General features: G+C 51.0%; 54 protein-coding genes (1 of these 54 running past the window's edge). 35 read left to right on the top strand and 19 right to left on the bottom strand.

All coding sequences use genetic code 11. The features are described 5' to 3' along the window. From thrC to LZ463_RS04795, 5 genes are all read right to left on the bottom strand, one after another. Window positions 1-1,110: the 5' portion of a threonine synthase gene (gene thrC / locus LZ463_RS04815; protein WP_241454424.1), read on the bottom strand. 351 nt of this gene lie to the left of the window's left edge; the window shows 1,110 of its 1,461 coding nt (coding positions 1-1,110); it begins with the start codon at window positions 1,108-1,110; its stop codon lies off the left edge, out of view. Between the two features lie 110 nt (window positions 1,111-1,220). Then, window positions 1,221-2,084: a formate dehydrogenase accessory sulfurtransferase FdhD gene (gene fdhD, locus LZ463_RS04810; RefSeq protein WP_241454423.1), complete on the bottom strand. Its 864-nt coding sequence runs from the start codon at window positions 2,082-2,084 to the stop codon at window positions 1,221-1,223. Next, window positions 2,066-2,332: a helix-turn-helix domain-containing protein gene (locus LZ463_RS04805; protein WP_241454420.1), complete on the bottom strand. Its 267-nt coding sequence runs from the start codon at window positions 2,330-2,332 to the stop codon at window positions 2,066-2,068. The genes fdhD and LZ463_RS04805 overlap by 19 nt, the downstream gene beginning before the upstream one ends. Further along, a complete protein-coding gene (locus LZ463_RS04800) occupies window positions 2,332-4,647 on the bottom strand; it encodes an FdhF/YdeP family oxidoreductase (RefSeq protein WP_241454417.1) in 2,316 nt (771 codons plus the stop codon). Before LZ463_RS04800 ends, LZ463_RS04805 begins: the two co-directional genes overlap by 1 nt. 148 nt (window positions 4,648-4,795) lie before the next feature. After that, window positions 4,796-5,368, bottom strand: coding sequence for a helix-turn-helix domain-containing protein (locus LZ463_RS04795; protein ID WP_241454415.1), 573 nt, complete (start codon window positions 5,366-5,368; stop codon window positions 4,796-4,798). Between the two features lie 209 nt (window positions 5,369-5,577). Here LZ463_RS04795 and kbl point away from each other — a divergent pair, with 209 nt between their 5' ends. From kbl to LZ463_RS04780, 3 genes are read left to right on the top strand one after another with little or no spacing between them, the layout of a single operon-like run. Then, window positions 5,578-6,783 carry a glycine C-acetyltransferase gene (gene kbl / locus LZ463_RS04790; protein WP_241454413.1) on the top strand — a complete coding sequence of 402 codons (1,206 nt, stop codon included), beginning with the start codon at window positions 5,578-5,580 and terminating at the stop codon, window positions 6,781-6,783. A gap of 8 nt (window positions 6,784-6,791) precedes the next feature. Beyond that, a complete protein-coding gene (locus LZ463_RS04785) occupies window positions 6,792-7,763 on the top strand; it encodes an NAD-dependent epimerase/dehydratase family protein (protein WP_241454411.1) in 972 nt (323 codons plus the stop codon). Window positions 7,764-7,796: 33 nt separating this feature from the next. Then, entirely contained in the window at window positions 7,797-9,179 is a 1,383-nt protein-coding gene (locus tag LZ463_RS04780; protein WP_241454410.1) for an L-serine ammonia-lyase, read from the top strand. A gap of 69 nt (window positions 9,180-9,248) precedes the next feature. Here LZ463_RS04780 and LZ463_RS04775 read toward each other — a convergent pair whose 3' ends face one another. Then, window positions 9,249-11,318 (bottom strand): prolyl oligopeptidase family protein, encoded by a 2,070-nt coding sequence (locus tag LZ463_RS04775; protein WP_241454401.1) that lies wholly within the window; start codon window positions 11,316-11,318, stop codon window positions 9,249-9,251. Window positions 11,319-11,551: 233 nt separating this feature from the next. Here LZ463_RS04775 and LZ463_RS04770 point away from each other — a divergent pair, with 233 nt between their 5' ends. Next, window positions 11,552-11,866, top strand: a complete 315-nt coding sequence (locus tag LZ463_RS04770; protein WP_241454399.1) for a hypothetical protein — start codon at window positions 11,552-11,554, stop codon at window positions 11,864-11,866. Window positions 11,867-11,990: 124 nt separating this feature from the next. After that, complete coding sequence (locus tag LZ463_RS04765; protein WP_241454397.1) at window positions 11,991-12,344, top strand: hypothetical protein; 354 nt, start codon at window positions 11,991-11,993, stop codon at window positions 12,342-12,344. Between the two features lie 114 nt (window positions 12,345-12,458). On the opposite strand, the gene LZ463_RS04760 is transcribed toward LZ463_RS04765, so the two are convergent. Further along, window positions 12,459-12,905 (bottom strand): Lrp/AsnC family transcriptional regulator, encoded by a 447-nt coding sequence (locus LZ463_RS04760; RefSeq protein ID WP_241454395.1) that lies wholly within the window; start codon window positions 12,903-12,905, stop codon window positions 12,459-12,461. Between the two features lie 160 nt (window positions 12,906-13,065). Here LZ463_RS04760 and LZ463_RS04755 point away from each other — a divergent pair, with 160 nt between their 5' ends. The 20 genes from LZ463_RS04755 to LZ463_RS04660 all read left to right on the top strand — a co-directional run bounded on the left by LZ463_RS04755 (window position 13,066) and on the right by LZ463_RS04660 (window position 34,518). Further along, window positions 13,066-14,157: a saccharopine dehydrogenase family protein gene (locus LZ463_RS04755; protein WP_241454393.1), complete on the top strand. Its 1,092-nt coding sequence runs from the start codon at window positions 13,066-13,068 to the stop codon at window positions 14,155-14,157. A gap of 147 nt (window positions 14,158-14,304) precedes the next feature. Further along, complete coding sequence (amaB, locus tag LZ463_RS04750) at window positions 14,305-15,816, top strand: L-piperidine-6-carboxylate dehydrogenase (protein WP_241454391.1); 1,512 nt, start codon at window positions 14,305-14,307, stop codon at window positions 15,814-15,816. Between the two features lie 122 nt (window positions 15,817-15,938). Further along, the gene (locus tag LZ463_RS04745; RefSeq protein ID WP_241454383.1) at window positions 15,939-16,223 is read left to right on the top strand and encodes a helix-hairpin-helix domain-containing protein; all 285 of its coding nucleotides are present in this window, start codon (window positions 15,939-15,941) and stop codon (window positions 16,221-16,223) included. Window positions 16,224-16,365: 142 nt separating this feature from the next. Beyond that, on the top strand, window positions 16,366-16,848 hold the full coding sequence (gene iscR / locus LZ463_RS04740) for a Fe-S cluster assembly transcriptional regulator IscR (protein ID WP_241454381.1): 483 nt from the start codon (window positions 16,366-16,368) through the stop codon (window positions 16,846-16,848). A gap of 16 nt (window positions 16,849-16,864) precedes the next feature. After that, a complete protein-coding gene (locus LZ463_RS04735) occupies window positions 16,865-18,118 on the top strand; it encodes an IscS subfamily cysteine desulfurase (RefSeq protein ID WP_241454379.1) in 1,254 nt (417 codons plus the stop codon). Between the two features lie 46 nt (window positions 18,119-18,164). Then, on the top strand, window positions 18,165-18,560 hold the full coding sequence (iscU, locus tag LZ463_RS04730; RefSeq protein ID WP_241454375.1) for a Fe-S cluster assembly scaffold IscU: 396 nt from the start codon (window positions 18,165-18,167) through the stop codon (window positions 18,558-18,560). Window positions 18,561-18,606: 46 nt separating this feature from the next. Beyond that, window positions 18,607-18,930 (top strand): iron-sulfur cluster assembly protein IscA, encoded by a 324-nt coding sequence (gene iscA, locus LZ463_RS04725; protein WP_241454373.1) that lies wholly within the window; start codon window positions 18,607-18,609, stop codon window positions 18,928-18,930. An 11-nt stretch (window positions 18,931-18,941) separates the two neighbouring features. Next, window positions 18,942-19,445, top strand: coding sequence for a Fe-S protein assembly co-chaperone HscB (gene hscB / locus LZ463_RS04720; RefSeq protein WP_241454371.1), 504 nt, complete (start codon window positions 18,942-18,944; stop codon window positions 19,443-19,445). Window positions 19,446-19,513: 68 nt separating this feature from the next. Beyond that, window positions 19,514-21,379, top strand: a complete 1,866-nt coding sequence (gene hscA, locus LZ463_RS04715; RefSeq protein WP_241454370.1) for a Fe-S protein assembly chaperone HscA — start codon at window positions 19,514-19,516, stop codon at window positions 21,377-21,379. A 46-nt stretch (window positions 21,380-21,425) separates the two neighbouring features. Then, window positions 21,426-21,764 carry an ISC system 2Fe-2S type ferredoxin gene (gene fdx, locus LZ463_RS04710; protein WP_241454369.1) on the top strand — a complete coding sequence of 113 codons (339 nt, stop codon included), beginning with the start codon at window positions 21,426-21,428 and terminating at the stop codon, window positions 21,762-21,764. A gap of 43 nt (window positions 21,765-21,807) precedes the next feature. Further along, entirely contained in the window at window positions 21,808-22,002 is a 195-nt protein-coding gene (gene iscX, locus LZ463_RS04705) for a Fe-S cluster assembly protein IscX (protein ID WP_241454366.1), read from the top strand. Window positions 22,003-22,279: 277 nt separating this feature from the next. Continuing rightward, complete coding sequence (locus tag LZ463_RS04700; protein ID WP_241454362.1) at window positions 22,280-23,893, top strand: sensor histidine kinase; 1,614 nt, start codon at window positions 22,280-22,282, stop codon at window positions 23,891-23,893. Between the two features lie 137 nt (window positions 23,894-24,030). Beyond that, window positions 24,031-24,825, top strand: coding sequence for a thymidylate synthase (locus LZ463_RS04695; protein ID WP_241454360.1), 795 nt, complete (start codon window positions 24,031-24,033; stop codon window positions 24,823-24,825). A gap of 27 nt (window positions 24,826-24,852) precedes the next feature. After that, on the top strand, window positions 24,853-25,335 hold the full coding sequence (locus LZ463_RS04690; protein ID WP_241454358.1) for a dihydrofolate reductase: 483 nt from the start codon (window positions 24,853-24,855) through the stop codon (window positions 25,333-25,335). 7 nt (window positions 25,336-25,342) lie between these two features. Then, window positions 25,343-25,912 (top strand): DUF4337 domain-containing protein, encoded by a 570-nt coding sequence (locus LZ463_RS04685; protein WP_241454357.1) that lies wholly within the window; start codon window positions 25,343-25,345, stop codon window positions 25,910-25,912. Between the two features lie 15 nt (window positions 25,913-25,927). Then, entirely contained in the window at window positions 25,928-26,716 is a 789-nt protein-coding gene (locus LZ463_RS04680; protein WP_241454356.1) for a MipA/OmpV family protein, read from the top strand. A 323-nt stretch (window positions 26,717-27,039) separates the two neighbouring features. Further along, window positions 27,040-29,310 (top strand): arginine/lysine/ornithine decarboxylase, encoded by a 2,271-nt coding sequence (locus LZ463_RS04675; RefSeq protein WP_241454355.1) that lies wholly within the window; start codon window positions 27,040-27,042, stop codon window positions 29,308-29,310. A gap of 196 nt (window positions 29,311-29,506) precedes the next feature. Then, window positions 29,507-30,412, top strand: a complete 906-nt coding sequence (locus LZ463_RS04670) for a flagellar brake protein (protein ID WP_241454354.1) — start codon at window positions 29,507-29,509, stop codon at window positions 30,410-30,412. 278 nt (window positions 30,413-30,690) lie between these two features. Beyond that, entirely contained in the window at window positions 30,691-33,054 is a 2,364-nt protein-coding gene (locus LZ463_RS04665; protein WP_241454353.1) for a DUF1800 family protein, read from the top strand. A 12-nt stretch (window positions 33,055-33,066) separates the two neighbouring features. Further along, window positions 33,067-34,518, top strand: coding sequence for a DUF1501 domain-containing protein (locus LZ463_RS04660; protein ID WP_241454351.1), 1,452 nt, complete (start codon window positions 33,067-33,069; stop codon window positions 34,516-34,518). Between the two features lie 50 nt (window positions 34,519-34,568). Here LZ463_RS04660 and LZ463_RS04655 read toward each other — a convergent pair whose 3' ends face one another. Beyond that, the gene (locus tag LZ463_RS04655; RefSeq protein ID WP_241454350.1) at window positions 34,569-35,489 is read right to left on the bottom strand and encodes a glutaminase; all 921 of its coding nucleotides are present in this window, start codon (window positions 35,487-35,489) and stop codon (window positions 34,569-34,571) included. A 31-nt stretch (window positions 35,490-35,520) separates the two neighbouring features. Next, window positions 35,521-36,087 (bottom strand): dCTP deaminase, encoded by a 567-nt coding sequence (gene dcd / locus LZ463_RS04650; RefSeq protein ID WP_241454349.1) that lies wholly within the window; start codon window positions 36,085-36,087, stop codon window positions 35,521-35,523. A 464-nt stretch (window positions 36,088-36,551) separates the two neighbouring features. Here dcd and LZ463_RS04645 point away from each other — a divergent pair, with 464 nt between their 5' ends. The 6 genes from LZ463_RS04645 to LZ463_RS04620 all read left to right on the top strand — a co-directional run bounded on the left by LZ463_RS04645 (window position 36,552) and on the right by LZ463_RS04620 (window position 44,657). After that, window positions 36,552-38,795: a YgiQ family radical SAM protein gene (locus tag LZ463_RS04645; protein ID WP_241454348.1), complete on the top strand. Its 2,244-nt coding sequence runs from the start codon at window positions 36,552-36,554 to the stop codon at window positions 38,793-38,795. 151 nt (window positions 38,796-38,946) lie between these two features. Then, on the top strand, window positions 38,947-39,237 hold the full coding sequence (locus LZ463_RS04640; RefSeq protein WP_241454345.1) for a hypothetical protein: 291 nt from the start codon (window positions 38,947-38,949) through the stop codon (window positions 39,235-39,237). A 230-nt stretch (window positions 39,238-39,467) separates the two neighbouring features. Next, window positions 39,468-40,572 (top strand): peptide chain release factor 2 gene (prfB, locus tag LZ463_RS04635; protein ID WP_241454344.1). Its coding sequence is split into 2 segments (ribosomal slippage): window positions 39,468-39,548 and window positions 39,550-40,572, totalling 1,104 coding nucleotides; the frame shifts between segments, so codons are not numbered across the junction. Between the two features lie 83 nt (window positions 40,573-40,655). Then, on the top strand, window positions 40,656-42,194 hold the full coding sequence (gene lysS / locus LZ463_RS04630) for a lysine--tRNA ligase (protein ID WP_241454343.1): 1,539 nt from the start codon (window positions 40,656-40,658) through the stop codon (window positions 42,192-42,194). A 98-nt stretch (window positions 42,195-42,292) separates the two neighbouring features. Then, window positions 42,293-44,083 carry an ABC transporter ATP-binding protein gene (locus LZ463_RS04625; RefSeq protein ID WP_241454342.1) on the top strand — a complete coding sequence of 597 codons (1,791 nt, stop codon included), beginning with the start codon at window positions 42,293-42,295 and terminating at the stop codon, window positions 44,081-44,083. A gap of 100 nt (window positions 44,084-44,183) precedes the next feature. Further along, window positions 44,184-44,657, top strand: coding sequence for a cupin domain-containing protein (locus LZ463_RS04620; RefSeq protein WP_241454341.1), 474 nt, complete (start codon window positions 44,184-44,186; stop codon window positions 44,655-44,657). A 140-nt stretch (window positions 44,658-44,797) separates the two neighbouring features. On the opposite strand, the gene LZ463_RS04615 is transcribed toward LZ463_RS04620, so the two are convergent. Both LZ463_RS04615 and LZ463_RS04610 read right to left on the bottom strand, forming a co-directional pair. Beyond that, entirely contained in the window at window positions 44,798-45,790 is a 993-nt protein-coding gene (locus LZ463_RS04615; protein WP_241454339.1) for an NAD(P)/FAD-dependent oxidoreductase, read from the bottom strand. A gap of 111 nt (window positions 45,791-45,901) precedes the next feature. Further along, window positions 45,902-46,351 (bottom strand): CBS domain-containing protein, encoded by a 450-nt coding sequence (locus tag LZ463_RS04610; protein WP_241454337.1) that lies wholly within the window; start codon window positions 46,349-46,351, stop codon window positions 45,902-45,904. 176 nt (window positions 46,352-46,527) lie between these two features. Here LZ463_RS04610 and LZ463_RS04605 point away from each other — a divergent pair, with 176 nt between their 5' ends. Genes LZ463_RS04605 through LZ463_RS04595 form a run of 3 tightly spaced genes read left to right on the top strand, consistent with a single transcriptional unit; the run spans window position 46,528 to window position 49,276 of the window. After that, window positions 46,528-47,838 (top strand): O-acetylhomoserine aminocarboxypropyltransferase, encoded by a 1,311-nt coding sequence (locus LZ463_RS04605; protein ID WP_241454334.1) that lies wholly within the window; start codon window positions 46,528-46,530, stop codon window positions 47,836-47,838. A 1-nt stretch (window position 47,839) separates the two neighbouring features. Then, window positions 47,840-48,646, top strand: a complete 807-nt coding sequence (locus LZ463_RS04600) for an alpha/beta fold hydrolase (RefSeq protein ID WP_241454333.1) — start codon at window positions 47,840-47,842, stop codon at window positions 48,644-48,646. A gap of 12 nt (window positions 48,647-48,658) precedes the next feature. Next, on the top strand, window positions 48,659-49,276 hold the full coding sequence (locus LZ463_RS04595) for a LysE family translocator (RefSeq protein WP_241454331.1): 618 nt from the start codon (window positions 48,659-48,661) through the stop codon (window positions 49,274-49,276). Window positions 49,277-49,383: 107 nt separating this feature from the next. Here the strand turns inward: LZ463_RS04595 and LZ463_RS04590 are convergent, their stop codons facing one another. The 4 genes from LZ463_RS04590 to LZ463_RS04575 are packed head-to-tail and all read right to left on the bottom strand — an operon-like array spanning window position 49,384 to window position 54,027. Beyond that, window positions 49,384-50,463, bottom strand: a complete 1,080-nt coding sequence (locus tag LZ463_RS04590) for a sulfotransferase family protein (RefSeq protein ID WP_489686081.1) — start codon at window positions 50,461-50,463, stop codon at window positions 49,384-49,386. A gap of 44 nt (window positions 50,464-50,507) precedes the next feature. Next, a complete protein-coding gene (locus tag LZ463_RS04585) occupies window positions 50,508-51,521 on the bottom strand; it encodes a DHHA1 domain-containing protein (protein WP_241454325.1) in 1,014 nt (337 codons plus the stop codon). A gap of 10 nt (window positions 51,522-51,531) precedes the next feature. Further along, on the bottom strand, window positions 51,532-52,227 hold the full coding sequence (cysC, locus tag LZ463_RS04580) for an adenylyl-sulfate kinase (protein ID WP_241454321.1): 696 nt from the start codon (window positions 52,225-52,227) through the stop codon (window positions 51,532-51,534). A 39-nt stretch (window positions 52,228-52,266) separates the two neighbouring features. Next, window positions 52,267-54,027, bottom strand: coding sequence for a methyl-accepting chemotaxis protein (locus LZ463_RS04575; protein WP_241454317.1), 1,761 nt, complete (start codon window positions 54,025-54,027; stop codon window positions 52,267-52,269). Window positions 54,028-54,402: 375 nt separating this feature from the next. Between LZ463_RS04575 and LZ463_RS04570 the strand changes: the two genes are divergently transcribed. Next, window positions 54,403-54,768 carry an Mpo1-like protein gene (locus LZ463_RS04570; protein ID WP_241454315.1) on the top strand — a complete coding sequence of 122 codons (366 nt, stop codon included), beginning with the start codon at window positions 54,403-54,405 and terminating at the stop codon, window positions 54,766-54,768. Between the two features lie 57 nt (window positions 54,769-54,825). Here the strand turns inward: LZ463_RS04570 and LZ463_RS04565 are convergent, their stop codons facing one another. The 4 genes from LZ463_RS04565 to LZ463_RS04550 are packed head-to-tail and all read right to left on the bottom strand — an operon-like array spanning window position 54,826 to window position 57,595. Continuing rightward, window positions 54,826-55,266 (bottom strand): GNAT family N-acetyltransferase, encoded by a 441-nt coding sequence (locus LZ463_RS04565; protein ID WP_241454313.1) that lies wholly within the window; start codon window positions 55,264-55,266, stop codon window positions 54,826-54,828. Continuing rightward, window positions 55,263-55,718, bottom strand: a complete 456-nt coding sequence (locus tag LZ463_RS04560) for an acyl-CoA thioesterase (protein ID WP_241454312.1) — start codon at window positions 55,716-55,718, stop codon at window positions 55,263-55,265. The genes LZ463_RS04565 and LZ463_RS04560 overlap by 4 nt, the downstream gene beginning before the upstream one ends. A gap of 44 nt (window positions 55,719-55,762) precedes the next feature. Further along, complete coding sequence (locus tag LZ463_RS04555) at window positions 55,763-56,659, bottom strand: alpha/beta fold hydrolase (protein ID WP_241454310.1); 897 nt, start codon at window positions 56,657-56,659, stop codon at window positions 55,763-55,765. Between the two features lie 36 nt (window positions 56,660-56,695). Next, window positions 56,696-57,595, bottom strand: a complete 900-nt coding sequence (locus LZ463_RS04550; RefSeq protein ID WP_241454308.1) for an SDR family oxidoreductase — start codon at window positions 57,593-57,595, stop codon at window positions 56,696-56,698. Window positions 57,596-57,671: the final 76 nt, after the last annotated feature.

Below are 57,671 nucleotides of genomic sequence, written 5' to 3'. Positions count from 1 at the left end.
GCCATCACTGCCTGGCTTGCCGGACAGGTCAAAACCACCTTCAGTCTCTACTTTTTTGAACAGGGTAGCGACCCGATTGGCATCACCTCCGAGCAGGTCATAGACAAAGCGCTCGAAATTTGATGCTTTGGAGATGTCCATTGACGGGCTGGTGGTATGCCAGGTTTCTGCCGATTTGCGTACACGATAAACACCGGTCCGGAAAAATTCGTCGAGTACATCGTTTTCATTGGTTGCCACTACGAGTTTGGCAATAGGCAACCCCATCATGCGGGCAATATGGCCGGCACAGATGTTGCCAAAATTACCTGATGGTACAGTGAACGAGACTTTTTGTTCATTGCTGGTCGTCGCACTGAGGTAACCACGGAAGTAATACACAACCTGGGCAACGACACGTGCCCAGTTGATGGAATTGACTGTACCTATCTTGTGACGGCTCTTGAATTCCAGGTCGTTCGATACCGCCTTGACCATGTCCTGGCAATCATCAAAGACGCCTTCAACGGCGATATTAAAAATATTCGGGTCTTGCAGACTGAACATTTGCGCTGTCTGGAAGGCGCTCATTTTCTTGTGCGGCGACAACATAAAGACTCTTATGCCCTTTTTACCCCGCATGGCATATTCAGCTGCACTGCCTGTATCACCTGAAGTCGCACCAAAAATATTCAGTTCAGCATTGGTTTTTGCCAGGGTGTATTCAAACAGGTTACCGAGCAATTGCATGGCCATGTCTTTGAAGGCCAGCGTCGGGCCGTTCGACAAGGCTTGCAACACCAGTTTTTTGCCAGCTTTATCTTGCAATACGCGCAAAGGGGTAATTTGTTCGGCCGACTCATCTGCACGTGTATTTTTATACACATTGGCAGTATAGGTCTTGTCTGCCAGGGCTTTCAGATCCGATTCTGGAATATCCGTTGCAAATTTTTTCAATACCTCGAATGCCAGACCGGCATAAGACAATTTACGCCAGGCATCGAGTTCGGCGCCAGTGACTTGAGGATAGTTTGTCGGTAAATACAGGCCGCCATCGGGAGCCAGACCACCTAAAAGAATTTCAGAGAAATTTTGTGCTGCGGTATGCCCGCGTGTTGAAGCGTATTGCATAAGTCGACAGAGGGATAGATTGGAGGGAAAGCGAATATTCTTCCTATTATAACTTTCTTGTGGCTTGAAAACCTCTGTAAATTTGGTCAGAGATGGATTTCATCGGCAATTCATTCGGCCAGCAAGCGCTCCGGGTGGGAATATACGACAAAGCCATGCTCCCGGACGAACCCGATGAGACACATGCCTGCTTGCGTGGCAAGGTCGATGGCCAGTGTCGTGGGAGCCGAAAATGCAGCCAGAATGGCAATATTTGCCCTGGCTGTTTTTTGTACCAGTTCATAGCTGAGGCGGCTGCTCATCAATACAAAACCGTGTGAGGTCGACATTTTCCTGCTTGCCACGGCACCCAGCAATTTATCGAGAGCATTGTGACGCCCAACGTCTTCGCGAACAATTTGTATGTCGCCAGCCATGTCCACCCAGCCAGCAGCATGTAACGCACCTGTTTGCAGATTGATCGCCTGCCTGTCATTCAGGGACTGCGCAGCCTTTAAAAGACTGGCCTTTGATAACTGATCAAATGGCATCCCGGAAGTAGCTACCGTCGGCATCTGCATTTGCAGAGCTTGCAGGCTCTCTTTTCCACAGAGGCCGCAGCCGGTATTGCCAGCCAGATTGCGCCGTCTTTCTTTCAATGCAGCAAACCTGCCAGACGATATCCGGATTTGCATCTCAATGCCATGCACGTCTGGATTTGTGTGCAATTCAATGTCATAGACCTCTGCAATATCATCGATGATGGACTCTGAGAGACTGAAACCCAATGCAAAATCGTCCAGATCCCGGGCTGTTGCCATCATCACGGCATGTGATATGCCGTTATAGACCAGGGCAACCGGCGTTTCTTCAGCAATCTGATCGACCACGACTGCCGCTGCACCTGCCAGAAAGACATGCCGTTCCACTGTGCGCGCCTGCATGCCTGCAGATTCGCCACTGGAATCAACCGGATTTACATCATCATCTTGCATACCCGGCGCCCTTCTTCAGTCAAGCTGACCAAACTTCGCTCCCCATCTTCCAGCATGCTTACCCAGCCAGCGCCCTGATGTTGACCAAGCGCTTGCTCACCTAAAAACGCAATGCAACGCAATAGCGTGCTCTGACGCACACCCAGTCGTTTGCTAAGCCGGGGTAAAGAAACCGCTTCTTCATGCGCAGACAATTCAGCCATCAAAGCAAGGGCCAGTTCATCCTGGGTTTTGACGACAGCATCCATCACACCGCAACAGCCTGCTCTGCATGTCGACTGATGACAACTGGTATGGACTTGGAAGTCGGCGTACGGGCATGATCGGCAAAACTGGATAAAGGAACCAGTCCATTGGTTTCCGGGAAATAGGCGGCCAGACAGCCCCTGGGGATATTGTATTCAACAAGTATGAACCGCCTGACCTGACGCTTGATACCGTCTTCGCACAGGCTGTCAAGATCAACCCAGTCCCCGGCCCGCATACCCAGTGCGCTTATGTCATCCTTGTTGATGAACAGTACGCGGCGCTCGCCAAACACACCACGATACCTGTCATTCATGCCATAAATCGTGGTATTGTACTGGTCATGTGAGCGCATGGTCGCCAGATTAAAAACCGGTGACTGGCGTTGCCTGCGCGCCTGGTGGATAGGTAAATCAACGGGCACGGCATGGGTATTGAAGTTGGCCTTGCCAGTCGCTGTCATCCAGACCCGCTCTGCGGCAGTATTGCGCAAATGGAAGCCGCCAGGGGCTTTGACTCTTTCATTGAAATCCGCAAAGTCATCAAATACGGCCGCTATCTTGTCGCGTATGCGACTGTAATCGGCCAGAAGCCAGGCCCAGGGTGTCTTGCTGCGTTCTTTCAGGGTCGCCTGCGCCAGACGGGCGACAATAGCAACCTCCGACAGCAAATTGCCGGATGCAGGTGGATTGATGCCAGAAGAAAGATGCACCATGCTCATGGAGTCTTCTACCGTTACTGCCTGCGCGCCGCTTTCCTGCATATCAATTTCAGTACGCCCCAGACAGGGCAGGATGATGGCATCTTGTCCGCAGATTAAATGGCTGCGGTTGAGCTTGGTGGTCACATGGACAGTCAGGGCACAATTCTTCAAAGCCTGGTGCGTCAATTCTGTGTCTGGTGTGGCTGTCGCAAAATTACCGCCCATGCCAAAGAAAACCTTGCCGCCTTCATGAAGCATGGCGGATATGGCCCCTACCGTGTCATGCCCGTGCTTTTGCGGCGGCGTAAAATCGAACACCTGCCCTAACCGTTCCAGGAAAGCCGCCTTGGGTTTTTCCACTATCCCCATGGTGCGGTCCCCCTGCACATTGCTATGGCCGCGCACCGGACAAGGCCCGGCACCCGGGCGGCCAATATTGCCGCGCAACAACAAGAGATTGACGATCATCTGTATCGTTGCCACTGAATGTTTGTGCTGGGTAATACCCATCCCCCAACAGGCGATGACTTTGCCAGCGCGCATATACGTATCTGCTGCGCGTTGTATCTGTGCTTTGTCCAGGCCCGATTCGCTTACGATCACGTCCCACGGCTCAGCCATTGCTTCTGTAGCAAACTGCTCAAAATTTGCTGTATGTTCCGCAATGAATTCAATGTCGATAATGCGCTGCCGGCCTGCAGCCTGTGCTTGCTGGTCAGCCTCAAGCACACATTTGATCATGCCCTTCACCGCCGCCAGGTCACCACCTATCTTCAATTGGAAATAGTCGGATGAAATTGTCGATGCCTGATCCGTCAGCATGTCAATTGCGTTTTGTGGGTTCTGGAATTTTTCCAGGCCGCGTTCACGCAAGGGATTGAATGAGACAATGGCCGCTCCACGCTTGGATGCAGACCGCAACTCACCCAGCATGCGAGGGTGATTGGTACCGGGGTTTTGCCCAAAAATCAGGATGGCGTCTGCCTGCTGAAAATCTGACAGCAATACCGTGCCCTTGCCCACACCAATTGCCTCACGCATGGCAAAACCTGATGGCTCATGACACATATTGGAACAGTCTGGGAAATTATTGGTACCAAATTCGCGTACAAACAATTGATACAGAAAAGCAGCTTCGTTGCTGGTGCGGCCTGATGTGTAAAAGATGGCGTCGTCAGGTGTTGGCAAGGCATTGAGGCGTGCAGCAATCACATCAAATGCCAGGTCCCAGCTGATGGCCTGATATTTGTCGCTGGCTCTGTCGTATTGCATGGGCTGGGTAAGGCGCCCCTGCGCTTCCAGCCAGTGATCTGATTTTTCAGACAATTGCTGAACTGTGAGACTGGAAATCAGTTCTGGTGTGGCGCGGCGTGCAGTGGATTCGGCTGCAACCGCCTTGGCGCCATTTTCACAAAATTCAAAGGTGGATGTATGGTCGGCATCAGGCCAGGCGCAGCCCGGACAATCAAAGCCGTCGGGCTGGTTGGCCGACAACAGTGTCAGTGCCCCTTTGCCAAGTATGCCCTGTTCAATTATTTGCTGCGCAACACTCTTCAAGGCACCCCAACCACCTGCGGGCCTGTCATACACCTTGATCGTTTTATTCTTACTCATACCAAATCCCGTCTCCACACAATGACCTAATCGCTGCTGCCACAACGAGCGCATTATCGCAGCTAATCAGCAAAATATTATGTGGCAAACAAGTTTCAAGTACAGATGTTACCAGAAACCAAGGCATTCCCCTCTCGCATCCAGATGCCTAGCGATGTATGACAACCAGCAGTGCCTTGGCTTCCGTTTTACCCAGGTTGCGTATGGCATGATTCTTATCTGCATCATAGCGCGCCGTGGCACCGTGTTTGAGTTTTTTTCGTGCGCCATCAACTTCTATTTCGACACTGCCATGTAAGACCGTCAGATGTTCAAGTGCCCCTGGATCATGCGAATTTGATACCAGAGCCCCACCAGGCGCCAATGTCAATTCATACCATTCGTATTTACCGGCTAATTCCATGGGACCGAGTATGCGCAGCACGTAGCCGGCATGTTCACCCGGCAGGGTCGGCGTTTCATGCGCCTCAAGCACACGAATGGGGTCGTGTTTTGGCGCTTCAGATGACAATAGTTCCGCCATGCCAACACCGAGAGCATTTGCCAATCGCCATGCAACGGCTATAGTGGGATTAGCCTTCTCTCTTTCTATCTGCGACAACATGGACTTAGACACCCCGGCAGTGCGCGACAAGTCTTCCAGCGTCAGGCCACGTTCAAGTCGCATTTTCTGCAAAGTCGCTCCGACTTCGGGTGGTGTATTGGGTAAAACTTTTTTCATGGGAATTCTTGCATCGTTAAAAAAGTTAGCTTAATATTCGATATATTGAACTTTAGTTCTAGATATTGAATTATTCAAATAATTTAAAAAATCTAACAACAGTGTAACAGTGCCTTTGATTTAGCAATATACGATTCGTGATGATTTACAGATAATCAACTGAAAAAACATCAATCCACACAAGAACACCAGACTGACGGGACATCACTATGAGCCAGAGCACTTCCAGACAGAATTTCATCAGCAATTTAGCTGGTAACCTCGATAATTTGCGCGAGCAGGGCCTGTACAAGCCTGAGCGTGTCATTGCCTCCCGTCAGGGATCGGAAGTGATCTGCGACGACGGCAGCAAGCTGATTAACCTGTGCGCGAATAATTACCTGGGACTGTCTGGTGACGAATCCATGGTGCAGGCATCGATCGCTGCCACGGAAAAATTTGGTTATGGCCTGTCGTCCGTGCGCTTCATTTGCGGCACACAAACCGTACATAAACAGCTGGAACAAGCCCTGTCCGCTTTTCTGGGCACGGAAGACTGCATCCTGTATGCAGCAGCTTTTGATGCCAACGGCGGCGTTTTTGAACCGCTGTTTGATGAAAATGACGCCATCATTTCCGATGCACTGAACCATGCCTCCATCATTGACGGTATACGCCTGTGCAAAGCAGCGCGCTTCCGATATGCGCACAACGATATGGCAGATCTGGAAAAGCAATTGATTGCTGCTGCAGACAAACGTCATCGCATCATCGTGACTGACGGCGTGTTTTCCATGGACGGTACGATAGCCCAGCTCGACAAAATCTGCGACCTGGCCGACAAATATGATGCATTGGTCATGATTGATGAATGCCATGCATCCGGCTTCATGGGCGCAACCGGCCGTGGTACACATGAGCATCACAATGTACTGGGTCGTATCGACATCATTACCGGCACTCTGGGCAAAGCGCTTGGCGGAGCCATGGGCGGCTTTACCGCAGCACGAAAGGAAGTGATTGACACCTTGCGTCAAAAATCCCGCCCTTACCTGTTTTCAAACACCCTGGCGCCGTCCATTGCCGGAGCGTCACTATCAGTCTTGCAACGCCTGTCCAGTTCCACCGAACTGCGTGACCGCCTGCATGCCAATACTGCCCACTTCCGGCGCGAAATTGAAGCACTGGGTTTTACCATCAAGCAAGGCACCCATCCAGTGGTGCCAGTGATGTTGTTTGATGCCCCGGTTGCACAAAAATTTGCCGCCCGCCTGTATGAACTAGGCGTGCTGGTCACTGGCTTCTTCTACCCTGTCGTCCCCATGGGTCAGGCGCGCGTACGCGTACAACTGTCTGCTGCCCATACGACAGAACAATTGAACACTGCCCTGGCCGCATTTGCCCAGGCTGGTCGCGAACTCAACATCATCAAGTAAGGACAAACATGGAACGCATATTAGTGATCGGTGCCAATGGCCAGATAGGCAGTGAGCTGGTAGATGCTCTTGCACTGCAACACGGCGCAGATAATGTGATTGCCAGCGACATCCGGCCAGAAAGTCTGTACGGCGCAAAAATCTATGAGGTCATCGACGTACTCAATACAGAACGCCTGGCTCAGATCGTTGATCAGTACAATATCACCCAGGTCTATCAGCTGGCGGCCATGCTCTCAGCCACCGGTGAGCAGGCGCCGTTGAAAGCCTGGACTCTCAATATGGATGGCTTGCTTAACATCCTGGAACTGGCTCGACTGCGCGGGGAGGCTGGCAAGCCTTTGAAGGTATTCTGGCCTTCGTCGATTGCCGCATTTGGCCCAAATACACCGGCGGTCAATACACCCCAATATACAGTCATGGACCCCAGTACCATTTACGGCATCAGCAAACTGGCTGGTGAAAGACTGTGCGAATACTATTTCCAGAAATATGGCGTGGATGTACGCAGCATACGCTACCCGGGCATCATCAGTTACAAATCGCCCCCTGGTGGTGGTACGACAGACTATGCAATAGCCATTTTCCATTCAGCCTTGCGCGGCGAAACGTATGATTGCTTCCTTGAAGCAGAAACAACCCTGCCGATGATCTACATGTCTGATGCAATACGGGCGACCATTTCGCTGATGGATGCGCCTGCGGCCAAACTTTCTATACGTTCTTCCTATAATGTTGCTGGTTTAAGCTTTAATCCACGGGAATTGGCGTTTGCAATCAAACAAAATTTGCCTGCATTTGACATACACTACGCGCCTGACAGCCGCCAGGCTATCGCCGCCTCATGGCCACAAAGCCTGGACGACAACGTAGCGCGTGATGACTGGGGCTGGCAAGCACAAGTAGACCTGCGAGAACTCGTTTCTGACATGCTGAAAAACATACGTGTCGATCAAAAGGAGTTAGGCAAGGCTGCATAAATAAATTAGAGACAAATAAAAAGAGGTGAATTGATGGACATGCGTGTATTCGAATTATTTAAAATAGGCGTGGGTCCATCCAGTTCCCATACGGTAGGCCCCATGCTGGCCGCCCGCCGTTTTTTGCTCGAAACAAGTGATTTATTCAAAGCTGTCAAGGTACAGGCGGCACTGTACGGGTCACTGGCGCTGACAGGTGTAGGCCATGCCACGGACAAGGCTGTTTTGCTCGGCCTCATGGGCGAAACCCCACAAGACCTCGTGCCTGAGAGCGTTGACGACAAACTGGCAGCCCTTGCCAGTTCGGGCAAAATGAATTTGCTTGGTGAATATCCGGTTAAATTTGATACAGCCAGCGACCTCCTGTGGCACAAACAAGAAGTCTTGCCCGGTCACCCAAATGGCATGAAATTCACATTGACCCGCAACGACGGCAGCAGTTTTGAAAAAGTCTATTATTCTACCGGCGGCGGTTTTATCTATTCTGCCGAAGAACTGGCCAATAGCGCCACCTCCGACGGTGCCCAACACAAGCCCCTGCCCTATCCATTTGCCACCATGGCTGAGTTGCTGGCTCATGGAAAACGCACCGGCAAATCCATCACAGACATGCTGCGTGCCAACGAAAACGTGTATTGCAGCGATGAAGAACTCAATGCCGGCCTTGATAAAATCTGGTCTGTGATGAAGGGTTGCATCTCGCGCGGCCTGCAATTAGGCGGTGAATTGCCCGGTGGACTGCATGTCAAGCGCCGCGCTGCCAAACTCTGGCGTACGGCCAACGAAACTGCCGACGTGCTGCCACATGATGGCATGCACCGGGTCAGCCTGTATGCCATGGCAGTCAATGAAGAAAATGCAGCCGGTGGTCGCGTTGTGACAGCGCCTACCAATGGCGCCGCAGGCATTATCCCGGCTGTATTGCGCTATTACGCCGAGGATTGCAAACCCAGCCACCCGGAGCAAGGCGTACGCAACTTCTTGCTGGCAGCTTCTGCGATAGGGATGCTGTGCAAGAAAAATGCCTCCATATCCGGTGCTGAAATCGGTTGTCAGGGTGAAGTTGGCGTTGCCTGCGCCATGGCTGCAGCTGGCTTGACGGCAGCGTTGGGCGGCACCAATGAACAAATCGAATCCGCAGCCGAAATCGGCATAGAACACCACCTGGGTATGACTTGCGACCCGATAGGCGGCCTGGTACAGATACCGTGCATAGAACGCAATGGCATGGGAGCGGTCAAGGCCATTACGGCAGCGTCACTGTCCTTGCGCAGTGACGGCTCCCACCACGTCAGCCTGGACGACGTGATAGAAACCATGCGTCAGACCGGCGCCGACATGCAGGATAAATACAAGGAAACCTCATTGGGTGGTTTGGCTATCCATGTGGTGACAGTCAATTACGCTGCCTGCTAGGCTGTCAGATCTGACAAACGGCGGCAAGGATTCCATATCCTTGCCGCCGTTTTCTCTTTCCTGCAATGTTCAAGGCCGGATGGCAAAGCCCTTTTGTCCCGTTTGCCATAATAGAAAAGACCAGTTGTCTGCCAGTTCTGCCAGTGGATCCAGCTTCCAGCCATTGGCAAAGTCGGTACGAAATAACGCAGGCCTGGATTTGTTTGCATTGGCGGCTTGCAGGCGCGCAGTAAATTTGCTGCTCATCCAGACTGGCGCTTCACCCACCGCAAATCTGGCCGACAACAAAGTTGCCGGATAATTGGTGCCGTCTTTCAAATTCAGGTAAGGGTAGACCTCACCGATCGTTTTACTTTTCAGATACGCCTTTTTCGACTTGTCCGACAAGAACTCAGACATCACACCTGCACTTTGCACTGCCGCAAACAGCTCAGGACGTCTGCTGACCGCCTGCGCGATCAATTGCTTGCCCGCGCCTGACTCTTGCGCAACCAATTTACCGGGGCTGGTGTAAGCTTCAGTGACGAGGTAATCAGCAGCCAGCAACAACTCATCTACACCATCACTTGTCGCACGCTTCTTCTGCTCATCAGCGGGCAGGTAGATGATGGCCATGACGGCATCCTGTTCCAGCCATGCCAGGCGCAAGGCATCAAACCTTGCCAGCTTTGCCAGACCAGTCCCTGTCTCCAGAGTCAACAGGCAAGGATGCTTGCCATCCAGATCCATTCCCTGCGGGTATAGCAGAGTCACGGCAAGGGGTTTGTTGCTGCCAGGTCGTGAAATGCTCAGATTGCGGCTGGAAATACGATGAAAACCGATCTGGGGAGAACGAAAAACCTCCACATTCTTCACTTGCCCGCCAGCGAACGCACGATAAGACAAAGGAGCTGCATTGGCCGCCTCCAGCACAAACAGGGCTCCATCATTTTCCGGGTCTGCATTCAATTGACTGATTCGCCCCTGTTGGGGCAAGCTCAGTTCTTCATTTTTACCCACATTCTCAGCCCCCAGGCTCACCCGCATCAATTTGCTGTAACCATTTTCTGCCGCGTGCACATACAGACCATTCCTGGCAACTGCCATATCCAGTAATTCATCACTACTGGCAGGCAGCACTTCTTTTGCCGCGTTCAATTGCGGGGTTTTCAAGTCCAGCCTCAGTATGGCGCCAGATGTACTTTTCTTTGTTGACAAAACAAACAACTGATCTCCACTGAGCCAGGCGCTGCGTATCTTGTCAGACGGACTGGCAAGGCGAATCCATGGGCTGGCTGCTGCCTTCAATTGTTCCTGCCTGATCACATACAGACTGCGGTCCCGTGCGCTGCCATGTTGGACTTCGGCCAGCATATAGCCCGAACTGGCATTGCTTTTCAGCATCACCACGTCGCCGGTGCTGAATTTTCTTGATTTGCTGACACCGGGACCGATCACGGCAACATCCGTTTCTGGCTTGCTGCCAAGCGTGTGCTGCCATATTGCCCCCTTGTCAGCATTCTGCCTGACCGGGGACTTTCGGTAATAAACTGCGCTGGAATCTGATTTCCAGCCCAGGTCTTTTATATCATTGGCGTTACCTGTCAGGTTATCCTTGAGCACGCTGGCGTCGCTGGTCTTGACCAGACGAAGAACCGGGCGCTGCGTTCCAGCCATGTCGGTCTTGACTATACCAAGACCAACAACACTGGCGTCCGGTGAGGCTGAGAAAAAACTGATGGACTGCCCGACATCGGCCAGATACAACAACCGTTCAGCAGAGGTTGCTGCATTACGCATCATGAGCCGCTGGCGACCATCAGCTGCACTCAGGACAAAAAATTGCATGCCGCGGACTTCTATCAGGGTCGTGCTGCCGTATTCCGTACCCTGCAATAACTTCAGTCTCTTGAGCATGGCTTTGCGCCCGCTGATGCGCGCCAGCACAGTATTCGTGAAATCAGTCTGCCTCCTCATCCAGGTGCGAACTTGTGGATCACTGAGAGACTCCAGGAAAGAATATTTATCATCAACTGCAGTGCCCTGAGATAACTTTGGCAGTGCCGGGTAATCACCCCAATCCGGCAATTGCGCCTGTGCCATCAAGGGCAACCAGCCTGATACGATGAAAAGGTGCTGCAAATATCGCTTTACCGCCATGCAGACTCCAGTTTGGAAATATAAAAATACATAGAGAATACCCCACCCATCGTCCTGGTAGAAGCTTGCAAAAATTATCCTGCTTTTTTGAGTCAATTCAAACTGTTCATGTTTCAATTCTTGAATTTCATCCCCGCCTTTCTGCATTTCATCGCAAATCAGTAGATAGATATACACCACTTATCTAAAGTGCTCACATCAGAAGTCAAATGAAGCACCAAGGAGAAAAACAAATGAATATCATCAAGAAAACCAATTTAACAGTGTTAACCATTTCCCTTTTTGCTGCTACCATAGCGCCAGTGGCTACATATATTAAGAAACTTGATGCAAAAGCAAGTATCCCCACAGTCACAATATCAGCACAAAGACTGACAGAACAGCAAAAGATCGCATTTGATGTTGAACAAGCTGGAAAGACCATGCAAACCGTATTCATCGCAGCCAGGCGGCTGAGTGCAGAAGAGAGATTTGCGATGGACCAGCAAGACATGCAAATCCGGCAAGCAAAAGCGCGCTCACATAAAAAACCGCAATTGCTTGTTTGACATCGACAGCGTCAAAGATCTTCTTTTTGCTCAAATCGCTGAGATTCACTTGTTCATTTGCAGCACCGTTTGTCATACCGCAAGCAGTACTTGGTCGTAGCACTTATTATTTTTGCAGGCAATCATGTTAAAAAAATCTATCGCCTTATGTTTGCTGTCTTCAACTCTGCTGGCTGGCATCGCCTTTAGCCAGGATTTCATGTTTGTGCCATCTGTCCCAAATCAGGCAGACACACAAGACAAAACGACTGAAATCATGCAGGAAGCACAGGTGAGCACACCAAACACTCCAGCTCCAGTACAACTGGATCGTAGTGGAGTAGATAGAGCATCAGTGCATTTGCAAATATTGCAACAGAGCAATTTGCGCTTTGCCGATACACCTCAAACCACGCCGGCAACAACACAAGCACCGGCCGCAAAGAAAACTGCGTCTGATGAAAAGAAATCCCAGGCTAAGAGCAATTCCAGTTCCTGATACTGGGGAATACAGACTCCAGACAGCCAGAACAAGCCCTGGCTGTCAGTGATCAACGACGATCTTTGCCAGACAGGGCTGAGCAGGTAGAACAAAACTGCCTCCAAATCCCCCTTACAAAGCCCCTCTGTCAATTCTCTTGCTCAGTATCACCGAGGTGGATGTTTGCCTGACACCATCCAGTGCGCCGATCTGATCAAGCAATTTATCCAGCGTTTCCGTATTTGCACAGCGCAAGGTCAACATATAGTCAATCGCGCCACTGACAGCGCAAAGCGTCTCGGTTTCCGGCAATTGCTGTAAGTATTTGATCAACACGGCCGCATACCTCGCCTCCACAGATAAACCCACATACGCCCTCACTGCCGGCTGCACGATCCTCGGATTTAATTTCAACCCATACCCTGCTATAACGCCGCGCTTCTCCAGCGCGGCAATACGGGCAATCACGGTCGTTCTGGCAATACCCACCGACCTGGCAATAGTGGTCACGGGCAACCTCGCGTTATCCATTAACAAGGCCAGGATTTTGTCATCCACGTCATCAAGTTCAGGTTTCATTTCATCTTTTCGTCATTTTGACAGATTATTTAGACATATTATCTCTTGAATACACATTATGACGATATTTTTGATGCTATTAACTGACAAAACTTGAGCCTAGACTTCAGTATCAGTTTTACATTTTTCGAACTAGACATAACCCTTACTGGAGGCAGACATGGCAACGAAATTAATTCTCTTGGGCGCAGGCAAAATTGGCGATGCAATCCTCAATCTGTTGTCCCATACCGGCGACTATGAAATCACCGTGGCAGACCGCGACCCGGAACGCCTGAAATATGTAGAGCAGGCAGGTTTTCCCAATACCCGTATTGTCCAGGCTGACCTGGGCGACAAGGCAGCCGTTACCGAACTGATCCGTGGCCATAAAGTGACAATGTCCGCCTGCCCTTATTTTCTGACACCGATCATCGCCGGTGCCGCGCGCGAAGCGAATTCCCATTACTTTGACCTGACGGAAGACGTCGAAAGCACACGCATCGTCAAACAACTGGCTGAAGGTGCAGATTGCGCCTTTGTACCGCAATGTGGTCTGGCTCCGGGTTTTATCTCCATCGTTGCCAATGATGTTGCCAAGCGTTTTGAAACCCTGCGTGATGTCAGCATGCGTGTGGGTGCCCTGCCAACATTCCCGAATAACGCCCTGAAATACAACCTGACCTGGAGTACAGACGGCCTGATCAATGAATATTGCAACCCCTGTGAAGCAATTGTCGATGGCCAGTTGCGTGAAACTGCAGCACTGGAAGAAATCGAACATTTTTCCCTTGACGGCATTGATTACGAAGCCTTCAACACTTCAGGCGGCCTGGGCACCTTGTGCGAAAGCCTGGAAGGCAAGGTACAAAACCTGAACTACAAAACTGTGCGTTACCCAGGTCACCGGGACATCGTCAAAATGCTGATACGCGACCTGCAACTGGGCAAACTGGAACGCCGCCCCATCCTGAAAGAAGTGATGGAAACAGCGATCCCCATGACCAAGCAAGACGTCGTTCTGGTGTTTGTCAGCGTGGTTGGCATGCGTGATGGCCGCCTGGAGCAAGAGTCCTATGCCAAGAAAATCTATGCACAGACAGTCAATGGTCAATTGCTGTCTGCCATACAACTGACCACTGCGTCCGGCATTTGCGCCATGGTCGATCTGGTCGTCAACGGCAAACTGCCTCAACATGGACTGGTACGCCAGGAACAAACTGATCTGTCCGACTTCCTGGCAAACCGTTTCGGCAAGTATTACGCCGTCTAAGTCGGGCCGGTGACCAGCCGGTTCTGCGCAAGGCTTGCCTGGTCGCGCTACAATGCATCATGGCGACACGCCAGCCAATCATAACAAAGCAGCTTCAGCCATCCCAACAGGAAGTCTGAAGCTGCTGCACAATTCAGAGGCAAATATATGGACAACCCTACCTTACAAGCAATACTGAAAGAGCTCAATATCAATCTGGGCGACTATCAAGGCAAGGACATCGCCAGCATTTCACCCATTAACGGTGAAACCCTGGCCAGCCTGCGTGCCGATACCGCAGTTGAAGTCAGGCAACGCATAGACCGGGCTCATGCGGCCTTTCTGCAATGGCGCAATGTACCCGCACCACGTCGCGGCGAACTGGTACGCCTGTTTGGCGAGGAGTTGCGCATACACAAACAGGCACTGGGCCAGCTGGTCACACTGGAAGCCGGCAAGATCCTGCAAGAAGGTCTCGGTGAAGTGCAGGAAATGATAGACATCTGCGATTTCGCTGTCGGTCTGTCACGTCAATTATATGGCCTGACCATTGCATCGGAACGCCCAGGCCACCGTATGATGGAACAATGGCATCCCATCGGTGTAGTTGGCGTCATTTCTGCCTTTAACTTCCCGGTCGCCGTATGGGCCTGGAATGCCGCTCTGGCTTTTGTCTGCGGCAATAGCGTAACCTGGAAACCTTCGGAAAAAACCCCTCTGACCGCCATCGCCACCCATGCCCTGTTCATGAAGGCGGTTGCCCGCTTCGGCAGCGATGCGCCTGCCGGGCTGGCCGAACTGATCATAGGTGCACGCGACACTGGCGCACAAATGGTGGAAGACAAGCGCATTGCCCTGGTCAGCGCCACTGGCAGCACGCGTATGGGCAAACAGGTCGCTGAAGTCTGCGCCAAACGCCTCACTCGCACCATCCTGGAACTGGGCGGCAACAATGCAATGATCGTTGCACCAAGCGCCGACCTGGAAATGGCTGTGCGCGCCATCACGTTCTCTGCTGTTGGTACAGCCGGGCAGCGCTGCACGACTCTGCGCCGCCTGTTCGTCCACGACAGCATTTATGACACCCTGGTGCCACGCCTGAAGAAAATCTATGCAGGCCTGCCAGTTGGCAATCCACTGGAAAAAACAACCCTGGTCGGGCCTTTGATTGATGTCGCCTCATTCGATGCCATGCAAAGCGCCCTGGCCATCGCCAAAACGGAGCAGGGTCAGATTTTTGGCGGCGAGCGCACCGTTGTCGCCGGCAATGAAAATGGCTACTACGTGCGCCCCGCCCTGGTGGAAATGCCAACGCAAACCGCGTCCATGCATCACGAAACCTTCGCACCCATCATGTATATCGTCCGCTACAGCGATTTGTCACAGGCGATCAACTGGAATAACGAAGTGCCTCAAGGCCTGTCTTCTTCCATCTTCACTACCGATATGCGTGAAGCCGAGACTTTTGTCTCTGCTGCTGGTAGCGATTGCGGCATAGCCAATGTCAACATCGGCCCTTCCGGTGCAGAGATAGGCGGCGCCTTTGGGGGAGAGAAAGAAACCGGTGGCGGCCGCGAATCTGGCTCTGATGCATGGAAAGCATATATGCGCCGGACGACCAATACCTTCAATTACAGCAACTCGCTGCCTCTGGCGCAAGGCATCAGCTTCGATATTTAATAAAATATCAGGCAATGCAAAGAAAAAGACCACCGGACCGGTGGTCTTTTTCTTTCCGGTATGACAGGGTAGATTTACAATATAAGCCCGAGAGAAAGACCGCCAGAACAAACCAGAACTCCATGAAAAAAGCACAGACTTGCACAGAGATCAACAAATTGGAGCAACTGCCCAATGTTGGCAAGGCAACAATAGCCGACTTGCATCTGCTCGGGATAAGCAAGCCACATCAATTGAAAGGGCTTGATCCATATCAAATGTATGATGACCTCTGCAGGCTCAGCGGCATGCGACATGACCCCTGTGTCTACGACGTTTTCATTTCCATAGTAAAATTCATGGATGGCGCAGCGCCACTGCCCTGGTGGCACTATACTGCAGAACGCAAGGCTCACCTATCTGCCTGAGTATCCGTCTGAAACCAGCCTGTTCCCCTTCTTGCTCTAAGTCTATTCCTGACAAATTTACTCAAGTTTGTTATACTTGATCAAAATGCTCAACAACTCAGGGCATTGGGCTTTTCTTGCGTGGAGTACCCCGGAGTAAAATATGCGACTCACCACCAAAGGACGTTTTGCCGTTACGGCCATGATAGACCTGGCTTTGCGTCAGGATAAGGGACCCGTGACCCTGGCTGGTATCAGTCAGCGCCAGGACATTTCCCTGTCTTATCTTGAGCAGTTGTTTGGCAAATTGCGTCGCCATGAAATCGTTGAATCCGTACGCGGGCCAGGCGGCGGCTACAATCTTGCCAGAAAAGCCACAAGCGTCACTGTGGCCGACATCATCATTGCCGTTGATGAACCCCTGGATGCAACCCAATGTGGCGGCAAAGGCAATTGTCATGGCAGCGATCATGAGAATGGGCTGCATTGCATGACCCATGACTTGTGGGCGACGCTGAACGCCAAAATGGTCGATTACCTGGACTCGGTTTCACTACAGGATTTGGTCAATCAGCAAAGACAGAAAGCCTCGGAAAAACATGTAGTCGTCATGCACCATACGCATGCCAATCACATTGCATCTTGAATATTTGGAGTTTTGAATGAACGCCCCTTTGGAAAAAAGCCTGCTTGACACTTTAAAGTCGCCCCACTTCCCTATCTACATGGATTACTCCGCGACAACGCCTGTTGACCCACGTGTGGCCGACAAGATGATTCCTTTTTTGCGCGCGCAATATGGCAACCCGGCTTCTCGCAGCCATATGTATGGCTGGGAGGCAGAAAAGGCCGTGGAAGAAGCACGCGCACAAGTGGCTGACCTGGTCAATGCTGATCCGCGTGAAATCATCTGGACCTCTGGTGCGACTGAAAGCAACAACCTGGCGCTGAAAGGTGCGGCAAATTTCTATAAGTCCAAAGGTAAGCACATCATCACTGTCAAGACCGAGCACAAGGCAGTTCTGGATACCGTACGTGAACTTGAGCGCCAGGGTTTCGAAGCAACCTACCTGCAGCCAGGTGACAATGGTCTGATCACGATTGAACAGTTGAAAGAAGCGATCCGTCCTGACACCATCCTGGTCTCTGTCATGTGGGTGAACAATGAAATCGGCGTCATTCAACCTATCGCAGAAATCGGCGAACTGTGTCGCGAAAAAGGCATCGTCTTCCATTCTGATGCTGCCCAGGCCACAGGCAAGGTACATATCGACCTGGAAAACACCAAGGTTGACTTGGTCTCTTTCTCCGCTCATAAATCCTATGGCCCCAAAGGCATAGGCGCCTTGTATATCCGCCGCAAACCACGTGTGCGCCTCGAAGCGCAAATGCATGGTGGCGGCCATGAGCGCGGTTTCCGTTCTGGCACGCTGGCAACGCACCAAATAGCCGGCATGGGTGAAGCCTTCCGTATCGCCAAAGAAGAGATGGAAAGCGAACTCGCGCATGTACGCGCCATGCGTGACCGCCTGGCAAACGGCCTGAAAGAAATTGAAGAAACCTATGTCAATGGCGACATGGAACACCGCGTACCGCACAACCTGAATGTCAGTTTTAACTATGTTGAAGGCGAATCGCTGATCATGGCGATCAAGGACATCGCTGTATCGTCCGGCTCTGCCTGCACTTCGGCCAGTCTGGAACCATCGTATGTATTGCGCGCCCTTGGTCGTAGTGATGAGCTGGCGCACAGCTCGATACGCTTTACCATCGGTCGTTTCACGACCGAAGAAGATATCGACTTCACCATCAACCTTCTCAAGACCAAGGTTGAAAAATTGCGCGAACTGTCACCACTGTGGGATATGTACAAAGACGGAATTGACATCTCCACCATCCAGTGGGCTGCCCACTAATTCTGTTTTTGAAAAACGTATTTAAGAAAAATCAAGGAGCATCAAAATGGCTTACTCTGAAAAAGTTCTGGATCACTATGAAAATCCACGCAATGTCGGCGCCTTTGAAAAAGGTGATGACACGGTAGGTACCGGCATGGTTGGCGCACCAGCCTGTGGCGACGTCATGAAACTGCAAATCAAGGTCGGTGCTGACGGCGTTATCCAGGATGCAAAATTCAAGACCTATGGCTGTGGCTCTGCCATCGCCTCCTCTTCACTGGTGACCGAATGGGTCAAGGGCAAAACCCTGGACCAGGCACTGGAAATCAAGAACACGGCAATCGCTGAAGAACTGGCTTTGCCACCTGTAAAAATCCACTGCTCCATCCTGGCAGAAGACGCCATCAAGGCGGCTGTGCTTGACTACAAGAACAAGCACAACGCAGAACAGAGCGCGTAATACTCGTCACACTGGCAGCAGGCAGTTGTAAGAACAGGAATAAATTATGGCTATCACACTTACAGAAAAAGCAGCAAAACATGTGACCCGTTATATGGAACGTCGTGGCAAAGGCATAGGTCTGCGCTTTGGCGTGCGCACAACGGGCTGTTCAGGCATGGCGTACAAACTCGAGTATGTGGATGAAATCGGCAGTGATGACCAGATATTCGAATCTCATGGCGTCAAGGTGTTTGTTGACCCCAAAAGCCTGCCTTACATAGACGGCACAGAGCTGGATTTTGCACGTGAAGGCTTAAACGAGGGCTTTAAGTTCTACAACCCCAACGTCAAGGACGAATGTGGCTGTGGCGAGAGCTTCAGGATTTAAGGCTCTGACAGATGCAGAATCATTTTGAACTGTTTCAGTTGCCACAACGTTTTGCAATAGACATGGGGCGATTGGACCGTGCTTATCGCGAAGTGCAAAATAAAGTTCACCCTGATAAATTTGTCCAGGCTAGCGAAGCAGAAAAGCGTGTCGCCATGCAATGGGCCACCCGCGCCAATGAGGCTTACCAAACCCTGAAGAAGCCCTTGCAAAGAGCGCGCTATCTGTGTGAATTGCAAGGCGTCGATTTGCAAACCGAATCGAATACCAGTATGCCGGGCACGTTTCTGATGCAACAAATGGAATGGCGAGAAGCTTTCGATGAGGCACGTCAGAAAAATGATGCGGCAGGCATGCTAAGACTGGAGCGCGAACTCAATAGCGAACTGAGAACGCAACTGCAGGCTGTTGGCGAAGCACTCGATCTTGGAGATTACCAACAAGCCGCGCAGCAGATACGCGCCTGCTTGTTCCTGGAAAAGTTCATTACCGATATAGCCGCACTCGAAGAATAATTCAGATTAACCCCCAAGCCTGTATCAACCAGGCTTGATCATTTTACGGCTCGCCCCTCTTATTTACTATGGCCTTATTGCAGATTTCAGAACCTGGCATGTCTACTGCCCCACACCAGCACCGTTTGGCCGTGGGCATAGATCTGGGCACGACCAATTCCCTGGTTGCGACGGTTCGCAATAGCATCCCTGAAGTATTGAATGACGAAGAAGGCCGGCCATTACTGCCATCTGTAGTCCGTTACCTGCCAAATGGTCATGCCCACATAGGCTTCAAGGCGCAGGCAGAACAATCCAACGATCCCAAAAACACGATCGTCTCTGTCAAACGCTTCATGGGGCGCGGCCTCAAAGACATCGCCTACGCAGAAAACCTGCCCTACGATTTTCATGACGAACCCGGCATGGTGCAATTGAAAACCGTAGCCGGCGTCAAGAGCCCGGTTGAAGTATCCGCACAGATCCTTGCCACGCTGCGCCAGCAGGCTGAAGATGCGCTTGGCGACGATCTGGTCGGCGCAGTCATTACCGTGCCCGCTTATTTTGATGATGCACAAAGGCAGGCAACCAAAGATGCAGCAAAACTGGCTGGCCTGAACGTATTGCGCCTGCTCAACGAGCCGACCGCCGCTGCCATTGCCTATGGACTCGACAATGCATCAGAAGGCGTTTATGCCGTATTTGATCTTGGTGGAGGCACCTTCGATATCTCCATCCTGAAGATGAGCAAGGGTGTGTTTGAAGTCCTGTCTACTGGCGGAGATTCCGCCCTGGGCGGTGACGATTTTGATCACCGCCTGTTTTGCTGGATATTGCAGGAATCGAAGCTGTCGCCATTATCTGATGAAGATATCAGTACCCTGATGGTCAAGGCGCGCGAGGCAAAAGAAATCCTGTCGACCAAACCCAGCACCTACATTGATGCCAAACTTAATTCTGGCGAATCTGTGCATCTGCAAATCAAGGCAACTCAATTTGCCGAGATGACGCAAAACCTGGTCGTCAAAGCCATCACCCCCTGTCGCAAGGCCCTGCGCGACGCCAACCTGATGGTCGATGACATAGATGGCGTGGTATTGGTAGGCGGTGCAACTCGCATGCCCCATGTCAGGAAAGCTGTTGGTGAATTTTTCCAGACCACACCGCTGGCCAATATTGACCCCGACAAGGTTGTGGCTCTTGGTGCAGCAATCCAGGCCAACCTGCTGGCTGGCAATCGTGCGCCAGGCGATGACTGGCTGCTGCTTGATGTCATCCCTTTGTCTCTGGGCGTGGAAACCATGGGGGGACTGACCGAAAAGGTTATACCTCGCAACTCAACAATACCCTGCGCCCGTGCACAGGAATTCACCACCTTCAAGGATGGCCAGACTGCCATGGCCATCCACGTAGTACAAGGCGAGCGCGAGCTGGTCAGCGAGTGTCGCTCACTGGCGCGCTTTGAATTGCGCGGCATACCAGCCATGGCAGCTGGCGCTGCACGCATACGCATCACCTACCAGGTGGATGCCGACGGCCTGCTGTCAGTCTCTGCTCGCGAACTGCGTTCAGGCGTAGAAGCTGCCATTACAGTAAAGCCGTCATACGGTCTGGCCGATGACGATATCACCCGCATGCTGCAGGACTCATTTAATTCTGCTGATGCAGACATGCGCGAACGCGCGTTGCGTGAAGAGGCAGTGGAAGCTGAACGCATACTGCTGGCAACCGATTCAGCCCTAAACGCCGATTCGCAATTATTAAGCGAAACCGAGCAGCAGCAAATACATGACTTGATGAATCGGGTCAGAGCCTTGAAAAGTGGTAACGATCACAATGCACTGCACAAGGCCATTACCGACCTGGCAGAGGGTACGGAAGAATTCGCAGCACGACGCATGGACCAGAGTGTGCGTAGCGCCCTGGCCGGGCGCAAGCTCGATGAAATCGCCTGACTTACAATCAACAGACGCCGCACCCAGAAAATACTTAGAGAAAACCATGCCACAAATTATCGTTTTACCGCACCCGCAGCTTTGCCCCGAGGGTACTGTCATTGAGGCGCCAGAAGGCAAGTCACTTTGCGAAGCTCTGGTTGAAAGTGATGTCGAAATTGAACATGCCTGCGAAATGTCATGCGCCTGTACGACCTGCCACGTCGTCATACGCGAAGGATTCAACACCCTGAATGAATCAAGCGATGATGAAGAAGACTTGCTCGATGCAGCCTGGGGCCTGGAAGCTACCTCTCGCCTGTCTTGCCAGGTCAAACTGGGCAAGCAGGACATCACCATAGAAATCCCCAAGTACACGATCAATCACGCACGCGAAAATCATTAAGCAGTATTTCGCAGGCGGTCATCGACATTCACTGGAGCACGACATGAAATGGACTGACACCTTCAGGATAGCAGAAGCACTGAACGACAAATTCCCCGACATTGATCCACTGAGCCTACGTTTTACTGACCTGCATAACTGGGTGGTCGATCTGGAAGAATTCGATGACGACCATGGTCGCGGCGGCGAAAAAATACTGGAAGCCATACAGATGGCCTGGATAGAAGAAGCAAAGTAGCCCTTCAGCCAATGGCCATATCCAACCCAGCGTCAAACTCCAGTCCTGCTTTTTTGGAGATTTGACGACACACTGCCATACCGGAGGCCCCACTCCCGAATCACAACTTGCTGAAACACAAAAAACCTTTTAGTATTTTGAGACTGTTTGTGTAATTATCAAACGGTGTGTTTGTGTGTAATCATGTCATGTCTGCTCTGTAAATGATTGTCTGGCGGGATTTACCCCTGTTTCGCCTGGCCCCACCCACCGGGAAGTGTTGCACAAGGACCTTGCAATGCAGTTTCGACATCTCTTATCTGCGCTACGCAGCAGAATTACGCTAAGATTAGCGATCATTCTGGCCGTCGTATTCGGATTGACCGTCCCCGCTGCCATCCTCATTCCCTACCACCTGCATACAATAGAAACGGCTGCCCAAGTCAGGAATGCCGAAGACCATAATCGCCTGGTCGAAATTTTATCTGTCATTCTAAGTGAGCCTTTATGGCAGATTACGCCTGAAATTGCCAATATTTCCAGTGAAGTTGTTTACTCGGATCCCAGGGTGGCGACCATAGAGGTCATTACTTTGCCTGACAGGAAAGAATTCATCAAGAACGACACCCGCAAGAAGTCACAAAAGGGCCCATTCACCAGCATGGTGAGGGAAATAAAACATGGTGGACAAGTCATAGGACAGGTCAGACTGACCTTGGCAGAAGACCTTCTTCAAGAGAGCCTCGCCTCGGATTTTCGCCGCTATGTCACTACGGCTGTGCTCTCCCTGATCCTGGCCATCCTGTTCATTCTGGTGGTTTTGCAGTGGCGCCTGGTACAGCCGGTCCGTATCCTGATGGGTGAATCTGATCGGCTCGCCAATGGTGAATTGAATGACCCTATTGCCCTGAACCGCGAAGATGAGCTTGGCCATCTGGCAACCAGCCTTGAAGCCACTCGCCAGGCTCTGCAGCGCTCATTTGGCGAACTGGAAATCAAGAATCAGCAATTGCTTGAATATTCGGGCACACTGGAATCCAAGGTCAGGCAACGTACGCAAGAACTGGAAACAGTCAATCAAAACCTTGAAGCTGCGCTGGCCAACGTCAATTCGGCCCAGGCCGAACTGGCCCGCGTTGAACGGATGGCTGCGCTGGGCTCCATGGTGGCCGGCGTCGCCCATGAGCTCAACACACCGCTGGGCAATTGCCTGCTGGTTGCCAGTACGCTTGAAGAAGAGACACGCAATCTGGTCAAGATGGTTGAAGAAGGCAAGATGCGTCGTTCTGACCTGACCCGTTACGCCAATACTGCCGTTGACTCCACCAAACTGCTGTTACGTGGCCTGCAACAGTCAGCTCATTTGGTCGGCGACTTCAAACAGGTTGCTGTTGACCAGTCAAGCGCCCAACGCCGTCAATTCACCCTGCTGGTCATGTTGCAAGAGTTGACAGCACTACTGCACTCCAGTTTGCGCAAGACACCATTTACGCTGGAACTGGACATCCCGGCTGACATACAGTTGGACAGTTACCCTGGTCTGCTTGGCCAGGTATTCACTAATCTGGTCAACAATGCCGTAGCACATGGTCTGGAGGGCCGTGAAGAAGGCCATATGCGCTGCACGGCTGAAAAACAGGGTGAGCAAGTCATCATCATTTTTGAGGACAATGGCAAAGGCATCCCTGCAGATATCATCAATCGCATTTTCGAGCCCTTTTTCACCACCAAATTTGGCCAGGGCGGCAGTGGTCTTGGTCTCAGCATCACCTTCAACATCATCACCAATGTCCTTGGTGGCAACATACATGCCAGCAGCATTGTCGGCCATGGCACCAAGTTTGAAATCAAATTGCCCCTGATCGCCCCAGGCGAACCCGAGTCCAGCAATCCCCTACTCAGCAAACGTTAACTCTCCCTCGTCTGGCTTGCCATAAAAAAGCCCCTCAGGCACGGCAACCAAGTCACCCACTTTCTTCTTGGCCCAAGGTATTAAGGTATACTAGCGACTTAGACAAAATCGCAACTCATCTTAGCTATATACCCCTCATGCATCAATACCTTGATTTCATGCGCCATGTCAAAGAGCACGGCACGAAGAAGACCGACCGAACAGGCACAGGCACCGTGTCTGTGTTTGGCTACCAGATGCGCTTCGACCTCAGCCAGGGCTTCCCTCTGGTGACGACCAAAAAGCTGCATATCAAGTCTATCGTGCATGAATTGATCTGGTTTTTGGCAGGCTCCACCAATATCAAGTATTTACAGGACAATGGTGTATCGATCTGGAATGAATGGGCCGATGCAAACGGCGATCTGGGACCGGTATATGGCTCACAGTGGCGCAACTGGCCTACCCCATCCGGCGGGCACATAGATCAGATCAAGCAGGTGATAGATCAGATACGCAATACCCCGGATTCAAGAAGGCTCATCGTTTCAGCATGGAATGTCGCCGACATCCCGCAGATGAAATTACCTCCCTGTCACATGATGTTCCAGTTTTATGTTGCTGATGGAAAGCTGTCTTGTCAGTTATACCAGCGTAGTGCGGACATCTTCCTGGGCGTGCCTTTCAATATTGCATCTTATGCATTATTGACACACATGGTTGCCCAGCAAACCGGCTTGGAAGTCGGCGATTTTGTCTGGACTGGTGGTGATTGCCATTTGTATTCAAATCACATGCAACAAGTTGATGAGCAATTGACCAGAACAACATTACCATTATGCCAACTTATCATCAAACGACAGCCGGACTCGATCTTTGACTACCAGTTCGATGATTTTGAATTTGCCAATTATGAGTCACATCCTGCTATCAAGGCACCTGTCGCTGTCTAAGTTAAATCCAGTCCGAAATTCATCATCATGTCATCTTTGAGCATTATTGTTGCAACCGACATCAAGCGCGGCATAGGCATAGACAATAAGTTGCCATGGCACTTACCTGCTGATCTGGCCCACTTCAAACGTACTACCAGTGGCCACCCCATCATCATGGGCCGAAAGACCTTTGAGTCCATAGGCCGACCCCTGCCACAACGCAGGAATATCGTGGTAACGCGCAACCCGGAGTGGCAACACCAGGGGGTAGAAACTGCGCCCTCCCTGGAAGCAGCACGGAGCATGCTGACTGAAGAAATGGGTTTTATCATCGGTGGGGCAGAGATTTATCAGCAAAGCATGGCCGTTGCCGATCAACTGATCGTGACTGAGATACAACAGGAATTTGCTTGTGATGCTTTTTTCCCTGTGATCAATCCGTTAATATGGATAGAGACCGCAAGAGAAGAACATTACTCTGAGGAAAATAATTTACATTTCGCATTTGTGACTTACAAAAAGAATTAGGATTAATATGTCAGGACATGGTTTTCACGTACACGGACCGCATGATCATGAATTGGAACATGCAGCCCACAGCAATGATGATTTTGCCAGCAGAATAGCAGTGATGACTGCCATTATGGCAACGGTTGGTGCCTTATTTGGCTATGAAGGCGGTGCAACACAAAATAGCGCTGCCATGTATAAAAATGATGCCGCAATAAAAAAGACTGAAGCATCGAACCAATGGAATTATTATCAGTCGAAGTCAAGCAAACAGAATCTGGCCGAACTGGCTGTGGGAATTCCTGGCGTTAACGTCGAGAAATACCGCGCCGAAGCCGAGCGTTATAGCAAAGAAAAAGAAGGAATCAAGAAAAAAGCCGAAGAACTTGAGAAAGAAAGCCTGGCTTTTGAAGAGAAGTCTGAAGCAGCTTTACATCAGCATCACCGCTGGGCACAAGCCATGACGGCGGTGCAAATTGCCATTTCTCTGGCAGCGATCACCTTGCTGACAAAGAAAAAATGGTTGCAATATGCATCTTATGGCGTCGCGGGTGTTGGTGCTGTTTTGGCGGGATTTGCCTGGTTCCACATTTAACAGAACGAGAACATAATGAAAAAAATACTCGGTGTCACTTTATTGGCGATGGCTTGCACTGCTTCAGCGCAAACCTCACAATTTGTGCAACTGATTCCTCAGTCTTATCTGCCCAAGGATGTCAATTTCTCGCTTGGAGCTGCCGCCCTGAGTCTGCCGAAATATACAGGCTCGGATGAGCGCAGGCTGGCCGCCTATCCCGTGTTTGACACTCAATGGAAGAACGGTGCTTTTTTCAGCGCCATTAACGGCCTGGGCTATAACTTTTCAAAAAATGCCAGCATCCAATATGGTCTGCGCATGACGTTGGAAGCTGCACGCGATGAGTCACGCTCAAGCAAATTGCGTGGTCTGGGCGATGTCAATACCGCGGTGGAACCCGGTGCATTCCTTAACTACAACCTGAATCAAAATTTTTCTCTTGCTTCGTCAATACGCTATGGATCAGGCGTAGATCATAACGGCGTACAAGTCAGCTTTGGAGCCCTGGCATCCACGGTATTGAGTCCACAACACAGACTATCAGCCAGCATAGGGGCAAACTGGGTCAATTCGTCCTACATGCAATCCTACTTTGGCGTCAATGCCACGCAATCAGCAGCCAGTGGCTACGCTCAGTACACACCCTCCTCGGGCATATCGGACATCAAGCTTGGCGCCAGCTGGAGCTGGAATATAGACAGCAACTGGTCACTGACAACCGGCGCCTCCGTCAGCAGGCTGAGCGGTGATGCCGGCAGAAGTCCGTTTGTATTCCAGAGGAATCCCGTCACGATCTTCTCCGCTGCCACTTATCGCTTCTGATAATCGGCGTTGTCACAGCCTGACAAAGGGAGTGCTGATTTAAGCACTCCTTTTTTATTGCACTGGCCACAATATAATAATTATCAGACATGCATGTCAAATTATCTTCACATCTGACGGCCATTAACAATGGAAGATACGGTACAAATGGCACTTGGATGACTATCAGATGAAATTTTGCATTTCTTGGTTGAAATCCACTATTTTTTTACATCAGCACCCACATATCTGAGAGAATGCGCTTCTTTGAATTTTCGGCGCGCAAGCGGTTGATTTAACTTGCCCAGGCGTCTCCCTTGTAACAAGCTATTTTGGAGACCTCCATGAAATTCCGCTTTCCCATCGTCATCATCGACGAAGACTTCCGCTCTGAAAACACTTCCGGTCTCGGCATACGTGCCCTGGCTGAAGCCATCGAATCCGAGGGCATGGAAGTACTGGGTGTGACCAGTTATGGCGATCTGTCCCAGTTTGCCCAGCAACAGTCCCGCGCCTCCGCCTTCATCCTGTCGATAGATGATGAAGAATTTGGCGATGGTACAGACGAAGAAACGGATTATGCATTGAAGTCGCTGCGCGCCTTCGTTGAAGAAATCCGTTACAAGAATGCCGATATCCCGATTTACCTGTATGGTGAAACGCGGACCTCACGCCACATCCCTAATGACATCCTGCGCGAGTTGCATGGGTTCATTCACATGTTTGAAGATACGCCAGAATTTGTGGCGCGTCATATTATTCGCGAAGCCCGTTCTTATCTTGATGGCCTCGCGCCCCCCTTCTTCCGTGCACTGGTGCACTATGCAAATGACGGCTCCTATTCCTGGCATTGCCCCGGCCACTCGGGTGGCGTGGCCTTCCTGAAGTCGCCAATAGGCCAGATGTTTCACCAGTTTTTTGGCGAAAACATGTTGCGCGCTGACGTCTGCAATGCGGTTGAGGAATTAGGTCAACTGCTCGATCACACCGGGCCGGTAGCCGCGTCCGAACGCAATGCTGCGCGCATTTTCAATGCGGACCACTGCTATTTCGTCACAAACGGCACATCGACTTCGAACAAGATGGTCTGGCATTCTACGGTGGCGCCAGGCGACATCGTCGTAGTGGATCGCAACTGCCATAAATCCATCCTGCACTCTATCATCATGTGTGGTGCGATACCTGTATTCCTGATGCCGACACGCAATCACCTTGGCATTATCGGCCCTATTCCGCTGGAAGAGTTCAGCATGGAAAGCATACAGAAAAAGATAGAAGCCAATCCATTTGCGCGCGAAGCCAAGAACAAGAAACCACGTATTTTGACGATCACACAGTCGACCTACGATGGCGTGCTATACAACGTCGAAGTGTTGAAAAATCTGCTCGACGGTGAAATTGACACGCTGCACTTCGACGAAGCCTGGCTGCCGCACGCCACCTTCCATGATTTCTACAAAGACATGCATGCGATCGGCAAAGACAGGCCACGAGCCAAGAAGTCGATGATTTTCTCTACCCAGTCCACGCACAAACTGCTGGCGGGTATTTCACAGGCATCACAGATTCTGGTGCGCGAGTCCGAGACGCGCAAGCTCGACAGAGACAGCTTCAATGAAGCCTACTTGATGCACACGTCCACCTCCCCCCAGTATTCGATCATCGCCTCCTGCGATATTGCAGCTGCCATGATGGAAGCACCCGGCGGCAACGCACTGGTAGAAGAGTCCATTCTTGAGGCACTCGACTTCCGCCGCGCCATGCGCAAGGTTGACCAGGAATGGGGTAAAGACTGGTGGTTCCAGGTGTGGGGCCCGGAAGAATTTGCCGCTGACGGCATAGGCTCGCGTGAAGACTGGATGATACGTGCCGAAGACGACTGGCACGGCTTCGGTAAATTGGCGCCCGGCTTCAATATGCTGGATCCGATCAAAGCTACCATTGTCACACCAGGGTTATCACTGGAAGGTAAATTCGGCGAAACTGGCATCCCTGCCTCCATCGTCACCAAGTACCTGGCCGAGCATGGCGTTATTGTCGAAAAATGCGGCCTGTATTCGTTCTTCATCATGTTCACCATCGGCATCACCAAAGGTCGCTGGAATACCCTGCTGACTGCCTTGCAGCAGTTCAAGGACGACTATGACAAGAACCAGCCTATGTGGCGTATCCTGCCGGAATTTGCTGCTGCCAACCCACGCTATGAAGGCGTAGGCCTGAAAGACCTGTGCCAGGGAATACACGAAGCGTACAAGAGCCATGACGTGGCGCGCTTGACGACCGAGATGTATTTATCCGACATGCAGCCAGCCATGAAGCCATCGGACGCCTTTGCCATGATGGCCCACCGTGAAATCGAGCGCGTCTCCATTGACGAGCTTGAGGGACGTGTGACGGCCATCTTGCTGACGCCCTATCCACCGGGCATCCCGCTGTTGATTCCCGGTGAACGCTTTAACCGCACCATCGTTGATTACCTGCGTTTTGTTCGCGATTTCAACGAGAAATTCCCTGGTTTCGAGACTGATTGCCACGGCTTGGTCAAGGCAGAAGTCGACGGCAAACGCGGCTATTTTGTGGATTGCGTAAAATCCACATCAGAAGCCGTCAAGTAAGCATGTCCCCGGCCCCTCAAAGGCTGGCTATCCGTTGTTTTATCTGTGTGATAGAGCACTTATTTCCGTTCAAGGGCAATAAGTGCTTTTTTATACAAACAAGCAACATTACACTTAATTTGCATTTGCTTTCGATATACAATCAAACAGGTACTTCAGATTACGGATACAAGACATGGGTGGTGCGTCAGGACTAATGCCAATCAAGCATGCCGAGATCAGCGTGGGTCAGGCAGTTCCGTGGCCTATCTATGACGAGCAAGGCCATTTGTTGATGGCATCAGGCGTCAAGGTTGAAAGCCAGCACCAACTCGAGAGCTTGCTGGAAAACGGCTATTGCAATCCTGATGCCATGTGGGACACCATACCGTCCAAACTTACCCCGATATCCAAAGCAAGCCTGTCTCCATCAGGTGCCGCAAGCAGCACTCAGACAGCGCCAGATCCGAACAAAGATGTGGTGATGGAGCTTGATAGCGTACGCTGGAATGTCGGTGAGACTCTTTACCTGCAAGTACATGACCATGCCGCCACACGTTACACAGTGAGATTGATAGGCTTTGTAAAAAACATGTCTGTCATGGTGACTGCACCAACAATCGATGGCAAAGCAGTGATTGTCAGAGATGGGCAGACTTTCATAGTTCGAGCCTTTCCGGGCAAAAAGGCTTACGCTTTTACCGCCTCTGCAGTCAAATCAGTTTATTCACCCCATTCCTACCTGCATCTTTCTTACCCCAAACAGGTACGTAGCAGCACGATACGCCAGGGTTCAAGAGCATCTGTTAAAATTATTGCCTCTGTAACAATCGGTGATCCAGAACAAACTGCAGCAGCAACCCTCGGGGATTTAAGCATGGGCGGCGCTTCAGGTGTCATCAAAAAACAGCTTGGCAATAAAGGTGATGTTGGAATAATAAAGTTCAAAGTCAGTGCTGCCGGAAATGATGAATATCTGTCACTGAAAGTCATCCTGCGCTCGCAAGCCCCTACTGAAAATGGACTCGAATACCGTCATGGTTTTGAGTTTATTGACGTATCACCCCAATCCAAACTCATACTTTCCGCATTCGTTCATCAGACACTGGCAGAAATGGACTAACTATTCACCTTTCGTCTTTAACTTTTTACAAGACCCGCTGGTCAGCCGGTTTTAGAAATGAACGGATTACAATTACTTACTCTTTATGGGTATTGCACCTGATCGCTTGGATTAAAATTAGCTTTCCAAAATGGAATTTTGGGAACGAATAATCAGGAGCCATCATGCCTCAGATCAGGCTAAATACAATTAAACGCTGCTTGGTCATCCTTTCAGTCATCACCTTGATTTCTTGTGGTGGCAATGAAAAGACTAGCCTGTCAAATAGCACTCCACCTGTGTCTGCGGCCCCGCCTCTGGTCGCACCAACTCCGGTCGCTAACGGTACCACAATCAGCTTCAGTGGCAATCGCTCAAACTACAGCCTGACAGCGACAAATCCAGGGTATTCCGTCAAAGACAATGTTGGCAATGATGGCACGACCAGTGTCGCTGCCAACATACAGTCACTGGTTTTCAAAGATGTCACCGTCAACCTTCAAGTCGCCAGTCTGGCCAGCAGTATCGCAGCCAATGACTTGAATGCCATCATTGAACTGTACATCGCCTATTTCAACCGCATCCCTGATGCAAATGGTCTGGCATACTGGATTACGCAATTCAAAAATGGCATGACGATAGAAAAAATCGGTGATTCTTTCTATATTGCGGCTATCCAGGATGCTGCCTTAACTGGTTATGCCCCTGATGCCAACAATACGGACTTCGTCACCAATGTGTATCGAAATGTGTTGAGTCGCCCATCGCCGGACAAGGCGGGTCTTGACTACTGGACCAGCAGCCTGGCCAACGGCAAGGTAACCCGAGGCATCGTGGTTCGCTCTATGCTGACTGCGGCACATGGCTATTCTGGCGACCCTGTCTATGGCTGGGTGAGCAGTCTGCTTGACAACAAGATCAGCGTTGCGAAGACTTATGCAATTCAACAGGGATTGAGTTACGTACGCACAGAGGACTCCATCACCAAGGGCATGGCTCTGGCCAGCGCTGTATCCCCCACAGACACCAGTGCAGCCAATGGTTTGATACAGGCCCTGATCGGTTTTCAATCGCCACCAGGCAGTGCGCCGACACCGGCACAGGCATCACGCTTTCTGGCGCAGGCCAGCTTTGGGGCGAACAATGCCGCCATTAATGGCGTGACGAGCAGCTCTTATAGTGCATGGATAGACAAGCAATTTCTCATGCCACAAAAACTGCATCGCAGTTACATGGATGCACAGGCCGCAGGCTTCATCAATGGTTTGAAAGACCTGAGTCAAAACAATTTCTTTGAATCTTTCTGGCAACAAGCCATCACTGGCGATGATCAGCTGCGTCAGCGTGTCACATTTGCATTATCACAAATACTCGTCATTTCTTTTCAGGACAGCAACGTTGCCAATTACCCTCGTGGCGTAGCATCGTACTATGACACCCTGGCTGCAAACGCATTTGGTAATTATCGCAATCTGCTGGAATCCGTCAGCCTGCACCCGATGATGGGGACCTATTTAACTTCACTGCGCAATCAGAAAGAATCTGGCACCCAGGTTCCCGATGAAAATTACGCACGCGAAGTCATGCAGTTATTTACGATAGGCCTGTATCAACTCAATCAGGATGGCACTTACCTGCTTAGCAACGGCAAACCCGTAGAAACTTATTCCAGTACAGATATTGCAGGACTGGCAAAAGTATTCACCGGATGGAGCTGGGCTGGCCCTGACAAGAGCGATACACGCTTTTTCGGCGGCAATGCTGATGCGAATCGCGACTGGCTGCCCATGCAAAGCTACCCCAAATATCATTCAATCTCTGCCAAATCATTTTTGGGTGTCACGATTCCGGCACAATCTGCGGCAAACCCAGAAGCCAGTTTGAAAATTGCCCTGGATACCTTGTTCAATCACCCTAATGTTGGTCCTTTTATTGGCAAACAATTAATCCAAAGACTAGTCACCAGCAACCCCAGTCCACAATACATATCTAGGGTCGCTGCAGCCTTCAACAATAACGGCCAGGGCGTACGTGGTGACATGCGAGCCGTGATCAAGGCCATCTTGCTTGATAACGAAGCCCGCACAGACTCAACCCTTGCCTTTGCCAATACAGGCAAATTGCGGGAGCCCACCTTGCGCCTGGCTAACTGGATGCGTGCTTTTGATGTGAAATCCACTTCTGGCCGCTTCCTGATGACAAGTACTGATGACCCTTTAAGCGGTTTGTCGGAAACACCAATGCGTTCGCCGTCCGTATTCAATTTTTATCGTCCTGGTTATGTTCCGCCCAACACCAGTATTGCCAGCGCCGGGCTGGTATCACCAGAGATGCAGATTACTGGCGAGACTTCGGTAGTTGGCTACCTGAACTTCATGCGAGATATCATCCCGAATGGAACAGGCTCCTCGCGCGACATCAAAGCCGACTATACACCGCTGATTGCGCTGGCGCCGACGCCAGAACTGCTGCTCGATCAGATCAACCTCAATCTGATGGCAAGCCAGATGAGCAGCAACCTGCGCAGCCAGATTTTGACAGCGGTGAATTCCGTTGCAATACCGACTAACAACACGGCAAATGCCGATACGGCGAAAAAGAATCGTGTTTACCTGGCGATTTTCCTGACTATGGCTTCGCCTGAGTATCTGACTCAAAAATGAACGGAACCCATCATGACTAAAGTGAATGCTTCGCGCCGCGAATTCCTGCGCGTTTCCACAGCACTGGGTGCCGCAGGCGCCATGGGGACTGCCAGCCTCCCTTTCGCCATCAACCTGGCAACACTGGGATCGGCTGCTGCGCAGACATCTACTGGTGGCTATAAAGCCTTGGTCTGCCTGTTCCTTTACGGTGCCAACGACCATGCCAATACGGTACTGGCGACCGACAGTACATCCTGGACGCAATACCTGACCGTGCGCACGACAAACGAAGCAGGTTCCATTGCCCTGCCTGCAGTTGGCAGCAGCGGCGGCGTTCTGCCAATCACCCCCATTAGCCCACAGGCTGGCAGGAGTTTTGGCCTGCATCCGCAGCTTGGTCCATTGAAGTCGCTGTTTGACAGCGGTCGCGCCGCGATACTCAGCAATGTCGGCCCGCTCATCGTGCCGACGACGCTGGCACAGTACAAGGCGGGCAGCGTGCCAATACCACCCAAGCTTTTCTCTCATAATGACCAGCAATCCCTATGGCAAGCATATGCACCGGAGGGTGCTGCCTATGGCTGGGGCGGGAGGATGGGTGACATGCTGGCTTCAACCAATTCTTACCCGGTATTTACAGCGATATCAGCATCAGGGAACGCCGTATTCCTGTCTGGTCGTTCAGTCAATCAATACCAGGTCAGTGCTTCAGGTGCCGTCCCCATCAATAGCTTGACCGGTAGCCTGTTCGGTTCCAGCGCGGCCAGCAATCCACTAAAAAACATTATCACTGCGGACAGCAGCAATCTGTTCCAGAAAGAACATGCCGCAGTCACCAATCGCTCCATCAATGCGCAAAGTCTGCTCAGTCCGGCGATGGCCCCGGCTGGAGGCAATGGGGTTCCGAATCCCACACAATATACCAATCCCAATAATGGTAACCTGACAAACAATCCTCTGGCTGCGCAATTGCAGACAGTAGCCAGGATTATTGCCGGACGCAGCGCCCTCGGCGCTCAAAGACAGGTTTTCTTTGTCAGCCTGAGTGGTTTTGACACACATGATGCTCAGCGCACTGTCCACGCTGATCTGATGGCCAGGCTTGCACATGCCCTCAGTTATTTTGACGGCGTGATGGCCAATCTGCAGGGCACAGATATGCGCAACCAGGTCACCACCTTCACAGCCTCGGATTTTGGCCGGACTTTTACCAGCAATGGCGACGGCACCGATCACGGCTGGGGCTCACATCACTTCGTGATAGGCGGCGCAGTCAAGGGCAATAACATTTATGGCGAATTCCCTGTCACGGGTCTGAAGCACAGCCTGGACGTAGGCTCAGGCAGTCTGCTGCCACAGATATCTGTAGATCAATATGGTGCAACGCTGGCAAACTGGTTTGGTTTGAGCACTTCACAGATCAACGATATTTTCCCGAATATCACGAGCTTCTCCAATCGCAACCTGGGCTTCATGGCCTGATCTTCCAGCGTGCTGCGCATGATCAGCACTGATCATGCGCAGCAGCACACTCAAAATATGGAGCGCGCCGTCAAGGTGGTAAAACGTTCCAGTGCATAAGTGCCCGCCAGCGAGTTGCCTGTAGCATCCAGGCCTGGCGACCAGACAGCAACAGCCAGTTCACCAGGCACCAAGGCCAGGATACCGCCACCAACACCGCTTTTGGCAGGCAACCCCACTCTATAGGCAAAGTCGCCGGCTGCATCGTAGGTTCCACAAGTCAGCATCAAGGCATTGAGTCGCTTGGATGAACTGGCATCGAGTATCTGCAAGCCACTCCAGGGGACAGTGCCATGATTGGCCAAAAAGCTGCCAGCCTTGGCCAGTTCTGCACAGGTCATGGTCAGGGAGCATTGCCGGCAATAGCTGTCGATGACTGTCTTGACCGGATTGTGCAAGTTGCCAAAATCTTTCATTAAATGGGCTATCGCATAATTGCGATGGGCAGTTTGTCGCTCTGACTGGGCTACGGCCATATCAAAATCGATCGTACTTTCACCGGCGATGGTCCGGGCAAACTGCTGAACCGCAATATCTGACTGTACAAAACGCGCAGACAAAATATCTGTCATCACGAGGGCGCCAGCATTGATGAAAGGATTACGCGGCTTGCCACGCTCATATTCGAGTTGCACCAGGGAATTGAAGGGGTTACCTGAAGGCTCACGCCCTACTCGCTCCCAGATGGCATCTCCTTCACGCGAAAATGCCAGTGCCAGTGCAAACAGCTTGGTCACACTTTGCAATGAGAACTTCTGCTGGCTGTCGCCAATGGCATAGGTGCTGCCATCAAGTCCATATACCGCCATACCAAAATGACGGGCAGATACTTTTGATAACTCAGGAATATAGGAAGCCACTTTCCCCTGAGACAATAAAGGCTGAACTTCAGAATGAATCGTCTGAAGTATGGCTGCGTAATCAGGCTGCATCTGTCAATATCAACTTATAAGTCAACAGACATCAAGTCTTGGGCAAAGTCACGCCATGTTGACCTTGATACTTGCCGCCCCTGTCCTTGTAGGACGTTTCACAGACTTCATCACTTTCAAAGAATAAGACCTGCGCGCAACCCTCACCAGCATATATCTTCGCCGGCAAAGGTGTGGTGTTGGAAAATTCCAAAGTCACATAGCCTTCCCATTCAGGCTCGAACGGAGTGACGTTCACAATAATGCCGCAACGCGCATAAGTTGACTTGCCCAGGCAAATAGTGAGCACACTGCGCGGTATGCGGAAATACTCCATCGTGCGAGCCAGTGCAAACGAATTCGGCGGGATGATGCAGACATCACCCTTGAAATCGACAAACGATTTTTCATCAAAATTTTTCGGGTCGACAATGGTACTGTTGATATTGGTGAAAATCTTGAATTCATCAGCACAACGTATATCGTAACCATAGGAAGAAGTACCATAACTGACAATACGATGGCCATTGTCCTCGCGCACCTGACCAGGCTCAAACGGCTCTATCATGCCGTGCTGCTCTGCCATGCGACGTATCCACTTATCGGATTTGATACTCATTTACTTCTCCTGCCAAATTGATATTGGCGCGATTTTACGCGAAATCGGCTATATCTAATATGGTATTAGCTGGTAATTGGCTAAACAAATTTGAATTTCCCGGACATTTCAACCACGATTCAGGCAGAAGAGTATCTACCGCTTCCTGAAAAATTGCATCATCAGATATTCGTTGGTCCGACACACAAACAGAAGTTGGCAAATCAACCAAGCCGTGCCAACCATCAACACTTACCCGCGTCAAGCCGCCCGTCTGTTCACCACTTGCAAGTAAATCTCTCAAATCAGGATTACACCAAGCAGATCGCAAGCTTTTGATTTTTCAGAGAAATTTCCCAAAACGCAAGCAAAACCCAAAGGTTTCCGGTACAATTCCGCCCATGAACGCTCAGCCCAAAAACCTATTCTCCTTTCCCCGTTTTCGCCCTGATGTTGGTGGAACAAAGACCGCCCCTTTCTTACCCATGTCCCGCGCCGAAATGGATGCCCTGGGCTGGGATAGTTGCGACGTCATTCTCGTTACTGGGGATGCCTATATTGACCACCCCAGTTTTGGCATGGCATTGATTGGCCGCCTGTTGGAGCACCACGGTTTTCGCGTCGGCATTATCAGTCAGCCTGACTGGCAGTCTGCAGATGCTTTTCGCGCTCTGGGCAAACCGAATCTGTATTTCGGCGTCACTGCAGGCAATATGGATTCCATGGTCAATCGCTATACAGCTGACCGCAAGATACGCTCTGAAGATGCCTATACACCAGACGGAGATCGCAGCAAACGCCCTGATCGTGCGCTGGTTGTGTATGCACAGCGTGCCCGTGAAGCCTACCCGGATGCCAATGTCGTTGTCGGCAGCATAGAAGCCAGCCTGCGTCGTATCGCCCATTATGATTACTGGTCCGACAAGGTACGACGCTCAGTCTTGCCAGACTCCAAAGCTGACATCCTGTTATTCGGCAATGCCGAACGCGCCCTGATAGATCTGACCCACCGGTTGGCTGCCGGCGAAGCCATCAAAGACATTCGAGATTTGCGAGGCACAGCGTTCATGGTTCCACGCGGCTGGTTGCCAGATCAGGAGTGGACAGAAATCAATTCCGTCAAAGTTGACACCCCAGGCAAGATAGATGCGCACACCGATCCGTATGCAATGACGCCTGAAAAAGATGCCAAGTGCGCCACCGGTGATGATCCAGCTGCGCCAGCAGAAGAAAAGCAAGACGTCGTTCAGTTGCAGGCCATACGCATCATGAGCCGGGAAGAACGCCAGGCCATGCTGCGCAACAAACAGCACAAGACCGTGATACGCCTTCCATCTTTTGATGAAGTCAAGGATGACGCAGTACTGTACGCCCATGCCTCAAGGGTATTTCACCTGGAAGCCAATCCCGGTAACGCCAAGGCCCTGGTGCAGGGCCATGGTGACCGTGACGTATGGCTGAACCCGCCGCCACTGCCACTGGCCATGGATGAGATGGATGGCGTATATGACCGCGCCTATGCCCGTGCGCCCCACCCAGCCTATGGCAAGGCACGCATACCCGCCTGGGAAATGATACGCTTCTCGGTCAACATCATGCGTGGCTGCTTTGGCGGTTGCACTTTCTGCTCCATTACCGAGCATGAGGGCCGCATCATACAGAGCCGCTCCGAACCGTCGATTTTGCGTGAGATAGAAGAAATCCGCGACAAGGTCAAAGGCTTTACCGGCACCATCTCTGATCTTGGTGGCCCGACGGCCAACATGTATCGCCTGGCCTGCAAGGACAAGAAGATAGAAGAGTCCTGCCGCCGGCTGTCCTGCGTGTATCCGACGATATGTTCCAATCTGGGTACTGACCACAGCAAGCTGATTTCAATATACCGCAAGGCGCGCGCCCTGCCCGGCATCAAGAAGGTATTGGTCAGTTCCGGTCTGCGCTATGACCTCGCAGTACGATCGCCAGAGTATGTCAAGGAACTGGTTACCCATCATGTTGGCGGTCTGCTAAAGATCGCCCCCGAGCATACTGAATCCGATACCTTGTCGAAAATGATGAAACCCGGCATAGGCAGCTATGATGAATTCAAGGCAATGTTCGAGAAATATTCGAAAGAGGCGAACAAGGAACAATACCTGATCCCCTATTTCATTGCCGCCCACCCGGGTTCAACCGATGAAGACATGCTAAACCTGGCAATCTGGCTGAAAAAGAATGATTTCAAGCTGGACCAGGTACAGACTTTCATGCCTACCCCCATGGCACTGGCAACCACCATGTACCACACGCGCAAGAATCCATTGAAAAAGGTCACGGCAGACTCAGAAGTGGTGGAAACCGCGCGCTCTGGCAAAATACGCAAGCTGCACAAAGCCTTGTTGCGCTACCACGCACCAGAAAACTGGGAAATCATTCATGAAGCCCTGATACGCATGGGCAGGCGCGATCTGATAGGTAGTGGCCCACGCCACCTTATCCCCTCGCGCCAGCCTGTCATACCGATTACTGTAGAGGAAAGTGGTGTCGCCAATGGCAGACGGGTAGCCGCGCCTAAAATCAACACCTTTGGCAAAAAGCCAACGCCACGACCACAGGCAGGCAATACGATAAAGCAAGGCTCCACAAAGTCAGCGATATCAAAAACTGGCGCAAGTAGTGCCGCACGCCCCGCCCTGGCTTACAAGTCAGCCAAACCCAAAGCGGCTGCAGTAAAGTCTGGCAGGCGCTGAACCCAGTCATATCCGACCATAGTAAACTGACAAAAAAGCTGTGTTGGCAAACACAGCTTTTTTTTCGCCTTCATCTTTTCATGCCTTGCCAGTGATGTAGAATCAAATCACCACCTGCCACCATGTCTCGTGACAACCTCAAGGAGGAAGTATGAAACACATGAAAACAGTATTGATACTCGAGCACACAGAAGAAGTATTCGACAAACTCACCTGTGATGTCTGCGGTGCCGAATCGCGCTGGGATGAAAATTGGGGCAACAAGGAGCATGAAAAAATCATCACCACCATACAGCTTGAAGAAGAGGAATCCTTCCCTCACGGCGGCCAGGCAACGCTGACGCAATACCATATCTGCCCGACATGCTTTAAAGATCACCTGGCAAAATGGATGGAAAGCCATAGGGATGCCAAGCCCACCGTCACAAATTCCGTCTGGTAACACCCAGACATCATCAGATACCGTGCAAGCCTTCATTTTGCCAGCAAAACACGAGCGATATGGCGACGATGAAGGCAGGCCCAGATGGCGCAAAACCATATTATTGTGACAAATCATACAGATAAGCCATAATTTCCCGTTTTTAGAGCTGGCAAAACACGCTTATTGACGTCAAGCCCGATCCGGCAAGGTATAATGCAAGGTTTGATTGCATTAGAAAAGTACCTATCATGGAAGCCGAACGCCTCAATAGCCTGTCCACCCTGCTCGCCGACCTGACAGTCCGCGAAGCCGAACTCCGGAGGTATCTTTGACTTCGATATCAAGTCAGAGAAACTGGAACAAGTCAACGCTGAACTCGAAGATCCTACCGTCTGGAATGATCCCAAACGCGCCCAGGAACTAGGCAAGGAAAAAAAATCCCTGGAAGCAGTCGTCAATACCCTCATCAAGGCCGATAGCGGTCTGCGTGACGCCAATGACCTGTTCGCCATGGCACGTGAAGAAAATGACGACGATACCCTGGAATCCATAGAAGCTGATGCACAAGGTTTGCGTGAGCTGGTGGAAGGTATGGAATTCCGTCGCATGTTCAATAACCCCATGGACCCGAACAATTGCTTTATCGATATCCAGGCCGGTGCCGGTGGTACTGAAGCCCAGGACTGGGCATCCATGTTATTGCGCCAATACCTGCGTTATTGCGAACGCAAGGGCTTCAAGGTAGAAATCCTGGAACAGTCTGACGGTGACGTCGCCGGCATCAAGACTGCCACACTGAAAGTTGAAGGCGAATACGCTTATGGCTTCTTGCGTACGGAAACCGGCGTACACCGCCTGGTGCGCAAATCCCCATTTGACTCAAACAACGGTCGTCACACATCCTTCTCCAGCCTGTTTGTCTACCCTGAGGTTGATGACTCATTTGAAATCGACATCAATCCGGCTGATGTCCGTACCGATACCTACCGTGCGTCTGGCGCCGGTGGTCAGCACATCAATAAAACGGATTCCGCTGTTCGTCTGACACATGCCCCTTCCGGCATCGTCGTGCAATGCCAGAATGACCGCAGCCAGCACAGGAATCGTGCTGAAGCCTGGGAAATGCTGAAAGCCAAACTGTTTGAACTTGAACTGCGCAAGCGCATGAGCGAAAAACAGAATCTCGAAGACTCCAAGACCGATGTGGGCTGGGGCCATCAAATCCGCTCCTACGTACTCGATCAATCCCGCATCAAGGACTTGCGCACCAATTTTGAGACTGGTAACACGAAGGCCGTCCTTGATGGTGAGCTTGATGAATTCATCGCAGCCTCGCTGAAGCAAGGCGTGTAATCCTGTGCGCAGGCACGTACCCTGCGCTACCTTAAAGAATCAAAACCTGCCGGCCAGATGCCAGCCCTCCCTAGGGGAAATTTATGTCTGAAATCAATAATACCTCATCAGTTGAAGAAGTAGCCGTTGACGAAAACTCCGTCATCGCCGTCCGTCGCGCCAAACTTGACGCCATTCGCGCCAAAGGCGTCGCATTCCCGAATGACTTCCGCCCCGAGCACAAAGCTGCTGAGCTGCAAGAAAAATACAGTGCCATGAGCCGCGAAGAACTGGAAGCGTTGAATGTCGAAGTCAGCGTTGCCGGCCGCATGATGCTGAGCCGCCCGGCGGGCAAGAAGGCCGCTTTTGCTACATTGCAGGATGCTTCCGGCATCAAGGCTGATGGTCGCATACAGTTGTATGTCACAACTGACAAAACTGGCGAAGCCGAGATGGAAGCATTCCATCAGTACGACCTGGGTGATATTCTCGGTGTTGTCGGTGTACTGTTCAAAACCAAGACAGACGAATTGACCATCAAAGTCAGTACTTTGCGCCTGCTGACCAAGTCCCTGCGTCCTTTGCCGGATAAATTCCACGGCCTAGCCAATCAGGAAACCAAGTATCGCCAGCGCTATGTTGACCTGATCATGAGTGAAGATACACGCCGCACATTCAAGGCGCGTACTGCAGCCATGAACTCCATACGCACGTTCATGAACAGCAATGATTTCATGGAAGTGGAAACACCGATGCTGCACGTGATACCTGGCGGTGCAGCAGCCAAGCCCTTCATTACCCACCACAATGCGCTGGACATGCAAATGTACCTGCGCATTGCACCGGAACTGTACCTGAAACGCCTGGTCGTCGGTGGTTTCAATCGTGTATTTGAAGTCAACCGCAACTTCCGCAATGAAGGCGTATCTCCACGCCACAACCCTGAATTCACGATGATGGAATTCTATGCAGCCTATGTCGATTACAAATGGCTGATGGACTTTACCGAACAGGTCATACGCAAGGCAGCTGAAGATGCGCATGGTACGGCTGTCCTGACCTACCAGGGGCGAGAGCTCGATCTGAGCAAGCCTTTCCAGCGTCTGACCATCGTTGGTGCCATCAACAAATATGCGCCGCATTACACCAACGAGCAATTGCATGATGCCGAATTCATCAAGACAGAATTGCTGAAGTTTGGTGTCAAGCCTTTCGCCACAGCTGGCCTGGGTGCCTTGCAACTGGCCCTGTTTGAAGAAACAGCAGAAGCACAATTGTGGGACCCGACCTACATCATCGATTACCCGGTCGAAGTATCGCCACTGGCACGCGCTTCAGACACAGTCGCAGGTATTACGGAGCGTTTCGAGTTGTTCATGACAGGCCGCGAAATCGCCAATGGCTTCTCGGAATTGAATGACGCTGAAGACCAGGCTGCCCGCTTCCAGGCACAGGTTGCCGCCAAGGATGCCGGTGATGAAGAAGCCATGTACTATGACGCCGACTATATCCGCGCCCTGGAATATGGCCTGCCGCCAACCGGTGGCTGTGGCATAGGCATAGACCGCCTGATGATGCTGATTACGGATTCACCTAACATCCGTGACGTCATCCTGTTCCCGCATCTGCGTCGCGAAGACTGAACAAGCGTCTGAGCAAATAAACGCAAACAAGAAAAGGACTGTAGAATTTACAGTCCTTTTTCGTTTCCCAGCAGCATTCCCAATTCATTTCCCAAACCATGCCGCCAGTTCATCCTTTAAAAAAACTGCTTCAATATGCCAGAGCCTATCGCAATGATTTCCGCCTTGCGACCATTTACTCGATACTGAATAAATTTTTTGATGTCTTGCCTGAAGTGTTAATCGGCGTCGCAGTTGATATCGTCATCAACGGTGACAAGAGTTTTCTGGCAAAGCGGGTGCTGGGCGGCTTTGGCATTACGGACACCTGGCATCAATTGATGTTTCTTGGTGCAGTCAACGCGTTGATCTGGGGTGGGGAATCCTGGTTCGAATACCTGTTGTCACTAAAATGGCGCAAGCTCGCACAAAACCTGCAACACGATCTGCGGCTTGATACCTATGATCATGTACAAAAGCTGGAAATGGCTTATTTTGAAAATCAACGCACTGGCAATCTGATGTCCATCTTAAATGAAGACATCAACCAGATGGAGCGCTTCCTCAACGGCGGTGCAAACCAGATCATCCAGGTGATATGTTCATCCATCATGGTCAGTGCCGTCTTCTTTACCTTGCAGCCATCGCTGGCCATCATCTCCCTGCTACCAGTCCCGGCAATTCTGATCGGCGCATTCTGGTTCCAGAAAAAACTGGCACCTCGGTATTCCAAAGTACGTGAAGCCGCTGGCGACGTCAGTGCGCGCCTGAATAATAATTTGCTTGGCCTGGCGACCATCAAGGCATTCGCAACAGAAGCCTTCGAAAAAAACCATATCGCCGAAGCCAGCAACGCATATCGAGACGCCAACAGCCGTGCCATTGCCATCAGTTCAGCAATCACACCGGTGATACGCATGGCAATTCTGGCCGGTTTTACAGCTACCCTGGTCTATGGTGGCTGGCTGACGCTGCAAGGTGATCTTGCCGTCGGCGCCTATTCTGTACTGGTCTACCTGACCCAACGCCTGCTATGGCCGATGACAGGACTGGCCGAGGTTGCAGATATGTACCAGCGCTCCATGTCAGCAATAGACCGCGCCATGGGCTTGCTTGATACCAAGATCAGCATTCCCTATGAAGGCAAGCATATCTCGCCAGCCCAGACCAGGGGCGAACTACGTTTTGAACAAGTCAGCTTCGCCTATGGCGAACAAAAAACCTTGCAAGATATCAACCTGCATATTCCTGCCGGCAAGACCGTTGCGTTTGTCGGCTCAACCGGTTCCGGCAAGTCAACCCTGGTGAAATTGCTGTTGCGCTTTTATTCAGCGCAGTCAGGGAGAATCACTGTTGATGACCTGGAGATCAATGAAATCAATCTCCAGGATTTGCGTCGCACGATAGGTTATGTTGCACAAGACAGTTTTCTGACTGACGGCACGATTGCTGACAATATTGCTTATGGTATGCACGATGCCAGCGATACGGACATCAGGAAAGCAGCAGAAGCGGCAGAAGCCACGGAATTCATCAATAAACTACCATTGGGTTTCGCGACCCGCATAGGGGAGCGCGGCCAGAAATTATCGGGCGGACAACGTCAACGACTGGCGCTTGCTAGGGCGATCCTGAAAAATCCGCCCCTGCTGATACTTGATGAGGCGACCAGTGCGGTTGACAATGAGACGGAAGCCGCAATTCAGCGCAGCCTGGATGTCATCAGTCGTGATCGCACTACTATCGTCATTGCCCATCGTCTGTCCACCGTTCGCCAGGCTGATTGCATATATTTGATGGAAGCTGGCCAAATCGTCGAAAGTGGCTCACATGAAGAATTACTGGCGCAAAACGGCGGTTATGCTGCATTATGGCGCTTGCAAACAGGTGAACGCAGTCATATCGCATAGAAGGAGGCGGTAAGACATCGTATGATTTTGACTTTATTTATCATATCCATTTGACAGCTGATGTTATGCTTCCAGCATGTAGTTATGGAGTAGATACCATATGAAAAGATCTCTGACCATCGCAATTGCTGCCGGCATCATCACTTTACTGGGCGCCAGCTCTTACCAGGCCGTTGCCTATATTACACAAGTGCAACCAGCAACCAGCGTAGCCAGAAAATTGCCAGTGCAGCCCTTTGAAGTTGATCCGTCCTGGATCAAGGAAGGCAAACCCAACTTCAGGGCAACAGAGTTTTTCAAATCCCATGATGGAAAGACCAGTTCAGGAATCTTTGAATGTGACGGCCCGTCCACCTTCGAGTGGCACTACCAGTTGGACGAAGCCATCTATGTACTGGACGGCGGTGTTGACATTGAATACCAGGGCCAACGTTTTTCCCTGAAGCCGGGCGAGACAGCTTTTTTCCGTGCTGGTACAACTGCCTTGTGGCATGTCCCTAAAGGCATACGCAAATCATGGACCTTGCATGATGCCGGCACACCCGCCCGTGGACTGGCCAGGATACTGAATTAGGCCACAATAAAGCCATTGCCGGTTTGAGTCCACCGGCAAGCAGGTCAGCACGAGTTCATTGAGACTGGGCAGGTTTCAGGCTTGAAATCAACCAACACCTGCCGCATACATCACAATAGCGCAACTGCATGCATGTTAGCTCAGCCAATAGTCCTGGCCAGCGCAACGGCGCTCAAAAATGCATTTTCCACCTTGCCGGCACCATCGAGCCCGGCACTGAACCAGTCTCCGCATGCACCTATTCCCTTTTTCGCATCCCAGAGGAAGTCTGTCGCCAGTGGCTTGTCTGCCTGGGCATATCGCCAGCGATGGGCAACAGCATGGATAGGCTGTATCCAGCTGCCTGTAGCCTCGTGGAAAGCCTTGCTCAATTTTTCCTTGACGCGTTCGGCATCATCTTCAAGATGCTCCACACTCCAGGCGGCTGTCGCATGACAAACCCAGCGCTCTCCTGCCCTGTGCTGCGGCTTGATATCGTCGCGAGCGATCCAGCCCAGGCGCGAGTTATTGACCCAGGCGCCGTCATACGGCAAATCCAGCGAATGCTGGAAACCCAGCATCAAGGTCCAGCATGGCGCCAGGCTGGCTGACCTGGCTTGCTTGGACAATGGCGGGAGCACACTCAACAAAGGTTCAGCTTGATCTGCTGGCATCGCCAGTATCACCGCATCAAATGGACCGGCAGTGGCGGCTACGGGCACGGTGCTTGCGCGTATTGATAACAACCACTGCTTGCCCAGTGCTTCAATAGCGCCAACCTGATGTTCAGTGCGGACATCAAGCCCGTGCGCCAGTTGCTTGCCAAGAGCACTCATGCCCGGTACTGGCACATAACGGGTACCGGATTGCCCGGCAGCCTTGGCTTTCCCTGCATCAAGGGTCACCAGTTTGGCATTCCAGGGCACTATCCAGCCAAATTTTTTCCAGTCCGCCACTTCTTTTTTAAACCGGGGAGAGCTGGCTGTGAAATACTGGGCGCCATGATCAAACCCGCCAAGCTCAGTTTGCCGGGTACTCATACGGCCACTGACACCCATGCTTTTTTCATACACGGTTACATGATGACCTTGGGTTTGCAATTGTCGCGCAATAGTCAAACCTGCGATTCCAGCACCAACAACGGCGATATGCATATTTATGTCCTTTTTCAATGCAGTTTAGGCACACTTGAGACGACAAGAGGCAATAAAAAACGCCCGCAGTCAGGCTCGCGGGCGTTTTCAGATTTAATCAGGCATCCTTGATCATTGCTCGTTTTCTTCAACAGGCCAATCACGAATATAGGCTTTCAACATCTTGTTTTCAAAGCTTTGTGCTTCCAGCACGGCTTTGGCTACGTCATAGAAGGAGATAACACCCAGCAAGGTTTTTGCATCCATCACAGGCAGGTAACGCGAGTGCTTTTCCAGCATCATACGACGTACTTCGTTGACTTCGGTTTCTGGTGTCACGGTCAAGGGGTGATCATCCATGTATTTGCGCACGGTACCATTGCCGAGTGAGCCGTTATTTTTGTGTATGGCACGAATTACCTCACGAAAAGTCAGTATGCCTGCTAGGTCGCCATATTCCATGACGACCAGAGAACCAATGTCTTTTTCTTCCATAACACTGACCGCTTCGGTAATCGGGGTATCCGGAGTGATAGTGAAAAGGATATTGCCTTTCACCTGAAGTATTTCTGAGACTTTCATATGCCCCTCCGCGTATATGTTTTTGTGGACGTTAATTGCAATGTATCGCAAGCCTTGCAAAAAATCCAGCAGGTAACATGAATTCCTTGCGAAAACACAGTCATTTTGCAAGTGATTTTGCAAGCTGCCATGCTGCGATGGTAGCATTGCGCGATTACAATACGGAGAGTTCCCTCATGAGTGGACCTAAATACCACGGCTTCGACACCCTTTCACTGCATGCCGGTGCTGCACCTGACCCGGCAACCGGTGCACGCGCGACACCTATCTACCTGACATCCTCGTTTGTTTTCAAAGACTCTGACCACGCTGCCTCGCTGTTCAATATGGAACGTGCAGGTCATGTTTATTCACGCATTTCCAATCCCACCAATGCAGTCCTGGAAGAAAGGATTGCTGCACTGGAGGGCGGTGTTGCCGGACTGGCAGTTGCCAGCGGGCAAGCAGCCATGCACCTGGGGCTGACCACCATTGCCGGAGCCGGTTCCCACGTTGTCGCATCGCGGGCTTTATATGGCGGATCTCAAAACCTGCTGGCCTACACCATGAAGCGTTTTGGCATAGAGACCACTTTTGTTGATCCACGTGACCTTAATGCCTGGCGCAACGCAATACGCCCCAATACCAAGGTCCTGTTTGCAGAAACCCTGGGCAATCCTGGACTGGACGTATTGAACATACCGGCCGTGGCAGACATTGCCCACGCAAATCATTTACCCTTGATGTTGGACGCAACCTTCACAACGCCGTATCTGTTAAAACCATTTGATCATGGTGCTGACCTGGTGTTTCATTCAGCGACCAAATTCCTGTGCGGCCATGGCACTGCCATAGGTGGTCTGCTGGTCGATGGCGGCACATTTGACTGGCAGGCAGCCTATGAGGCCAGTGGCAGATTTGCCGAGCTCTGCGAGCCCTATGACGGCTTTCATGGCATGGTTTTCGCAGAAGAATCGACGGTTGCTGCGTTTTCATTACGCGCACGGCGTGAAGGTCTGCGCGACTTTGGCGCCTGTATGAGCCCGCACAATGCCTTCACCATATTGCAAGGCATTGAAACCCTGGGTTTGCGCATGGACAAGCATGTAGCAAATACCCGCAAAGTGGTTGAATTCCTGGTTTCGCACCCGGCAGTGGACTCGGTTTCTTATCCGGAACTTGATACACATCCTGACTATGAACTGGCAAAGACATTGCTGCCCAACGGTTGTGGTGCGGTATTTTCCTTCAACATCAAGGGTAACCGCGCGGCCGGTCAGCGTTTCATAGAAAGCCTGGGCATCTTTTCACATCTGGCCAATGTCGGTGACGCCAAATCTTTGGCAATACACCCGGCATCGACAACGCATTTCCGTGTACCGGCAGAACAGCTGATTGCATCCGGCATCACTGAAGGCACCATGCGTCTGTCAATAGGCCTGGAAAATGTCGATGACTTGATTGAAGACCTGGCGCGTGGCCTCAAAACTGCCCAGAAAGGAGCTTGAGATGTTATTTGAAATCAATGGACACACCGCCTATTGCTATACAGGCGGCAAGAGTTTCAATCCGGCCTTGCACACCATCGTTTTTATTCATGGCGCACAAAATGATCACTCGGTCTGGGGCTTGCAGACACGCTATCTCGCGCATCACGGCTTTAACGTACTGGCCGTTGACCTCCCTGGCCACGGGCGCAGCAAGGGCGAGGCATTGAAAAGTGTTGAACAAATGGCGGAATGGCTGGTGACCTTGCTCGACGTCGTCGGCATACAACAGGCAACTCTGGTCGGCCATAGCATGGGTTCGCTGATTGCGCTGGAAACCTGCCACAAGGCAAGTACGCGCGTCAGCAAGCTGGTTCTGGTCGGCACAGCCTATCCCATGCGCGTGTCCGATACCCTGCTCAATGCAGCGCGCGATGAAGAGCAAACTGCGATTGATATGGTCAATATCTGGTCGCATACGTCGATAGCTCATAAACCCTCCTGCCCAGGTCCGGGTTTTTATGTCATGGGCGTCAGCCAGCGCTTGATGCAAAGGATATCAGCCATCAACCCGGACCAGGTTTTTTATACCGACTTTTCTGCCTGCAATGCCTACGCCAACGGCGAACTAGCCGCGCAATCAGTCAATTGTCCGGTTTTATTCCTGCTCGGGAAAAAAGACATGATGACACCCGCCAAAGCCAGTCAGACGCTTTCCCGGGCGATTCCGCACAGCCAGCAAAAGATCATAGAAAATTGCGGCCATTCCCTGATGTCAGAACAGCCAGAACAAGTCCTGTCCGCCATTCATGAATTTGTGAGGGCTTAGTCCGCAATGGCAATGAATCTGGAAAGCTGGGCCTTGTTCACGGTGACAGAAGCGGCGCTTTCACTATCCCCAGGCCCTGCCGTCATGATGGTAGTAGCTTATGGTATTGCCAGGGGCTGGCGCACTTCTTTATTTGTCACATTGGGCATCCTGACCGGCAATGCGATTTATTTCGCCCTGTCGGCAACCGGTATAGGTTCTTTGATACTGGCATCACCACAGGTTTTCATGGTCATCAAATACCTGGGCGCTGCCTATCTGGTCTACCTGGGTCTGTCAGCCATCTTTGGCAAACCGTCACCACTGACCATATCAACACTGAGCAATGTTATTTTGAGCGGCAGGAGAATATTCAGCAGTGCTCTTATGCTGCAATTGACCAATCCCAAGACCTTATTGATGTTTGTCGCCATCCTGCCGCAATTCATCGATCCAGGACAGCCAGTGGGTCTGCAAATGTTGATACTGGCAGCCTGCTCCATCATTCCTGAATTTTTCATCCTGCTGGGATACGGCATGCTGGCCAGCAAAGCCAGCCATTGGGCAACACAAGAGCGTTATGCGGTCATCACTGAAAGAATCGCCGGCACCCTGGTGACGGCAGCCGGTGTCATGGTTGCTCTGGTGTGACTACCTGCCGGACCACCAGACCAGACAAATGGCCAGACAAATACATGGGCGCTTGAATCTGCATTCAACCGCCCATCTTATTGCAAACCTACGCCCTCACTTCGCACTCATACATGTGCGGGCAAACGTTGATTCAATCCTGCCAGATAGTCTGCCCTGAAACGACGCAGCACATAGTCCTTGTAGTTGTCGTGTTTGAGACTATCCCAGGCCACCTCTTTGCCTCGCGCCGATTTTTCCTTCGCCGCCTTGATTGTTTCCTGGCTTAACTCCAGGTTTGCTGCTGTCATGAACTCATAGCCATACAATTGCATGAATTCCCTGGTCAGGCTTTCTATGACTTCAATTTCCTGCATGCTCAATTGCTGCTTGAACTTGTCCTTGTTCGCCAGGATGGGCGGGAATCGATTGCTTTCCCACAGTGCCGACATATGCGAAATTTGCTGTGCCTCATTGGAGTGGGTGACGTCAAGCATTTTTGATGTGAATGCAATGCCAAAAAATCCGCAGATTGCGCGCAAGACTGTTTCCTGGTTGGTCAGGAAATCTTCATAACGTATCGTCAACACCCGGTCCGGATGCCGATTGATAATATCGCGGGACAGCTGGTGCGCCTCCAGCCAGGCAAGTGCATTCAGGGTAGAGTCATAATCATGGATGATGGCTCTGTTCATGGAGGCGACTTGCGCCCTTGGATCCCTCACCACATTCAGGAACAGCATGTTCGGAAACAGTTGCAAAAGCTCGTCGGCATAATGCACACTGTCCAGCGATTTATCCATGACTATGCGGGCATGATGGCGCTCACCCGTACGCAGCAGCAACTCCCATAATATACGGTGCACACTGCGCCTGTCATTTTTGATGGACTCAAAAACATCCACAGGATCAAAAACAATATCCTTCCATTTCACCATACTGGCCGCTTGCAAACCAATGACATCAACCACCAGCCGGAAATAATTTTCGTCATCATCAAGATTCCCGTAACGCGGCACCAAGGGCATGAAGTCGACAATATGCAAGGGATAAGGCGAATAAAATTCCTTGCTGTTGTTGAGTCGCAAACGCAAGGCATGGCTGCCACATCGGCGCAAAGGTATCATCAGCACTGGTGTCGGGCGCTTTGCCCCTGCCATCCCTGTCTCTGCTTGTTGCGCACTTGTTGCATTGTCTGATTCAGCCATGATTTCCTCCCCGAACTGAAGACCAAAAAACTCCACCTGCTTAGCTAACGCTCATTGCAAACTTGTTCTTTTCCAGCGCCATCGAAATAACGCCTGAATGCATTGACAAAATTATCTACTTCCGCTTCAGCCAGGTGATTGATACCTGCTGCCCCGCGCCGCCCACCACCTGTAGAAAAGCCGGAACAAAACGCGCCTGCTGGTTTACTATCGGGCAATCCCGAACGAACACTGACAATAAAATTACCGTCAGGTTTGGCAGTCAGGACGGCAATAGACTTTCCTGCGTGCTCCTGACTCAGTTTGTTTGCCAATATCCCCGAAACACGCCTGGCCCAAGCCTGTTGTGGCAAAACATACACAGATGAAAATCCATCCTGGCAGTAAGACTGCACTGTCTGCATGGCTGCCATGTCATCTGTGTAAGCGTTTTTCAGCAGTGTAAATTCGGGGGCATGACGGATAAAGTCTGCAGGTTCCAGGTAGACATGCAAGCGTTCATATAAAACTTCCGGGTGGAAATGCAAGTCATCAACAGTTTCACCATAAGCGTTGTAATTGAGCAGTATGCCCAGTTGCTGCAATTCGCTGCGTTGCAATTCATCGACTCCTGCCTGGCCTGCCATCAAGCTGGCCACTTGTGGCAAATTATCGCCATAGGCAGCGACGACTGCCCATTCCCGGTATCGCCCGTCCAGATAGCGATTGACCAGGATGCTGGTGCATACGTCAGCGGTCATATCACAATGCAGATGCAAGCGTTCATGCTCAAAAGCTTGTGTCGCATTGTGATGATCAAAATAAGTCACTACAGCGCCTGCGCCAATATGTTCTCGCAAGGCTGCAATATTACTGTCCAGGGAAATATCCAATACCGTAACCCTGTCGCCCTCTTTTGATTTAAAACGACACAGCAAATCAATATCGCGTTTTGCGCCAGTAATCAATTTTGCCGTCACCGGCTCTGCCAGTCTTAACTGATGCAAAGCACAGATACCGTCTGCATCACCATTGAAGACATCATAGGCATGATTCATTTGTTTCTGATCGTCCGACATGATTCCCTCATCACCTGACAAAACATAATCCTATCAGGTGTCGGTAAAGAATCTCTGCCGCTTCCTCTATCGTATATAGTTCTGAATTTATTACCAGATCGGGGTCCACGGGTTCTTCGTAAGGCGCTGACACCCCTGTGAATTCAGGGATCTCCCCCCTGCGAGCCCTGGCATACAGCCCTTTGGGATCACGGCGTTCACATTCCACACCCGGTGTACTGATATGCACCTCAACAAAACGCTCTTGACCGATAATCTCTCTTGCCATGGCACGGTCTGCCCTGAATGGAGAAATGAATGCAGTAATAGCAATCATCCCTGCTTCATTGATCAGATGAGCAACTTCAGCCGCCCTGCGTATATTTTCGCGCCTGTCATCAGGGGAAAAACCAAGATCACAATTCAGATGATGTCGTAAATTGTCGCCATCAACAACAAAGCAGCAATGACCACGATCCAGCAAAAGTTTTTCAAGGGCATAACCCAGAGTTGACTTGCCTGCCCCGCTCAGGCCTGTCAGCCACAGAGTTGCCGGCGTCTGACGCAACAATCGCTCGCGAGTCCTGGAACTGACGACACCATGATGCCAATTGATGTTGGAAGCAAGAGACTGGGGAGTTTGTACAAAACGACCAAACTTTGTCCTTCGTTCACCCCTGACGACTTCATCAGGTTTTTCTTCCATGATATCGGTGGTAATGTGCATTTCATACTCCCGGCTAAACCACTGGTCGTTCAGCAAATTCTAAAATTCTTCCCAGTCTTGCGATGCATTCTGTGCGGTGCCAGGATTAGCATTGGCGACACGTTTGATCTGGTGAGCAGACCCTTTATTTTTATCTTGAGGAGATGCTTTTTTTATCAAGGGTACGATCTTTTTATCCAGACGATTCTCTTCTTCCAGGCTTTCACGCCAGGCTGGCTTGACAATATGCTCATTGGCAAGCTGGAAGGTACTGACCAGTTCAGACAAATCATCAGCCTGATTTTGCAAGGAAGCTGCGGCGGCTGCGGCCTCTTCTACCAAAGCAGCGTTCTGCTGGGTGACATCATCCATCTGTACGATAGCTTCATTGATTTGCTCTATGCCTGCAGTCTGTTCCTGGCTGGCCATCATGATTTCATTCATGATCCCGGTTACCCGCTTGATGCTGAGCACAATTTCCTCCATGGTGACACCAGCCTGATCAACCAGTTTTGCGCCTATGCCAACCTTGGTCACAGAATCATCGATCAAATGCTTGATTTCACGTGCAGCTTCTGCCGAACGTTGCGCAAGATTCCGGACTTCGGTTGCCACCACGGCAAACCCGCGCCCCTGCTCCCCTGCCCGCGCTGCTTCCACGGCAGCATTCAGGGCCAGGATATTGGTCTGGAACGCAATCCCGTCAATAACGCCAATGATGTCAACAATCTTTTTCGACGAAGTATTGATGGATCCCATGGTCTGCACCACTTCTGAAACGACACTGCCACCTTTTATTGCCACCTCCGATGCTGACTGCGCCAGAACATTAGCCTGCCTGGCATTGTCTGCATTTTGCTTCACCGTCGAAGTCAATTGCTCCATGGAAGATGCGGTCTCCTCCAAAGAACCTGCCTGAGCCTCAGTACGTGAAGAAAGGTCCATATTGCCCGATGCAATCTGGCGGGAAGCCGTGGCTATCGTATCGGTACCGGAGCGCACCATGCCAACTATGCTGGCCAGTCCCTTTTGCATCTCATCCATGGCATGCATAAGGCTGTGCTTGTCATTTCCAGCCAGATGTATTGGCACCGACAGATCACCGGCTGCAATTCTCTCTGCAATTTGAACGGCATGACGGGGTTCGCCGCCAAGTTGTTTCAACAGGCTACGCACGATCAGCCAGGCAGCAAACATGCCGACAAACAGAGCGGCCGTCCCAAATGCATACATCAATCTTTTTGCATTGTTATAATCAAGTTCAGCCTGCACTATCGCAGCGGAATTTTGCTTCTCTTCATCGGAAATGAATTCATTGAGCAATTCCCACCATTTTTTTTGTATGGGGCGAAATTCAAAGCGCAGCATCTTGTAGGCTTCATCCCCCTTTTTCTGAACACCAAGCTCCGCTCCTTTACTGATAAATGGATCTGAAAGCTTCGCCTGTTCGCTGATTTTGCCAAGCAAGGCAATTTGCTCAGGACTGGCGTTGGGGTCATTCTTGAGCATCTGCGTCAGTTTATCTTGCGCTTCTGCGTATTTTTTTGCCTGCGCCTGGATACGATTTACTTCTATCTGTATCTCCGCCTCATCAGACAACAGTATCAGATTGCGTAAAGCCAGCGCCCGTTCAGTGACGGTCAGATACATGGTAGACGCAAGCTTGGACTGAACATTGTTGACGTTGGCGATTTCGTCGAGTCTCTGGTTCATTCTCGCCATATAGGTAACACCAAGTAGCAAGACAACCAGCAGCAGGCTCAAAACCAGACCAAAACCTGTAATTAGCCGGGTCGACACTCGAGAATTTTCTATGTTCATGATTCCCCCAAAACGTTGTCAGCAAAAATTTTTGACTTGATCAAGGCTTGCATAAGGAAATACCACAAGTACATATTGCCACACGGAATTTAATGCCACAAGGAAATTATTAAAAAGTGTGAATTCACAATATGTTTTGCAATATCAAATACTTAAGTACATTTGCAATTTCTATCATGCATCAAATGCCAGTAGAAAAAAGGCATATAGATATTTCTTAAATGTATATTAAATCAAATAGTAGTGTATATATTTACAATGTCAATATTGCAATTAACAATAGTCTGATTTTTATTGCAGCAAAGTTTCGATGCATGCCCGGATTCTTTTGAAAAAAGACCCGGCCAGAAATACCTTGCGTTAAGATGCAGAAAAATGTCTGCGCCAATCAAAATTAAAAAACAAAAAAGGAGGGTGACAATGAGATATACAAGTTTTCGAGCTTTTTACGCTTTTTACCTGACCGAACACAGTAACAGAACTTGCCGCCAACTACATTTTCTCGGAAGCAGCCTGGTTTTGCTGTGCGTTATTCTTGCCTGTGTTACCGGCCAACTTACTTACTTGATTGCCGCGCCAATTTGTGGATATGGTTTTGCCTGGGCAGGTCATTTTCTGTTTGAGAAAAACCGGCCTGCTTCTTTCAAGCAACCACTATTCTCTTTTATGGGAGACTGGGTGATGTATTGGCAGTTGATTACGGGGCAAATCAACTTTACCCCTGAAGATAAAACATCATGAACTGTTTTCAAGCAAAAAACTGCCTGACCCCGTGGCTTTTAATCGTACAATCGATTTTCAGTTGAAGTGGAACACCATGCTGACATGGGGGATGCCAGCCTCTTCAAATATGTCGCCGTCGCGAATAAAACCTTCCTTGACATAAAAATTTTCTGCCGATTGCTGGGCATTCAGACGCACGGCTCTGTCGCCGCGTAATCTTGCCTGCTCCATCAATGCCCGCAGTATGCTGGCGCCAACACCCATGCCGCGTGCATTAGCAAGCACGGCCATGCGTCCGATATGAGCATCTGGCAAGAGCCGGCCTGTACCCACTGCAACCTGCCCATCATAGGCTACTGCGTGCATGCATAAGGCATCTGCAGCATCCCATTCCAGCTCTGCTGGTATTTTTTGTTCAATCACAAATACCTGGTAGCGAATGGCTTGCGCATCTTTTTGCAGCGTATTCCAATCTGAAATTTCAAGACGCAAATTATTTGTATTATCTGTAGTCATGTCCGAGTATCCGTCCGCGCATCAGCTGGTTTCAGCGTTTCGAAACCTGTAATTATCGCACGCCATTCTTCACTGATCGCAACTGACTTGCGCTTTTCCGTATCTGCATAGACATAAACCAATTCACCAGAAATCAAATGCATCTCGCCATGATAAATTTCCAGAATGAATTGCAGGGATGAACGGCCCATGCTGGCACAACGCACAGCGATGTCGAGTTCATCGTCAAACCTGGCCGGCGCCATGTATTCAACTGTAGATTTGCGGGCAAATAGCTCTTTACCCTCAGCCGCCTGGGCAATCACATTCGGCAAGCCAGTGGCACGCCAATATTCAGTGAAGGCCACGTCAAAATAGTTTAAATAATTCCCGTTGAAAACGATCGCCTGCATGTCGACTTCTGACCAGCGTACACGCAAGCGATGAAGAAATGAGAAATCCTGTTTAGGCATACGCTGACAATCACTGTTAAATGCAAATGATGAGACGAGGTCAATTATTGCTGCATGAATTGACGTATCAGGCGGTTGACGCGATCCGGCTGCTCATGAATGACCCAGTGTGATCCTTCCGGAATACGCTGTATCTGTACATCGTCAACAAAGTTTTCAATACCGTCGAGCAGCGTTTTAGGCAAGGCTTTGTCATTCTCTCCCCAGATGATCCGGGTAGTCACTTTCACCTGAAAATCAGCGGGATCAAGCTTTAACTGCAAAGGTCCCGAATTGGCCTCTGTTGGTGGATGCAGGGGTGAAGCACGGTAATAATTGACTCCACCGGTCAATCCACGTGCCCAGCAGGCATGATATGCTGCCCGGGTCTCTGCATCAAACCAGCCGGCATCCTCCTGCCCCATGCCATTGAAGAATCCGTCCATCAAGGTGAATTCATCCTTGGCCAGCGCCTGTTCGGAACCTGGATTGCGCAACCAGTTCATATATTCACTGGAAGATTTTTGCCCAGGATCATGTTTCAGTGCCTGCATGAACAGATAGGGATGAGGAGAATTCACGATGATCAGTTTTTCAAACAAGGCGGGCAAGGCTATCGCCATATTCCAGCAAATTGCCCCTCCCCAGTCGTGGGCAACCACGACAGCTTTTTCATAACCCAGATGCGCAATCAACAGACGCAGGTCATCGACGATATGCCTTGCTTTATAGGCCGACACATCCGTTGGCATGTCTGACAGATTAAAGCCGCGCAAGTCAGGGGCAACAGCAAAATAGTCCTGACCAAATTCAGCCAGTTGCACTTTCCATTCGTACCAGAATTCGGGGAAGCCATGGACAAACAACATCAATGGTCTGCCCTTTTCACCAGCGCTGGCAAAATGCAAACGAGTACCATTTTCCAGATTGGCAAACTGGTTGATTGTGATTTCTGCAGACATCTGGGCTAGCCTTTCGTGGTTGTATGCAAAATCCGCTTATGCCTTGAGCTTGGCTCTGAGCATGTCACGGATATGCGGCGCTGCCTTGTAAGGATCTCCGGGATTGCGCTGCAAGACGATATCTTCCATACGTTCCTGCACATTACCCAGCGCACTTGGGTGGGAATAAATATAGAACTGTTCTTCAGCTATCGCCTTGAAGGTGTTTTCAGCCACTTCCTGTGCAGTCACTTTGCCGGAAGTGACTGCTTTATCTGACATTGCCTGGGCTGCCCGCTGACTTGCTGTCGGCATAGAACCTGGGACATCGTCGGGGCGATTTCTGTGCGATTGCGAAATGCCGGTTGGAACGAAGTAAGGGCACAAAACGGATGCGCCGATAGGCGCCTCCACCAGTTTCAAGTCCTGATACAGCGACTCTGACAGCGACACCACGGCATGCTTGGAAACATTGTAGACGCCCATGGTGGGTGCATTGAGCAAACCAGCCATCGATGCCGTGTTGACGATGTGCCCTTCATATTGCGGGTCTTTTTTTGCACATTCCAGCATCAGATTGGTGAAGATGCGTACGCCGTGAATCACGCCCCAGAGATTGACGCCCAGAACCCACTCCCAGTCAGCCTGAGTATTCTCCCAGATCAGTCCACCGGAGCCGACACCGGCATTATTGAATACCAGGTGGACAGCGCCGAATTTTTCCATGGTGGCATCGGCCAAAGCCTGTACTTCGGCGACATGACGCACGTCGCAGCGCATGGCCAATACTTGTGCCCCCATTTCCTCCAGTTCTGCCCTGGTTTTATCCAAGGCATCCTGCTGCACATCAGCCAGTACCAGTTTCATGCCCAGGCGAGCACCTATGAGGGCAAATTCACGACCAAAACCACTGGCACCACCGGTAATGACGGCTACTCTGTCTTTAAATGTTTTCATGTCTGTCTCTTTTATCGTTATTTGCCTGGTGTATGTATAAAAATCAGGACTTACATTCTTCGTTTGAATTTTTGTT

It is taken from the genome of Undibacterium paludis, assembly GCF_022568815.1.
In the GTDB taxonomy this organism is placed as follows: Bacteria; Pseudomonadota; Gammaproteobacteria; order Burkholderiales; family Burkholderiaceae_D; genus Undibacterium.
This window is presented reverse-complemented; position numbering and strand designations above follow the sequence as displayed.

Bases quoted from the DNA above. Each gene is read 5' to 3' on its own strand.
- iscA (WP_241454373.1), top strand. From the start codon at position 18,607: ATGGCTATCACACTTACAGAAAAAGCAGCAAAACATGTGACCCGTTAT.
- LZ463_RS04675 (WP_241454355.1), top strand. From the start codon at position 27,040: ATGAAATTCCGCTTTCCCATCGTCATCATCGACGAAGACTTCCGCTCT.
- LZ463_RS04625 (WP_241454342.1), top strand. From the start codon at position 42,293: ATGCCGCCAGTTCATCCTTTAAAAAAACTGCTTCAATATGCCAGAGCC.
- LZ463_RS04565 (WP_241454313.1), bottom strand. From the start codon at position 55,266: ATGACTACAGATAATACAAATAATTTGCGTCTTGAAATTTCAGATTGG.
- LZ463_RS04605 (WP_241454334.1), top strand. From the start codon at position 46,528: ATGAGTGGACCTAAATACCACGGCTTCGACACCCTTTCACTGCATGCC.
- LZ463_RS04770 (WP_241454399.1), top strand. From the start codon at position 11,552: ATGAATATCATCAAGAAAACCAATTTAACAGTGTTAACCATTTCCCTT.
- hscA (WP_241454370.1), top strand. From the start codon at position 19,514: ATGGCCTTATTGCAGATTTCAGAACCTGGCATGTCTACTGCCCCACAC.
- LZ463_RS04645 (WP_241454348.1), top strand. From the start codon at position 36,552: ATGTCCCGCGCCGAAATGGATGCCCTGGGCTGGGATAGTTGCGACGTC.
- LZ463_RS04610 (WP_241454337.1), bottom strand. From the start codon at position 46,351: ATGAAAGTCTCAGAAATACTTCAGGTGAAAGGCAATATCCTTTTCACT.
- amaB (WP_241454391.1), top strand. From the start codon at position 14,305: ATGGACAACCCTACCTTACAAGCAATACTGAAAGAGCTCAATATCAAT.
- LZ463_RS04670 (WP_241454354.1), top strand. From the start codon at position 29,507: ATGCCAATCAAGCATGCCGAGATCAGCGTGGGTCAGGCAGTTCCGTGG.
- lysS (WP_241454343.1), top strand. From the start codon at position 40,656: ATGTCTGAAATCAATAATACCTCATCAGTTGAAGAAGTAGCCGTTGAC.
- cysC (WP_241454321.1), bottom strand. From the start codon at position 52,227: ATGCACATTACCACCGATATCATGGAAGAAAAACCTGATGAAGTCGTC.
- LZ463_RS04620 (WP_241454341.1), top strand. From the start codon at position 44,184: ATGAAAAGATCTCTGACCATCGCAATTGCTGCCGGCATCATCACTTTA.
- iscR (WP_241454381.1), top strand. From the start codon at position 16,366: ATGCGACTCACCACCAAAGGACGTTTTGCCGTTACGGCCATGATAGAC.
- LZ463_RS04680 (WP_241454356.1), top strand. From the start codon at position 25,928: ATGAAAAAAATACTCGGTGTCACTTTATTGGCGATGGCTTGCACTGCT.
- LZ463_RS04595 (WP_241454331.1), top strand. From the start codon at position 48,659: ATGAATCTGGAAAGCTGGGCCTTGTTCACGGTGACAGAAGCGGCGCTT.
- LZ463_RS04590 (WP_489686081.1), bottom strand. From the start codon at position 50,463: ATGGCTGAATCAGACAATGCAACAAGTGCGCAACAAGCAGAGACAGGG.
- fdhD (WP_241454423.1), bottom strand. From the start codon at position 2,084: ATGCAAGATGATGATGTAAATCCGGTTGATTCCAGTGGCGAATCTGCA.
- LZ463_RS04795 (WP_241454415.1), bottom strand. From the start codon at position 5,368: ATGAAAAAAGTTTTACCCAATACACCACCCGAAGTCGGAGCGACTTTG.
- fdx (WP_241454369.1), top strand. From the start codon at position 21,426: ATGCCACAAATTATCGTTTTACCGCACCCGCAGCTTTGCCCCGAGGGT.
- LZ463_RS04775 (WP_241454401.1), bottom strand. From the start codon at position 11,318: ATGGCGGTAAAGCGATATTTGCAGCACCTTTTCATCGTATCAGGCTGG.
- kbl (WP_241454413.1), top strand. From the start codon at position 5,578: ATGAGCCAGAGCACTTCCAGACAGAATTTCATCAGCAATTTAGCTGGT.
- LZ463_RS04800 (WP_241454417.1), bottom strand. From the start codon at position 4,647: ATGAGTAAGAATAAAACGATCAAGGTGTATGACAGGCCCGCAGGTGGT.
- LZ463_RS04575 (WP_241454317.1), bottom strand. From the start codon at position 54,027: ATGAACATAGAAAATTCTCGAGTGTCGACCCGGCTAATTACAGGTTTT.
- iscX (WP_241454366.1), top strand. From the start codon at position 21,808: ATGAAATGGACTGACACCTTCAGGATAGCAGAAGCACTGAACGACAAA.
- LZ463_RS04785 (WP_241454411.1), top strand. From the start codon at position 6,792: ATGGAACGCATATTAGTGATCGGTGCCAATGGCCAGATAGGCAGTGAG.
- LZ463_RS04755 (WP_241454393.1), top strand. From the start codon at position 13,066: ATGGCAACGAAATTAATTCTCTTGGGCGCAGGCAAAATTGGCGATGCA.
- LZ463_RS04805 (WP_241454420.1), bottom strand. From the start codon at position 2,332: ATGGATGCTGTCGTCAAAACCCAGGATGAACTGGCCCTTGCTTTGATG.
- LZ463_RS04655 (WP_241454350.1), bottom strand. From the start codon at position 35,489: ATGCAGCCTGATTACGCAGCCATACTTCAGACGATTCATTCTGAAGTT.
- LZ463_RS04570 (WP_241454315.1), top strand. From the start codon at position 54,403: ATGTCTGCGCCAATCAAAATTAAAAAACAAAAAAGGAGGGTGACAATG.
- LZ463_RS04735 (WP_241454379.1), top strand. From the start codon at position 16,865: ATGAACGCCCCTTTGGAAAAAAGCCTGCTTGACACTTTAAAGTCGCCC.
- LZ463_RS04615 (WP_241454339.1), bottom strand. From the start codon at position 45,790: ATGCATATCGCCGTTGTTGGTGCTGGAATCGCAGGTTTGACTATTGCG.
- LZ463_RS04765 (WP_241454397.1), top strand. From the start codon at position 11,991: ATGTTAAAAAAATCTATCGCCTTATGTTTGCTGTCTTCAACTCTGCTG.
- LZ463_RS04640 (WP_241454345.1), top strand. From the start codon at position 38,947: ATGAAACACATGAAAACAGTATTGATACTCGAGCACACAGAAGAAGTA.
- LZ463_RS04550 (WP_241454308.1), bottom strand. From the start codon at position 57,595: ATGAAAACATTTAAAGACAGAGTAGCCGTCATTACCGGTGGTGCCAGT.
- LZ463_RS04560 (WP_241454312.1), bottom strand. From the start codon at position 55,718: ATGCCTAAACAGGATTTCTCATTTCTTCATCGCTTGCGTGTACGCTGG.
- LZ463_RS04690 (WP_241454358.1), top strand. From the start codon at position 24,853: ATGTCATCTTTGAGCATTATTGTTGCAACCGACATCAAGCGCGGCATA.
- LZ463_RS04700 (WP_241454362.1), top strand. From the start codon at position 22,280: ATGCAGTTTCGACATCTCTTATCTGCGCTACGCAGCAGAATTACGCTA.
- LZ463_RS04760 (WP_241454395.1), bottom strand. From the start codon at position 12,905: ATGAAACCTGAACTTGATGACGTGGATGACAAAATCCTGGCCTTGTTA.
- LZ463_RS04600 (WP_241454333.1), top strand. From the start codon at position 47,840: ATGTTATTTGAAATCAATGGACACACCGCCTATTGCTATACAGGCGGC.
- hscB (WP_241454371.1), top strand. From the start codon at position 18,942: ATGCAGAATCATTTTGAACTGTTTCAGTTGCCACAACGTTTTGCAATA.
- dcd (WP_241454349.1), bottom strand. From the start codon at position 36,087: ATGAGTATCAAATCCGATAAGTGGATACGTCGCATGGCAGAGCAGCAC.
- LZ463_RS04695 (WP_241454360.1), top strand. From the start codon at position 24,031: ATGCATCAATACCTTGATTTCATGCGCCATGTCAAAGAGCACGGCACG.
- LZ463_RS04585 (WP_241454325.1), bottom strand. From the start codon at position 51,521: ATGTCGGACGATCAGAAACAAATGAATCATGCCTATGATGTCTTCAAT.
- LZ463_RS04660 (WP_241454351.1), top strand. From the start codon at position 33,067: ATGACTAAAGTGAATGCTTCGCGCCGCGAATTCCTGCGCGTTTCCACA.
- LZ463_RS04685 (WP_241454357.1), top strand. From the start codon at position 25,343: ATGTCAGGACATGGTTTTCACGTACACGGACCGCATGATCATGAATTG.
- LZ463_RS04555 (WP_241454310.1), bottom strand. From the start codon at position 56,659: ATGTCTGCAGAAATCACAATCAACCAGTTTGCCAATCTGGAAAATGGT.
- iscU (WP_241454375.1), top strand. From the start codon at position 18,165: ATGGCTTACTCTGAAAAAGTTCTGGATCACTATGAAAATCCACGCAAT.
- LZ463_RS04745 (WP_241454383.1), top strand. From the start codon at position 15,939: ATGAAAAAAGCACAGACTTGCACAGAGATCAACAAATTGGAGCAACTG.
- LZ463_RS04780 (WP_241454410.1), top strand. From the start codon at position 7,797: ATGGACATGCGTGTATTCGAATTATTTAAAATAGGCGTGGGTCCATCC.